Genomic DNA, 57,671 nt, shown 5'->3' on the forward strand with positions numbered 1-57,671 from the left:
CAACTTCAAAACTCACGCTTCGGGTTACCAAAAACCAATGCCCGACGCGAAAGCGCTGGCTTCAACGGCGCTGGTGTGGAGGATTTATCCGACTTGGGTGAGGGTTTTCTGCGAAGAATAAAGCTGGTCGGATAAATCCTCCACACCAACTTGCGACCGGCTCACTCAATCAACAGCCCGGTCAGCGAGGGATTTAGGGGATTGACGAGATCCCTCACTCACGCGTTTTGAAGTTGCCCTTCTATCGCAACCCGACGCGTCAGCGAGGGATTTAGCCGGTTGATGGGATCCCTCGCTCACGCTTCGAGTTACCAAAAAACGACACCCCACGCAAAAACTTTTGCGTTTGCTGACAGATTCGACGGGGCGATTGCGTGTAATCTGCTGGTTTAACTTGCCTTTCAGAAAACGAGTCAAATTTGGCGGTTCCAGAAACAAGACCGAGCATCCTGATTCGGCTTCGCGACCACTCGGATCGTGAAGCCTGGCGACATTTCGAAGAAGTCTATCGCGGCGTCATTCGGAACGTTGCGATTCGGTTCGGAATGCAGGAGGCCGACGCGGCGGACCTGGGCCAGGAAGTTTTGATTCGCGTCAGCAAAGGCATCGGTGGATTTGATCCTGATCTCAATCAAGCCAAATTCCGCACTTGGTTGGGGCAGGTCATCCGCTCGGCAGTTGTCGACCATCATCGGCGCCGACCGCGTGAACAGGGCAGTGGGTTAACGGAAATTCACGACCAACTGGCTCAGTTGGTCGACCCGGCGGATCATTCTTCGTTCGATCAAGCCATTCGTAGCGAATGCCAGAGCGAAGTGTTTCGCTGGGCGGCTCGAAGGATTCGTGGCGAGTTTGCGGAGTCCTCCTGGCTTGCGTTTTGGCGAACTTCTGTGGAGCAGCAACCCGTTGAAACAGTCGCTCGAGAACTCGGTCGAACCACCGGCGCGGTCTACACCAGCCGTTCTCGCATCATGAAACGGTTGCGCGAAGAAGTCTGTCTGTTTGACCAAGATCCGATCGCCGACGACGCGGAAGCGTCAAAGGAGAACAGCGGTGATGACGCCTGATCTACATCCCGACGCGGAGCGTCTGCAGCTGCACCTGCGAGAACAATTGCCAGTCGATCAGGCCGATGCGATCGAGGCTCACCTGGGCGATTGCCAAACGTGCCAAAGCCGGATCGAATCGATGGCTGCCGAGCAGGGCTGGTGGCAAGCACTACCGAGCTGCCTGTCGGATCCTGAAATGGCGTCCAGCAGAACAACCAATCCGGGCCTGTCCACAGCCTCGCCGGATGAGCTTTGGTTTGTCGAAAACCAACAGATCCAAAAAATTCTTGCGCCGACCGATGATCCCAGCAAAATCGGTCGGTTGGGCAGCTATGAAGTGGTGGGAATCGTGGGGGCGGGCGCCACCGCAGTGGTTCTCAAAGCGTTGGATGGAGCGTTGAACCGTTTTGTCGCCATCAAATTATTGCGTCCCACGTTGGCGGCATCCGCGATCGCCCGGCAACGATTCGCGCGGGAAGCCCGTGCGGCGGCTTCGATCGTTCATGAAAATGTTATCGAAATTCACGGTGTCAGCGAAGTCGACGGCCTGCCGTATCTGGTCATGCCATACGTGCGCGGCGAATCACTTTCCAAACGGATCGAACGCTCCTGGCCCCTGTCCACCGAAGCGATGTTGCATATCGCTTGCCAAGTTGCCGACGGCCTGGCAGCAGCCCACGACAAGGGACTGATCCATCGCGATGTCAAACCCAGCAACATTCTGTTGGGTGACGGCGTGGAACGATTGAAACTGACCGACTTTGGACTGGCCCGCGCCGTTGATGATGTCGGCTTGACCCGATCGGGCACGTTGGCTGGAACGCCCGAATACATGTCTCCCGAACAGGCACGCGGCAACTCAATTGATCATCGGACCGACCTGTTCAGCTTGGGAAGCGTGCTGTACGCCATGTGCACGGGACGCCCCCCTTTCTCATCGGACAGTTGCTACGGAGTTCTGCGCCGTATCGTTGAGGAACAGCCGCGGCCGATTCGCGAGTTCAACCCAGAAGTCCCGGATTGGCTATGCCAGTTCATCCAACGATTGATGGAAAAGGACCGAGATCAGCGTCTGGATAGCGCAACCACCGTGGCGACAAAGTCACGGCAATGTCTGAACCATCTGCGTGATCCACATCAAAGCTTGCCGGATGATTTGCGTCCGAGGAAGAATCGATTTCCAAAACCAATGATGATCGGCCTGATCGTTTCAGCGGGGATCAGTCTTCCGATTCTGGCCGCTGCCATGATGTGGACGGTCGATCAAACAGACTCGCCGCCCGTCGCGCCTCGATCCGCTGCCGAAGTGACAACGTCGCTTCGGCCCCCGGAGACTTGGGAGGACGGTGTTGGCGCAATCCTTGATGACGTCGGTCGACAGTTGGCCGAATTCGACGAACTACTTCCACCAACCGATTCAGCTGGAAACAATCAATGAGAAAACTATTTGCGATGCTCGCCATGATCGGCGCGTCAGGATCACTCAACGCATTGGCCGACGAAAACTACACCGAATTTCTGCGTCAGGCTGAAACCATCGCGGAACAATATCGCGATGACTCAGCCGACTCGGAACAGAAAGCCGATCAACAGTCCGAGATCCGGTCACTGGTCACAAAGAGCTTCGACGTCAGGCAAACATCGCAGCGAAAGCAACTGGAACAGATGCGAGAACAGCTTCAAAAGGCTGAAGCGGCGCTCGATGCTCGCCAGACGATCCGTGACCGCATCATTGCGAGAAAAGTCGAGGACTTGCTGTCCGGGCAACCGGCTGATTGGAAAGCCGCGACCGAAAAGAACGAACACGCGTTTGATGTGATCGGCATGGGCGACACCGTTGCGATCTACCTGGAAGGCGTCGTGCCCTACAATCGTCCCAACCAGCCACCGACTCCACCCCAGGTCAACCTGCTGAAATCGGGACGCTTGGTCACGGGCTATCCGTTTGCGGTCGGCTCCGACGGTGCAATCTCGATGCCGCTGATCGACCTGATTGAAATTGCTGGCCTGACGGTACGAGAAGCCGAACGGAAAATTTCCCAAGCGTACATTGAAGCCGACATACTGCGCCCCGAACGGGCGCGTCCCACGCTGACATTGATCCCCAAAGAAGAAGCCAAATTCAGTGCCATCGGTGCGACCGACGTTTCCATCGCGGCGAGAGAGCCTGAGGCTGCGGCGGTCACAATGAATTTGCCCGTGTTTGCGGGTTCAGCAAACGCGGGGTCTTTTGAAGACACCTACGGTCGGCTGAACAAGGCTCGTGAACTGGCCGAGGAGATTCGTTTCAAACAGAAAACCATCGAGGACTACCGGCGACAACTCGAGAAGGGAGTCAGCGAAATTCAGAAGCCCCAATACAATCGGGTCATCCCTGATCTCGAGAAAAAAGTGGCGACAGCGCGATTCCGGTTGGAGCTGGAAAGAGACTACATCGCTGATGTACTCAAGCGATTGGACACCGAGCTCCAGGCGCAGCAGTTGCTCGTCCAGCAGGCCCAGCAGGACTACAATCTAACGGAGGAGCTGTTTCTAACCGGAGCGGTCACTCCCAGCAGTCGCTCCCAATCGCGTTCCAAGTTAGATCAAAAGAAAGCTGAACTGCAGATGGCCGAACAAAAAGCGTCTCAGTTCAAAAAGATCTCCGAGCGATGGAAAACGATCGTCGGCGATTCCCTGGATGCAAACGTGCAATCAAAAGAGCGTGTAGATGAACGGGGCGGCCGGTGAATTGGTGATGAAGGCCAACACCACCAGCAGCAACAACACGACTAGGATCGGCGTCAGCCACCACTTTTTGTTGTAGCGTACGAACCAGATGAATTCTTGCAAAATCCCGGGATCGGTTCCCTCGGCGATCGATTCAAACGACTCCGTCGGGCCATCGACCGAATCGTCGTCTGCGTCGTTAGAAGGTTCGTCGGGCGTCGCCATTGTCAAAAGGTCCGGAAGTAGGAAGTGGGGTCTGAAGGCAGATCGATGGACTGCCAATTCGTCTTCGCATCCTGATCGTTGTGGCGAATCGATTTGCCGGAGAAACGAAACCAAACCGAGATCGGTGTCAGCACAACAAAGTAAACCACTGCCAGGACCAACACCGTGGCGGTCCACCGGATCGGAAAGGTGATCGCTTGAAAAACCGAAATCAAAGTCGGCTGAGAGCCCGGCAGTAAATAATACACCAATGCGACGATGCAAGCGACAATCACCAACCCGCCGGTCAACCACGGCGAACCGACGGCACGCCACATGATCCAGCTGAGCATCAACAAGGCCGTCGCGATGGCAACGCCAAAGTAACGCTGCTGTGAGTCGGTAACTGCGTTCATTGATCTTTTTTCACTAACAAACAATTCTCGATCACCACTGCATCCATTTCGGTGTTCATAAAACACCGGTACGCATCCTGCGGTGAACCGACGATCGGCTCACCACGGACGTTAAAACTGGTGTTGATCAAAACCGGGCACCCGGTTTGGCGGTGAAACTCGGCAAGCAATGCGTGGAATTGGGGGTTCGGTTCTCTGCCAACGGTTTGGACCCGGGCCGAGCCGTCGACGTGCGTGATCGCAGGCAACGAATCACTCTTGGTCTGGCAAACCAACAACATGTACGGGCTGACATGCCCCGCGGACAAATCAAAATAGTCGCTGACATGGTCTGCCAAAACCGCAGGCGCGAACGGCCGAAACGATTCACGAAACTTGATCTTTAAATTCATCGTCGATTGCATGTCGCTACGGCGGGGATCTCCCAAGATGCTTCGATTGCCAAGCGCCCGCGGACCGAATTCAGCACGTCCGGCGAACCTGCCCACGACCTGTCCCTGGGCCAGCAAAGTGGCCGTCCTTCGATCGAGTTCCGCCGGATCCGAAATCAGCTGATAAACCGCATCGTTCCGGTCAAGCACGGCTCGCACTTGTTCGCCAGTGAACTCCGGTCCCAGCAGGCTTCCTTGCTGTGAATCGGTTGCCACCGCATGGCGTGGTTTGTCCAACAATTGGTGCCAGATCAATTGGGCAACCCCCAAGGCTCCGCCGGCATCGCCAGCGGCGGGCTGAATCCAAATGTTCTCAAAAGGCCCTTCACGCAACAGCCGGCCATTGGCGACACAGTTCAGCGCCACGCCACCGGCCAGGCACAGATTGCTGGTTCCGGTTTTTTGGTGCAGGTAGTTCGCCATGCGCATCACAATCTCTTCGGCAACGACTTGAATCGATGCCGCCAGGTCTTGATCGAGTGATTCGATTTCGCTGTCCGACTGGCGTGACCCACGACCAAACAAGCGATGAAACTTGCTGGTCGTCATCCGCAAGGTTTGGCAATACCCAAAGTAGTCAAGGTTCAAACGGAACGATCCGTCGTCGTAAATCGTGACCAATCGATCGCGGATCAAATCCACATACTTGGGTTGGCCATAGGGCGCCAGCCCCATCAACTTGTATTCACCGGAATTGACGCGGAAGCCACAGTAATACGTGAACGCGGAATACAACAAACCCAGGGAATGCGGAAACCGTATTTGTTCACTCAATTTGATGCGTTGGTCTTCACCGAAACCGAGCGTGCTGGTCGACCATTCACCGACACCATCAATCGTCAGGATCGCGGCTTGTTCAAACGGCGAAGCATAAAATGCGCTGGCGGCATGCGACTGGTGGTGATGGCAAAAAACGATGCGACGACGGTATCGCTTGCCGAGACCGCTACGGATTTCACGTCGCAGATGCAACTTCTGTGATAGCCAGTTCGGCATCGCGTTCCAAAACGAACGAAAGCCGCGGGGAGCAAACGACAAATAGGTCTCAAGCAGTCGATCAAACTTGAGCAACGGTTTTTCATAGAAACCGACATAATCTAAATCGCTGGGCGTGATCCCGGCTTTGGCCAAGCAATACTCGACCGCGTGTTTGGGAAAGGATGCGTCGTGTTTTTCGCGTGTGAAGCGTTCCTCCTGCGCCGCGGCGACGATCTGCCCATCGATCAACAACACCGCAGCGGAATCGTGATAGAACGCCGATATCCCCAGAATCGCCGTCATCGATTCATCTCGGTTGCGAAATCAATCAACCGCAGCGGCGGCAATTGGTCGGCAAGTCCCGGCAATGCTGCGTCAACTACCCCACGCTCAGCCAACTCCGTGATCGACAGACCATCCTCGATCGCACAGGACTTCAGTAACACCAATTCGTCGGCGGCAAGCATGATCGCCAACCATCCGGCGATCGCATCGGTTGTCGTCGTCCAATCCTCCGGAAGCGGTGGATCGTCGCCAGATTGATAAAACGAATCAACGGCGACCAGCGTGACACTTGATTGCGACTGGCTGCCGACCACCGCAGAATTGCTGGCCTGGGATTTCAATCGCTGGAACTGTTGGCGGGTACTGCACGTCGACCACTGACTCAACTGGGCCGACGTCCATTCAAACGTGGTCCGCAGCAATCCCACACATTGCCAATGCACCCAGCTTGGATCCGCAGGATGTCTGGCGTCCAATCGGCGAATCGCATCAATCAATTCGCCACCACCAACGATCGCGATGGTTTGGGCAGGCGGCTGTGATTGAAGCCATGATTGCAGTGTCTCGATCAATGATTCTTGCAGCAACAAGCTGCCACCGATTTTTAGAACGCGTCGCATGTGGAATTGAATCAGGAACTGACGATGGGACTGCGTACAGCATAGTCACTTTCATCAGACCACAATTGCGCCACGGCATAGGCCGGACAACAACGTGACAAGGTTGTTCCCAACAGCGTCGGTAGTGAGATGATGGTGGTGTCGGAATCTTGCGCGGGCAACAGGTCATCGGCATGTCCGCTGATCACCACCGTCCCTAGCTGTCCAGTTCCCCGCTGTTCCAACCCGGACATCGCCCCGGCAATCAACTGCTGGGCGCGTCGATGAACCTGCCCAGCCGAATCCACCATGGCCGCCAACGATGCGGTGCGGTGATCGAGTCCGATCATGCGTGCGAGTCGATTGGCAGCATGAAAACGATCGCGTGGTTTCCCATCGGCCGACGCCAAATCGTCCGGGGCTTCGATTTGATACTGCAGCAACAGTCGCACATCATCCATCGTCGCAAACACTTCACGCATCACCGGCACCGAGCGTCCCTCGTACAGCAGGCTGTCGACGATTGAGCACACCGGAGTCCGGCCGCCACCCAAATACACCAGCGACTGTTCGCACAAGCGGTCATAGTCCGTCCGACTGGTGGTCGCGACGCAACCGTCACGCAAAGGGATCAAATCGGTTGTGGTCGAACCAATGTCAACCAACAATCCATCCGCCGCGATCGAACGTGCAACATAGGTTGCCAACGCATGCCAGTTCGACGCGGCGACAACGTCGGTTTGCTGTTTCGCCGCAATCACATCGTGGAACCGGCCATCGACTCCATAGAAAACAGGCGCCGGCAATTCTAGAGCAGCGGTGGCTTGGCTCACCTGGTCGACGATCTGTCGAACCCCCACGGCGCGATCCAGAAAACAATCGGCTAGCTCGCCGGTCATCGTCACTGCGACTCGTTCGGCCGCTGGAAAAGCCGATAACTCGGCAATCAACCGATCGGCCAACTCGTCGGGATGCCTCCAAAGCGGAAACTCGCTCGCGGTAGCATGCCCACTGAGATCAGCCAGCTTTAGATTCGCGCCACCGATATCCATCGCGACGATGGAATTCGCCCCCGCAGTCAACTTCAGGCCACCGCGGGCGAATCAATCGTGACCGTGCCGTCGGGTTTCCAACGAACCGAATCCACCGTGGCTTTGCAACTGACCGGACCGGTTTCCAGATCGAACAGTCGGGCGGCCAGGTTACCGTGAATCATTTCTCGCAGCCCGACATACGAGGTCGTCAGTCGCGGATTGATCTCAATCACATAGTCGTCGCTGGATTGATCCCCCAGGATCAAATCCAAGCCGACAAACCCCCGGGCGGTCGGCGGCATCGCCGCGATGGCACGCGAGGCCAATGCGGTGGCGCGTCGTTGGGAATCGTCGTCCAACGGCCCACAGCCACCGATGTAGCGGCATCCGCTGGGCCGAATTTCTTGTGAAACGGCGGGCAAGAAGGTTTGGTAGGCACCGGAGGAGAGCAACGCGATCGAGACGTTCTTGCCAGACACCCAGGCTTGCAACAACGAGTTGTCACACATCGATTGTCGTGCCTGGTCCAAATCACTAAAGGTCTGAATCGCTTGTGTGCCACAGCCATCGCGTGGTTTGACCACATAGCGACCATGGCCCTGAAGCTGCTCGGACATCCGATCATCTTCGTTGGCCAAATAGGTCGGATGGGCAACACCGGCGGCGTGCAACAGTTGGGCCGTCAACAATTTATCACTGGCAACCCGCAGGAAATCGCCGCTGCAGGCGACCACTTCAATCCCGCTGGATCGCAGCAACGCGACGCCTTTGGCCAACACACCATCACTTTCCGGAGCGATCACAAGCGCAGCATCACAGCCCTTAGCTGCGGCAACCCACTGGGCCCATAGGTGACCGTCGCTATCAAACGAGACCACTTCACTGCGATCGAACTTAATGCCGAAGCGATCTTCGACGATGACCGTGGTTTCGGCAAATTCCGACAGATCTTCGACGAGCGCGCGAAGCATCGATTCGCCTTCTTGTCGCAGCCCAGCAGGAATCTGGTCCGTCGACAATTCAGCGAATCCGCCACCGCAAATGTATTCTCCGACGAAAATCTTCAAGTCACGGTCCTGTTCTTCGAGGCTCGGGCAACGAATTAAAAAATTCCCAGATGATCGCGAGCTTCATCGGTCATTCGGTCCGGCGTCCAGGCCGGTTCCATCACAACCTTGACCTCGCACGATTCCACCTCTTCGACTTCTTCGGCCGCCGCCTTGGTGCCGGCAACCAATTGTGGACCCGCCGGACACATCGGGCTGGTCATCGTCATTTCGATCTGGACGTCGTGACGCCCGTCTTCTTTTTCGTCACCGACCGTGATCAAGTAGATCAAACCCAAGTCGACGATGTTCACGTACAACTCGGGATCGATGACCTGTTTCAGCGATTCACGGATTTTGTCTTCAGCAACAGCCATTTCGTATGCGTGTCCCAGGTTATTCGTATTCGCGAACTTGACGTGCGATCGCGGCCCCGAGAGCCTCGCGAACGCTTTCGATGGTGATTCTGTCAAAGATTTGTTGGAAGAACCCCGTCACAATCATACGGGTTGCTTCCTTGCGAGTAAAACCGCGGCAGCGGGCATAGAAGATTTGTTCCTCGTCAACCTGTGCGGTGGTGCTACCGTGGGTGCAGCGCACGTCGTCGGCTTCGATCTCCAAACCGGGAATCGAGTCGGCGCGGGCGGAATGCGACAGAATCAAGTTGTCGTTTCGTTGATAGCCGTCCGTCTTTTGAGCCTCCGGATCGACTTTGATCATACCACGCCAAACGGTGCGGCTTTGATCCTGCTGGGCAGCCTTGTACAAAAAGTCACTACGGCAACTTTCGGCACGGTGATACTGCTGCGTGTGGTACGCCAGATGCTGGCGGCCTTCGGTGAACATCACGCCGTTGACTTGGCTGTTGGCACCGGCGCCGACCAGGTCGACCGACTGGTTAACCTTTGACAGGTGCGATCCCATCGCCGCCAACGTCCACTGCAACGTGCAATCGCGACCGATGATCGCTTTCTGCTGTGCAAAGTGATAGGCCTTGTGACCGAATTCCTGCAGGTTCACATACCGCAGGTGCGATCCAGCTTTCTGGATCAATTCGATCGAACCCAGATGCAAGCCACCGGCCTTGGGATCGGTGCTGTTGGATTCGTGCAGCACCGTGGCTTCGGCACCGTCTTCCAACACGATCAAGGTGTGTGTGGTGTCCGTCCCGCCATCGGTCAGGATCGATCCGATGTGCAAGGGCCGATCGATGACCACGCCACGGGGAACGTACAGAAACTGGCCGCCGGTCATGAACGCGGCGTGCAGCGCGGCAAACTTGTCGTGGTCCGGATCAAACGCGGTGAACAGGTAGGGGCGCACCAGTTCGGGATGCGACTGTGCGATTTCCGACAGACTGCCGAACACGACGCCCTTGGCCGCCAAATCATCATCCAAACTGGATTGAGTGATACAGCTATCGATCGTCTCGATGCGACCGCCCAGTTTGACGCCGTCGACCAATTGGTGCGGGGCATCCTGGACCGACGGCGTCGGTTCTGCGGTCGGCAAGACCGGCAACCCGTACTTGCCCAATTGGAACATCCGGATGTCGGTGCGGATCCATTCTTCGTGACGGCGCTCGGGCCACTGCATGGCCTGGGCGTGGTCGAACGCTTCGCGGCGCAGCGTCGTTAGCCAATCCGGCTCCGACTGGCTGGCCAACAACGCATCAAACCCGGCCGGGTCCCATGCGAGAGAGGTGGTTTGTGACATGAAAATAAAGTGTTTGAATTTTGATACGTATTGACAGGCGGAACGCCCATCCCATGGATCGATCTGAATCCCCTAGCCGACGCTGCCTTCCATTTGCAATTGGATCAAGCGGTTCATTTCGATCGCGTATTCCATTGGCAATTCTTTGACCAACGGTTCGATGAAACCGTTCACGATCATCGTGCTCGCTTCCTGTTCAGTCAGCCCGCGTGAGAGCAGGTAGAACATTTGCTCTTCGCCGATCCGCGACACACTGGCTTCGTGTCCGATCTGGACGTCTTGTTCCGCGACTTCGATGTACGGGTACGTGTCGCTGCGGCTTTCCGAGTCCAAGATCAAGGCGTCGCAAACGACACTGTTCTTGCTGTGGTGCGCCCCGGGCATGACCGAAACCAAACCGCGGTAACTGCTGCGTCCGCCGTTCTTGCTGATGCTCTTACTGACAATTTGCCCGGTGGTGTGGGGCGCTTCGTGAACCAGTTTGGCACCAGCGTCTTGGTGTTGTCCGGCGCTGGAAAACGCGATCGACAAAATCTCGCCACGGGCACCCGGTTCCATCATGTGAACCGCCGGGTACTTCATCGTCAACTTGCTACCCAAGTTGCCGTCGACCCACTCCATCGTTGCATCACCGTAGGCGTAAGCACGCTTGGTGACCAAGTTGTAGATGTTGTTGGCCCAGTTTTGGATCGTCGTGTATCGGCAACGCGCATTGCGTTTAACGACGACTTCGACCACCGCACTGTGCAAGCTTTCGGTGCTATACATCGGCGCCGTGCAGCCTTCGACGTAATGCACGTTGGCACCTTCGTCGACCAAAATCAACGTCCGTTCGAACTGGCCCATACTTTCCGCGTTGATGCGGAAGTAAGCCTGCAAGGGGAAATCGATCGAGACGCCTTTGGGGATGTAGATGAACGACCCACCGGACCAGACGGCGCTGTTGAGCGCGGCGAACTTGTTATCCTCTGGCGGAATGATTTTGCCAAAGTACTCGCGTAACAGTTCAGGGTGTTCGCGGACGGCCGTGTCGGTGTCGGTAAAGATGACACCTTTTTTAGCCAAATCCTCTTCCAGCGATCCGTAGACGACTTCGCTTTCGAACTGGGCTTTCACGCCGGCCAAGAATTTCTTCTCGGCTTCGGGGATCCCCAATTTGTCAAACGTGTCTTTGATCTCCTGGGGGACATCTTCCCAAGTCCGCCCCTGGCCGCTCGTCGGTTTGAGGTAGTAATAGATGTCCTGGAAATCCAGATCGATCGCACCACCCCAGGTGGGCGTCGGTTTGGATTCGAAAATTTCCAGCGAACGCAGCCGGAACTCGCGCATCCAATCCGGCTCATTCTTGATATCCGAAATCTGGTTCACCGTGTCCCGACTCAAGCCTTTTTCGGCTTTGAAGACACCCGTCGTTTCGGTGCGGAAATTGTACTTGTTGATTTCGCCAAGTTCTGGTTTGGCGGGTGCGTCGGTTGACATATGACGTATCTCCGATGGGGAGGTTTGATGTGATTCGTTGTAGGATTCGCGGCAGCGGGTTACGCCAAAGCTTCTTCCGTTTCTTCGCCCAGCATTTCTTCATTGGCCGCAGCGGCGTCGGGGTACGCTTTGCGAATCCGATCGTAGCCGTGACGATGCAATTCTTCGGCCAATTCCGGTCCACCGGTTTCGACCAATCGGCCGCCCAACATCACGTGCGTGAATTCCGGCGGGTTGTGTTCCAGCAATTTGTCGTGGTGGGTGATGATCAGCAGCCCCATTTTTTGGTGACCGATGTCAGCGATCGACTCGCTGGCCAATCGCACCGCGTCGGCATCCAACCCGGAATCGGTTTCGTCCAGGATCGCGAACTTTGGTTGCAACATCGCCAACTGCAGAATTTCAGCGCGTTTCATTTCGCCACCGGAAAAGCCGTCGTTGACGTAGCGGCGGGCGAACTCGCTGTCCATCCGCAGGTGCTCCATCTTTTCCTTTAGCTCTTTGCGGAACTCACGCATCGGGATCAGTTCCTCGCCTTCTTTGCGATCCGGGCGACGGACGTTGGTGGTCGCGTGACGTAGGAAGTCCGCCATCTTGACACCGGGAATGGCCATCGGGCGCTGGAACGCCATGAAAATTCCCGCTCGCGCCCGCTCGTCGGGCGCCATCGCCAGCACGTCTTCGCCGTCCAGCGTGATCGTGCCTTCGGTGATCTCGTAACCGGGGTGCCCCATGACCGCCAAACCGAGCGTGCTTTTGCCGCTACCGTTGGGGCCCATCAAGGCGTGGGTCTCGCCGTGATTGATCGTCAGGTTGACGCCTCGCAAGATCGGTTTGTCGCCGACGGAAACGTGCAAATTTTCGATTTTCAGAACGTGTGTCATAGCTGATTCAGGAAGTTTGCTTAGCGGAAAATGGGTTCTATGAATTGTTTTGTTGAGGCGTCGGCGAAAACTGGCAGCAGGAATCGCCATCCAATCGACATTGACTCAGGTGGACCGGATTGCCCAGCGCCTCGGACAACACCTGTTCCTCTAGGCGACACATCGAATGGTCGTCCGTATTGTCGGCCAGCGTCGGGTAGGGACAGGCACTGATGTCCAACACCGGCAACTCGCCGGCGGAAATCACGTCGCTGCAGACACGGCGTGCCGACAACAACTGTGACAACACTCGCATCCGTTCTTCCAGCGGCGCCGATCCGTCTAACTGGGCGGCATATTGTCGACCAAGCCGTGTCGCGACGCTGCGAAGCAACTGATCTCGCAGATCCAGATCTTCGATCGCCAACAACTCGTGCCACATCGCCTCGGCCAATTCGGTCGAGTCCGCGCCGTTGATCCGTCGCCCACGATCAGTGATTCGATAACGGTACGTCGGACGACCGCGACCTGAAACCACCTTCTCACGCTCGATCAATCCCCGCTGCAGCAACCGCTCGACCCGCTGGCGGACCGCCGTGGCGGTCACACTGAGTGTCTCGGTCAGTTCGCCCACGCCCACCAATTGACCATCGCGCATCGCCAACAACAGCTCGCGATCGACCGAGCGTACTGGACCGCTATCGGACTGGCTGTGGCCGTTGATGGTGCCGGCTGAATTCGGCTGCATGACATGGCTGGGGTGAAAGTGGACGGTCAATGACTACTGACCACTGTTGCAGCCCAACCTATTTTTGACAACCTGCGCTGTGAAAAATACCCAATGAATCATCCTAGCGTGCCCTTAACGGGGATTTCAGCCCCGTTCCGGGATTCAGGCCAGCCATTAAAAACAGCCTGCCTCGGGCCGCCGGTTGGACAATTGGCCGACAATCCTCGCCCGCTTCTGCCCACAAGCCCCCTCATCATTCGATCGCTCGATTGTTACTATCGAACGTTGCCGACGCGGCATAGAAGCCGTCCCACCGATCCAAAAATCTCTCCCTAGAGCCAGAAACGATGAAAGCTGTCGCGGTTACCCCGGGCACCCCCAATAGCGTTCACTTGACCGATATCCCCGAACCGTCCCTGGATCAAATCCCCCACGGCAAAGGCGTTTTGGTGAAAACACTGAAAGTCGGAGTCGATGCGACCGACCGGGAAATCAACGAAGCGCTCTACGGCAACGCCCCTAAGGGTGACGACTACCTAGTCATTGGCCACGAATCCTTTGGCATCGTCGAAGCCGTCGGCCCGAACGTGCACCGCGTCAAACCGGGCGATTACGTCACCGCCACCGTCCGCCGCCCCGGCGGGTCGATCTACGACATGATCGGCACCAACGACATGACCAGCGAGGAAACCTATTACGAGCGCGGCATCAACCTGCGCCACGGTTTCATGACCGAAAAATTCGTGGATGAAGAGGAATACATCGTCCGCGTCCCCGAGGGTCTGAAGCACCTGCACGTGCTGCAGGAACCGATGAGCTGCGCGGCCAAGGCCGTTCAGCAAGCCTTCGAAGCCCAGCAGCGGATGAAGGTCTGGCGACCGGAACTGGCGTTCGTGCTGGGATCCGGCCAAATCGGGCTGCTGACCACACTGATCCTGAAATTGCGTGGTCTGAAGGTCTACACGCTGGCCCGCGGTGCCGCGCCGAATCTGAAAAGCGAAATCGTCGAAGGCATGGAAGCCAACTACATCAGCACTCGCGAAACCTCGCTGGAACAGCTGGTCGAAACAACCGGCAAACCAGATCTGATCGTCGACGCGACCGGCAGCAGCACGCTGGCGTTCCAAGCCATGCAGCACGTCGGTCACAACGGTGTGGTGGTCTGGACCAGCATCACCGGCGGTGACAAGAACATTGAAATCCCCTCGGATAACGTCAACCTGAACTGGGTATTGGGCAACAAACTGCTGCTCGGCAGCGTCAACGCCAACCGCACCCACTTCGAAAGTGGCATCCGCGACCTGGCCCTGGGCGACATGATGTACCCCGGCGTGCTGGATAAAATTCTGACGCACCCAGTCGACGGCATGGACAACTACCAAGAAATGATGCGCCTGCTGGTCGAAGACAAAGACGCACTCAAAGTCTTCGTCAACATCGCCGAAGCCTGAGCAATTCCAAGATCGAAGGAGCGACGACACTGGCAAAGTGCGACAAGAACCTGCCAGGAACCAATCCGCGCTCATCAGCCGCAGCCGCGCGGTAGCGTCCGGTTCCTGCGGCGATCAAATTTTTGTAGCGAGGAACCGTGAGCTAGCGCTCGGCGGCTGATGGATCAGCGGATGAAACATCCGGGCTAAGCTGTCCCTGGGCTTATTCGATTGGAAAACTGCCTGGAAATGCTGTTGTGAGCTCGCTCGGGCTCTGGTAATCTTCGCGGCTTAGATTTTGTCGGGCAAGTTGCCCGACCCCTGCGCCCCGCGCGTGCGACCATTCGTTGGATCATTCACTCCATCGCGTCGCCGCCGGTCGTCATGACCTTCGATTTCATAGGCATGGCGCTCGCAGTGGATAGCTGCTTCCTTCCTTTAACCCAAGAATCTGTCGCGAGCAAACCGATAGACCGCACCCTTGAGCGGGACGTTTGACGGCAGAACCCTCTTTGCCGCGGATGTCATGTCTGCCTCCTGAATCCCGTGGCCCGATCGCCGGCCCGCTGCATTCGGATCCGCCAGACAATCTGTTGATTCTAAAAACACTCGCCGCCTGATTCCTGAACCGGAAAAATTAATGGTCAACCGCAATCTGATCCGCTCCCTCGAAGACGACGACATGCTCAACGATCTGGCCGTGATGGCGCCAGAGGAGGAGACGGAGGATTGGCTGCTCGATTTCCTGCAACATGCCGAGCAGCAAGACTACAGCCAAGGCCGCATCGTGGATGGCCGAATCGTCGAAATCAACGACGAATGGGCTCTGATCGACGTCGGCTTTAAAAGCGAAGGCACGGTCAATCTGAACGAATGGGGCCCGGAAGAATCCAAGCCCAAAGTCGGCGATGTCGTCCAAGTCCTGATCGAGGAAATGGAAGACAATTATGGTGCCGCCGATGACCCCTATGGAATGATCGCGCTTAGCAAAAGCAAAGCCGAAAAGATCATCGAGTGGGAAAAGATCATCGAAACGATCGGCGAAGGCCAGGTCGTTACCGGTACCGTCATTCGCAAGATCAAAGGCGGTTTGCTGGTCGACATCGGTGTCAACGTGTTCCTGCCGGGCAGCCAAGTCGATATCCGACGCCCCGGCGATATCGGCGATTTCATCGGCCGCGTGATCCAAGCCGAAGTGCTGAAGATCGACGACACCCGCCGCAATATCGTCATCAGCCGTCGCTCGCTGATCGAAAACCAACGCGAAGAAGACCGCGCGTACTTGATGCAGGAATTGGAAGTCGGCCAGATCCGCAAGGGGATCGTCAAAAACATCGCCGACTTCGGTGCCTTCGTCGACCTGGGCGGTATCGACGGTTTGCTGCACATCACCGACATGGCTTGGGAGCGAATTTCGCACCCCACCGAAATGGTTTCGATCGATCAAGAAATCGAAGTCAAAGTGCTGCACATCGACCGCGAAAAACAAAAGATCGCGCTTGGTTTGAAGCAAAAGGATCGCAACCCCTGGGAAAACATCGAAGAGAAGTACCCGGTCGATTCAAACCACGATGGCGAAGTCGTCAACGTGATGAGCTACGGTGCGTTCGTCAAACTGGAACCAGGCATCGAAGGCCTGGTGCACATCAGCGAGATGAGCTGGACCAAACGGGTCAATCACCCCAGCGAATTGGTCAACATCGGCGACAAGATCGAAGTCAAGATCTTGGGTGTCGATCCGGAAGGCCAACAACTGTCGCTGGGTATGAAACAAACCCAAAAGAACCCTTGGGACGACGTTCTGGAACGTTACCCCGAAGGCACCGACGTCACCGGCAAGGTCCGCAACCTGACCAACTACGGTGCGTTCATCGAACTCGAAGAGGGCATCGACGGCCTGCTGCACGTCAGCGACATGTCGTGGACTCGCAAGATCGGTCACCCCAGCGAGTTGCTGGAGAAAGGTCAAGAATTGAATTGCCGCGTGCTGAGCGTCGACGAACAACGTCGCCGCATCGCATTGGGACTGAAACAGCTCGATAACGACCCCTGGGACGGCGACATTCCAGACAAGTACCTGCCCGGCCAACTGGTCAAAGGCAACGTCACCAAGATCACCAACTTCGGTGTCTTCATCGGCCTGGAAGACGGCTTGGAAGGTTTGCTGCACATCAGCGAACTGGCCGAGCACAAAGTCGAGAACCCCGAAGAAGTGGTCAAGGTCGGCGACGAAATCGAAGTCAAAGTGCTTCGTGTCGATACCGACGAACGCAAGATCGGCCTGTCGCTCAAACGAGTCGACTGGGGCGAAGAACAAGAACGTGCCGCAGCGGAAGCCGAAGCGGCCGAAGCCGGTGGCATGCCCGCGACCGACGGCGACCTGAAGGGTGGCCTGGGCAGCGGCGAAGGCCCCTTGTTCCCGACCGGCGGCTGATCCCAGCCCCCAACTTGTGAATCATCTCAAAGCGGAGACCGCCACCAGCGGCCTCCGCTTTTTTCATAGTAGGCCAGGTGCAACCTGGCGTCTCCAACTCCCTCGATGCATCCTGCACCGCCAGGTTTCACCTGGCCTACTGGATGGTCACCGCAGCATAAACAATCCGTCGCGCCACACCCAATGCATGGTCACTAACACCAGCAGATTCCAAATCACAAAGAACGCTTTGGTGAACCAGACCGGATAGCGACGCGGACCGAACATCGCATCCACAGTGAAAAAAGCTGCACCAGCCGACATAAACCAAGCCACCAACGGAGACTGAAAATAGCTCGCCGCGAGGATCACCTCGACCAACATGATCATTACCAACAGCCATTTCGATCGCGTCACGCCCAACATCACCGCCGTCGATCGGCGCCCCGCCGCGGCATCGGCATCCAAGTCCATCAACTGACCAAACAGATGACTCTGCATCGCAAACAAGGCGCTGAACACCATCGCCGGCAGACTCATTTGCGGCACGTCACACAACCAACTGGCCAGCACAAAAATCAATAGGTAACCGACCTGATTCAGCAGATCCAACACCGGTAGAGCTTTGAACCGCAACGTGTTGTAGCTGTAGTTGACCAGCAACACCGCCGCGAACCACAGCAACATTTTGGGCCCCGCGATCCAGACCATGGCGATCACAAACGGGAGCTGGACCGCCGCAATCCAAGCCGGCAACCGCCTGCGAAGCGGCGCGGTCGGCCGGGCACCAAAGATCCAACTGTCTTTTCGCTCGTTGATTTGATCGCTTGCCGCATCGCCCAGATCGTTCCAGCCGTACAGCAACAAACCTAGCGGAAAACAAACGTAAACCGCGCCCAGCCAGAATGCCGGTAACCCGAACACATCGCGAGTGGCAAACGGCAACACATAAAACCATAAATGCGTCGGCCAAAACCCCGGCCGCGCCACCTTGATGATCTCAATCGGCCTTGAAACAACCAACTCCTTCAGTTGTATGACCGTGCCAACATCGTTCTCCACTGACGATCGCCTTCTCTAAACGTTGAACGAGAAACAAGCCGCACGGCGAATCGCCAAAGCAAACCTCCAACCAGGTTATACCAGCACGCTAGCCCGGCGACTGACGCCGCCGGCAGTACGTGTGCCGCCCGCTGGGCTTAAGAACGCGCCACCGCAAAATGCCAAACTGCCAGCGCCCCCCCGTTCAAAACCAAATGTTGCGGGCACACTGGAAGCTTCGTCTTGATGCACTCGTCGCGGGCCGCGACGACAGATTACGGAGTTGTTGTTGCCGGTCTGCAAGCAGCGCGGACGATTATCTGCCACCAGCGAAAGCCTTCCTGCCAGGACGACCGCACTTTCATCACCGGCATCACGCGTGCGATTGAGTCCCCACAACTGGCAACCCGACACGTCAGTTTTGAAGTTGCGTTTTTACGGTAACCCGACGCGTCAGCGAGCGATTTGGCGGGTGATCAAACAAAACTTGGGGACATCAACAGGCTCGCGAGCGGGCCGCCATCTTTGCGAAACCATCCTGAGCGACCTAGCGGCGGATCAGGACGATTTTCTCTGACGGCGTTGTTTAGGCTGCGGTGATCATCCAGTAGGCCAGGTGAAACCTGGCGGAGCAGGATGCATCGAGGGGGGGACGAAGAAGCGCCAGGTTGCACCTGGCCTACTGGGGAAATTGACAGTGATCCCTCCCGCCGACGCGGCCTTCTGCAGAGTGATGGGGAATATTGATGAGTCACCGGCATAGATTTTGCTCCAGTTTGAACCACTTCCAATACTGCGACCAGATTTCCTCCATCCCGACGGGACTTGCCATGTCGACCACTCAATCCACGACGTCTTCCAATGGAGAGTTCACTTCGTGGCGGGGATTCGAGATGAGCGACCTGCCGGAAATGCCGTCTTGGATTGAACCGCTCGGCCGCGCCGGATACATCGCGAAAGGCCTGGTGTACTTCATCATCGGTCTGCTTGCTTTCAAACTAGCGATCGGAGCCGGCGGGCAAATCTCCGGCTCGCGAGAAGCCATCGAAGAAATCGGACAACAACCCTTCGGGCGGATTCTGTTGGGATTGTTGGCGATCGGTTTGGTGGGATACACCGCTTGGCGATGGGTCCAAGCGGTCAAAGACACCGAGGGAAACGGCGACGACGCCAAAGGAATTCTGAAACGGGTGGGATATGCGATCAGCGGGCTCGGCTATCTGGCACTCGGTTGGTTTGCCGCCTCTCAATCGCTGGGATTCGGAACCAGCGGAGGATCTTCCGGCGGCTCAACCGGCTCGCTGCTCGATTCCAGTTGGGGTCGCGTTGTCTTGGGAATCGCCGGTGCCATCACGATCGGAGTGGGTTGCTACTTCGTCTACAAGGCGTACAAGGCAAAATTTATGGGACAGTACAACCTCGCGAAAATGAGTACGACGATGCGATCGGTAGCGCTGCACGCCGGCCGCATGGGACTGAGCACTCGTGGAATTGCGTTCGCGATTATCGGTGGCTTCATCTTGATGTCGGCGGTCCGTGGCACGGCCGACGGCGAGATCGCCGGCATGAGCGATGCGTTGGCGGCGATCGCCTCGCAATCTTACGGAAAATTCTTACTCGGCACGGCAGGGTTTGGACTGATGTGTTACGCCGTTCACTCGTTCCTGTTGGGCTGGTTCCGTCACTTCAACATCAGCCGATGAAGCACAGCCCGCATGGGGCTCAAAAATCGAGGCAACCGTTTCTTCCTGATCGATCGCATTAGACTATCCTGGGCAGCACACCACGCCGTTCGCCGTCCCAGGACAGATCATGAGAGAACCACGCGCCAGCCTCATTCTCAGCTTGATGTGCGTGCTGGCAAGCAGCTTTGCTACCGCTCAGGACGCCGCTGACACACGTCCCACCGTGGGACTGGCCGAGCGGCCCGACCAGACGTTCTTGCTACAAAACGCTCGCGTTGTCACTCGGCCGGGCGAAATCTTGGAATCCGCATCGGTCCTGATCCAGGCGACTTCAATCACCAAGGTCGGCGCCGATCTAGAACCACCGGTCGGGGCAAAGCTGATCGACCTAAGCGGCAAAACGATCTATGCCGGACTGATCGACGCCTTTGCTGAAATCGATGTCCCTGATCCGCCCAGTGGCGTTGCCGACCATTGGAACGGAAACGTGGTGCCGCGACGTGCAGCGGCTTCGTCGATCAAGTCGCTCGATGACCTGGCAAAGTTGCGGTCGCAAGGATTTACGATGCGCTTGCTGGCGCCCCAAGGTGCCATCGTCAAAGGCAGCAGTTGCCTAGTGATGCTCAGCGGCAACAACAGCGTCTCGCTGGTGAAAGACAACATCGCCCAGCATCTGCAACTGACAGTGCCCCGCAGTGGACGACGTCACGACTATCCGAATTCCCCGATGGGCGCTGTCGCCCTGGTCCGGCAAACACTCGCCGACGCACTGTGGTACGAAACCGCCTGGAAAACCTATGCGGCCCGCCCAGAGATCGAGCGTCCGATTCGCAACGACGACCTGGCACGCTTGGCAACCGATCTGACAACGGGGCGGTTCGTGATCGACGCACCCAACGAACGAATGGCAGTGCGAGCCGAGTCGGTCGCGCGTGAATTCTCACTGGACTTCGCGATCCGAGGGTCTGGTCGTGAATACCGAGACCTAACAGCGATCGCCAACACCGGTCGCATGCTGTTGATTCCCGTCGATTTTCCGTCGGCTCCCGCGGTAGCCTCGGAAGCCGCCGCGGCCGACGTTCCACTGCGAGACCTGATGCACTGGCATTTTGCACCAGAGAACCCAGCCCGCCTGGAATCGGCCGGCGCACGATTCTGCATCACAGCGGACGGATTGGATGATCCGACACAATTCCTGAAACAGATGCGAAAGGCGGTCTCACGCGGCCTGTCCGAGGACGCTGCGCTGGCCGCGGTGACGACCACGCCGGCCGATTGGCTGGGCGTGGAAGATGTGGCCGGTCGTGTTCGCCCCGGGGCACTGGCAAATTTGGTCATCACCGATGGACCTCTGTTTGACGAAAAAACCAAAGTCTTAGAAACCTGGGTCGCCGGGAAACGATTCGAAATCGAGCCGCCTACCAGCTCGCAAACCGAATCTTTGGCTGGAAACTGGCAGACCGAAATCTCAACCGACCAGGGCCTGATTCCGCTGCATCTGGCCTTGAGCGTTAAGAAATCCAAGTGGACCGGCAAGCTTTCATCGGCGCCCAAAGACGCGCAAGACAACTCCGAACAACCATCCGATGAGGACTCCTCGAAACAGCAACCCAAAACCACACCGCTCAAGGATCTTGCCAGAGCGTCTGACCGCTTAACCGCCTGGACCGATCTAAGCACCCTGGACGAGCGTCTGCCGACTGGGGCCTCGCGAATCACGATGATCACGTTGGCCACCGCCGCCGACAGTTCGCCGACCATCTTCTCCACACTGACCAAGGCGGATGGTTCGACGATCCAGTTGCAGTGGCAACGCAGCAAAGAAGATCCAGTGGAACCCGATGCAGCGGTAGACGCTGACACACAGGAAACAACCAAGGCTGACACGCAGGCCGATTCAACGCAAAGCGGTCCGGCGGAAATTCAAATCAACTCTCCACTCGGCGGGTTCGGAACGGTCCAGCCCGTCACAGCACCACCCGCGGTCCTGTTCCGCGGCGCAACCGTTTGGACCTGTGGTCCGTCCGGCGTCATCAAGGACACCGACATCTTGGTCGTCGACGGAAAAATCAAATCGGTGCAAGCGGCGATCGACGCTCCAGCCAACTGCACCATCGTTGACGCCTCCGGCAAACACATCAGCCCTGGATTGATTGATTGCCATTCCCACATGGCGACTGATGGCGGCGTGAACGAATCCGGACAGGCGGTCACCGCCGAAGTGCGAATCGGTGACTTCATCGACCCCAGTGACATCAACATCTATCGCCAGCTCGCCGGTGGCCTGACCTGTGCCAACATCTTGCATGGATCGGCAAACCCGATCGGTGGCCAAAACCAAGTGATCAAGCTGCGGTGGGGTGACGCAATGGATGCGATGAAGTTGGATGCCGCACCCTCAGGCATCAAGTTTGCGCTCGGCGAAAACGTCAAGCGCAGCAACCACCGGACTCGATCCGATCGCTATCCGTCCAGCCGAATGGGTGTACAGGAATTGTTTCGCGATCGCTTCTTGGCCGCACAGGCCTATCACCAGCAACGGTCGCGTTGGTTGTCCGGTCAGCGCCGTGGACTGCCGCCTCGCCGCGATTTAGAACTCGAAGCGATCGCAGAGATCTTGAACGGCCAGCGCTGGATTCATTGTCACAGCTACCGCCAAGACGAAATTGTTGCATTGCTTGATGTGCTGGACGAATTTGAGATCACCATCGGAACATTACAGCACATTCTAGAAGGCTACAAAGTGGCCGATCGAATGCTGGCTCACGGAGCCATGGCGTCCTCGTTCTCGGATTGGTGGGCTTACAAGTTTGAGGTCTATGATGCGATCCCGCACAACGGCGCGATCATGCATGATGTCGGCATTGTGGTGTCATTCAATAGTGACGACGCCGAACTGGCCAGACACCTGAACACCGAAGCCGCCAAGGCGACGAAGTACGGTGGAGTCGCCGCCGAAGAAGCGTTGAAGTTTGTGACCTTGAACCCGGCCAAACAATTGCGGATCGATGATCGCGTCGGTTCGATCGAGCCTGGAAAGGATGCGGACCTGGTGTTGTGGAACGGGCCGCCACTGTCAACCCTGTCGCGTTGCCAGCAGACCTGGGTCGATGGACGACTGTTGTTTTCGATCGAACGTGACCAGGAACTGCGTGAACGCGACCAGCGTTGGCGAGCGATCCTGGTGCAAAAAATCCTGGATGACCCAGCGGCCAAAGACGGCAGACAGAATGACGATAGCAATGCCGAAGAAGACCGTTGGCTGCGGTACGACGAATTTTGTCATCAGCACGAACATAGCGATGATGAACACGGCGATGAACATGCAGCGGAACACCAGCACGAGCACGCGGAGAACAACCGATGAGTCCTGCAAACATTTGGCGACAATGTGGCCTTGCAGTCGCGATCTGTCTGTCGGGATCGACCAACGCGCCGGCCCATGACCAGATCCCCGGGGCCCCGCAAACGCGACCCATCGCCATCGTCGGCGGCACCATCCACCGGGTTGATGCAGCGCCCATCAATCAGGGTGCTGTGTTGTTCACTGACGGTGTCATCCAAGCCTGTGGTAAGAACCTGACCTTGCCGGAAAACTGTGTCACCATCGACGCGACCGGCAAACACGTCTACCCGGGACTAATCGAATCGATCTCCAGTATCGGACTGGTCGAGGTCAACAGTGTTCGCGGCTCGGTGGATACCCATGAGATCGGTGATGAAAATGGAAACCTGCAGCCCTGGGTCGCGGTGAACCCGGACAGTGAACTGATCCCCGTTGCCCGCGCCGGCGGTGTCTTGCTGGCTGCGATTGCGCCCGATGGCGGCAAGATTCGTGGACAGACCTCCGTCATCCAACTGGATGGCTGGACGGCAGATGACATGTTGCTCACCGGCACTGCTGGAATCATGGTTTCCTGGCGATCATACGATTCCCGTGAGGGCGACGACCAGAAACGTGCCACCGAGCGAGATCGAAAACTGAGCGAATTGGCCGACCGCCTGGACCAAGCCAAACGCTACGCTGCCACGCGCACCTCCACCTCTGCCGACGATCAGACCGACTTGCGACTCGCCGCCTTGGTACCCGTCGTAGCGGGGCAGATGCCGCTGATCGTGCAAGCCGATCGACGACGTGAAATCGAATCCGCGGTCGCCTTCGCCGCCTCCCGCGGAATCCGCATCGTTATTTACGGAGGCTACGACGCGCCGCAGTGCGCCGAGATGCTAAAAAAATACGACGTCCCGGTGATCGTTCATTCCACCTACCGACTGCCACTGCGCCGCGACGATCCCTACGACCATCCCTACACTTTGCCGGCTCGGTTACACGCCGCCGGCATTGCGTTCGCAATCGGCGGTCCCGGATCGGGGTCTCCCGCCGGCCCTTCCCAAGCAAGAAATCTGCCGTACCACGCCGCTGTCGCGGCCGCCCATGGATTGTCACGCGAACAAGCCATCCGATCCATCACGCTTTCGCCCGCCGAGATCCTGGGCGTCGATGACCGCGTCGGCTCGATCACCGTTGGCAAAGACGCCACGTTGATCGTCGTCGATGGAGATGTCCTGCTAACGGAATCCAACGTGACAGCCGCGTACATTGGCGGCCGTGAAGTGGATTTGGGAAATCGTCACCAAACGCTCGCTGAGAAATACAAGTTGAAGTACAAACGACAACAGCAGGCTGGCAAGACAAACCCATAACCTCGCTAGCCCCTTCACGGATCCGATTGAATCGCCCAGATACACCAGCCTTCGACAGGAACCGCGGCTTGCACCCGAATCGCAAGGGTCTGTATTTGATGCAACCGCAGACCGGCCAATTCAAGCTGATCCATCACGTACTGTTTGCCATGGGAAAAGCGTCCCGTTAACCCCATCGCATAGGTCTCGCTCTGTCCGGCTTCCAAGCTAAACAACACGCTGCCCCCAGGCCGCAGTGCAACGACCATTGCCGCAAACACTTGCTGCAACTCACCAAAGTAAATCAACGTGTCGGCCGCCTGAATCAGATCATATTCTGCCGGGTGCCCCAACATGAACTCCGTCAACTCGGCGACAGACAGTTCGTCATACAGATTTCGCTGTTGGGCTTTGTCGATCATTTTTTCCGACAGATCCACACCGACCAGTCGGCTTGCCCGTGGACGCAAGTAGGGCGCACACAGCCCCGTGCCACATCCGGCATCCAACACCGTCGCATTCTCGAGTGTGTGTTGCCCCAGCATCCGATCCAAGTGTTCGGGGACACAATAGCTGAGCTTTCCCAGACTCTCCTCAAACGACTCGGCATACTCGTCAAACACCTTGCGGATGTATCCGTCTGACGCGCGGCCAGACGCAGCCTGCAATGCCTGAATCAAATGTGTCGGAACAGGATTTTCGGGATCGCACTTCCGCCAATTCTGCAGCGTCTCGCATAACTCGTCCTGACGTCCCTGTTCTCTCAGAACTGCCACCAGCTCTCGATGGCTATCCGGATCATTCGGATCGATTCCAGTTGCTTGGCGAAGTGCCTCTCTGGCGTCGTCCAACCGCCCCGCTGCACGATAGGCTTTGCCGAGTGATTGGTACATCGCCGCACACCGATCACTTGCCAGCGCCGCCTCCAACACTTCGATCGCTTGTCCGAATCGCTGCTGATGCATCAATGTGTTGGCCAGATTATTCGTCGCCAGCGACACATTTTTGCTACAACGCACCGAATGCCGATAGGCCGCTATGGCGTCGTCGTCCTGGCCGAGACTCGACAGAATATTTCCCAAATCATTCCAGGCATCCCCGTTGTCGGGATCCAAACGCACGGCCAGCCGCAGCATCTCGATCGCCTCGTCCGCTCGTTCCAATTCAAACAAAACGCGGCCGGCTAATTGGGCCGCCGTCGTGCAGGGTCGAACTTCCAATTCATCCCGATAGGCTTGCAGAGCCTGTGGCAGACGTCCGGCCTGATGATGTTTCAAACCACGTTCAAGATTGCCAACGCGTCTACCAGGCCTGCGCTTTCGGGGACGAACCATCTTTCACCTTATGATTCTCGCGTGGGTTTCATCAACCGATCTGCGCCCAACCCGGGCGGATAAATCCTCCACACCAGCGGGATCGTTGCCAATTCGCAACTGAATGCACGATTGTACGCGATGGTGCCGGCACTGGTTGGGACCAAGATGTGTCGCCTTTCGCTCCGAGAGCGTAAACTATCTTCCACAGCAATCGTCACATTGTCTCGCGTGGGCGGTTCGGGCGGGTTTGCAAACACCTCTCACGACCAGTCTTTCCAGAAATTTCAATGACCACCATGATCAAGCAGCTCACACTCCCACTTCAATACCTAGCGCTCTTGGCATCACTGTTCATCAGTGAACGAATCTTTGCAGAAACGCCCAACGTGATCGTCGTGATGGCGGATGATCTCGGCTACGGCGATCTTTCCTGTTACGGTGCAACGTCGCTCTCGACGCCAAACATTGACCGGCTTGCCGAACAGGGAATTCGATTCACCAGTGGTTACTGCTCGGCTTCCACCTGTACCCCGACACGTTATTCCATGCTGACGGGAACCTACGCGTTTCGCGGAGAACGCACAGGCATTGCACCGCCCAATGCACCAGCCATCATCAAGCCCGGCACCGAAACCATCGCATCACTTCTGCAGCGTGCGGGCTACGCCACCGCTGTCATCGGTAAATGGCACCTCGGACTCGGCGGGGAAGATGGGCCTGATTGGAATGGCGACCTAAAACCCGGACCGCTCGAAATTGGTTTCGACACCTGTTTTCTGTTGCCGACCACCAATGACCGTGTGCCCCAGGTCTATGTGGAAAATCACCGCGTCCCAAATCTGGACCCTGCGGATCCGTTGTGGGTAGGCACAAAAAAACCGAGTCGCGACCATCCGACTGGAATCACCGATCGCGACTCGCTGAAAATGGATTGGTCCCACGGCCACAACTCGACGATCCATAACGGCATCAGCCGCATCGGCTTCTACACGGGCGGTCATTCCGCGCGGTTCCGCGACGAAGACCTTGCCGACAAGTGGGTGGAAAAATCTGTCGAATTCATCGAACAGCACCAGAGCGAACCGTTCTTTCTGTTCTTCGCATCACACGACATTCACGTTCCCCGAATGCCCCACGAACGGTTTCAGGGAAAGACGTCACTCGGCTTTCGCGGCGACGCGATCATTGAACTCGACTGGTGCGTCGGCGAATTGATGAAGACTCTCGATCGGCTGAAGCTGGCGGAAAACACACTGGTGGTCTTTTGCAGTGACAACGGCCCCGTTCTGGACGACGGCTACAAAGACGGAGCGATCGAAAAAATCGGCAACCATCGCGCCGCCGGTCCATATTCGGGCGGGAAATACAGCGTCTACGAAGGCGGAACGCGAACGCCATTGATCACCCGTTGGACAGGCCGCATCAAACCGGGCGTCAGCGACGAACTTGTTTGCACGATCGATCTCGCAGCAAGCATCTCTGCACTTGCCGAGCAACCACTTCCCGAGGACGCCTGCCTGGACAGTTTCAATGTCCTGGGGGCTCTGTTGGGCGAAGACAATGCCAGTGGCCGCGACCACTTGGTGCAGCAAGATAACGGCAGCAGCGGAACGTTTGGCCTGCGTGCCGGGCAGTGGAAGCTACAGCGATACGGTAAAAAGTCGGCTCGAAATGTGGTCGTTGAAACGGAGCTCGCCAACACCCCGGTCCCACCGTTCCAATTGTTCAACCTAGACGATGACCCCGCCGAAAAGACGAACGTCATCGACGAGAACCCCGAAGTCGCCGCGCGGCTCAAAAAGCAACTGCAACAGCTGATCGATCAAGGGCGCAGCCGCCCCTAATCAGAATCCACGGACAGAACCCACCACGGACAGGGGACAGAGCCCATCAGGCAGGCGAGAGACGTTCCCACCCCGCGGGAATTGTCGCAAATGATTAATGCGGTGCCGCACTCTTTCCTCGACGGGCCGCCGGCGTGAACGAAAATTGAGATCATAATGACGAATCGATGCCCCGGTCCGTCATCTGTCGCAGTTTATTCAGCCGTAATCGTGATGACTAAAATTTGTTTCTTTCTGTTTTTCGCGCTGCTATACACCGGGCTGTGTGTCACAAGTGCTGTGATTCAAGCCGGAGAGCAAACGCCGTCAGCAGATCAGCTTGATTTTTTTGAGCGTGAAGTTCGACCGCTGTTGGCGAAGCAATGCTACCAGTGTCACAGCGCCCAAGCCAAGCGTGTCGAAGGGAATCTGTTGCTCGATAGTCGCGAGGCACACCTGCGCGGAGGCGATTCCGGTACGGCTGTTGTTCCAGGTGATGTCGACGGCAGCCTGCTGATCGAAGCCGTGCGATACGAATCGTATGAAATGCCCCCCAAAGGCAAGCTGGGCGATCACGAGATCGCGGTCCTTGAACGCTGGATTGCAATGGGAGCACCGTGGCCCGAGGAAGCACCGCCGACTGCGGATAACGATCAACACCAGTTTGATCTTGAAACGCGAAAGTCCGAATTCTGGGCGTGGCAGCCAATTGCCGATACCGAAACGCCTGTCGTAAAAGATCGCACTTGGCCCCACAACGAGCTGGATCACTACACCCTTGCTCGCCTGGAAGCAGCTGGACTGAAACCTTCCCGTGACGCTGATCGGACGGCTATTCTCCGCCGACTTTCCTTTGACCTGATCGGATTGCCGCCGACACCCGACGAGGTTGAAGCGTTTGTGAGTGACCCTGATTCGCTAGCTGTCGAGCACGTGGTCGACCGACTGCTTGACTCGCCGCATTTCGGAGAACATTGGGGGCGTCACTGGCTGGACCTCACACGTTATGCCGAGTCGCGTGGGCACGAATTCGACAACGACACTCCAAACGCGTTTCAATATCGCGACTATGTGATTCGCGCGCTCAACGCCGATGTGCCATACGACCAGTTCGTCCGCGAGCACATTGCAGGTGACTTGCTGCCCCAGCCGCGATTGCATCCAACGAACAAGTTCAATGAATCGATTCTTGGTACCGGATTCTGGTATCTGGGCGAATGGGTGCATTCGCCGGTTGATATTCGAAAAGACGAAGCGGATCGTTTCGACAATATGCTCGATGTGATGTCGAAGACCTTTCTGGGCGTAACCGTCGCGTGTGCTCGCTGTCACGATCACAAGTTCGATGCCATTTCGACAGCCGATTACTACTCACTGTCTGGTTTTCTGCAAAGCAGCGACTACCGACAGGTTCGCTTTGAGTCGATGGAACAAAATCGGCGTGTTGCTCGGCGGCTTGCACGCGTTGATGAAAAGTATCAGCGACGGATCCAAGATTTGCTGAACAGCCATGGTGTCCGACTGCCCTCGCAAACGAGCTCTCTGAATGACAAAGCCATCGTTGTTAACTACGCGAACCTTGCGCAGCGCCAGTTTCTGCAGGATGGCTATCTCTTTGGGCAGTCGCCCAGACGCCAGGGACTGGCCTATCTGTCACCGGAATCGGGTTCGGTGAAGATTGCCACGTTTGGTGCTGCCGTCAGCGATCCGATCTGGTCCGGACTGGAATCGATTACCGAAGGAGCCATCCAGAATCGAAGCACCATTGCAAAACTTCCCAAAAGCGGACGCACGCTGAGATCGCCAACCTTCGAACTGACTGACGGCAGGGTGCAGTGTCTTGTCAGCGGAGTCGGCACCATTGTTGCCTGTGTCGATTCACATCGACTTGTCGCTGGCCCGCTTCACAAAGAAACCATTGTTCCGGTCAAAGCCGGACAGCGATGGGTCAAACTGGATTTGCACCGCTACGTCGGTCATCGGCTACATCTTGAGTTCATACCCGCGGTCAACGAACAACTGTCCGTTCGGCTTGTGACGCAAGGACTTGACCCCGAAGGTCTCGCGGATCTCGACCGGCGTCTGGCTGTGTCGGACAAACAGTACGAAGACTACGCCAATGCCGCCGAAGCGGTTTTGAAAGGTGGTGAGGGTGTTCAGGCGAACGAACCTGTATCGGCTGACAGCAAACTACAAAGGCATCCCAGCTGGACGCTCACCGGCAACGCCAGCAAAATTCGGCCATCTCCAGGGAAAGGGGTGCCGTTTCAAATCGTTGACAATCAGACGGCGGATCGATCAGTCGGTCCCTCCTTAACGCCTCGTGTTGCCAACAGTGCGGCTCAGCACATCATTCGAGCATGGCAGCAAGAACGAAAACAGCTTGCGTCGCAGATCGTTCGCCGCTCGCGAGTCGCTCCGGCGATGATGGATGGCACAGGCGAGGACGATCACATTCTGATTCGCGGCAATTCGTCAAAACCCGGCGAGACGGAACCGCGACACTTCCTGACGGCGATCTCCGGTGACTCGCCGATGTCCATTGGCAAAGGCAGCGGGCGACTGGAACTTGCCGCCCACATCAATGATCCGGCCAATCCGCTGACCTCGCGTGTCATCGTCAATCGAATTTGGCATCATCTGATGGGCCGCGGGATTGTCCCCACGGTCGATGATCTGGGGTTTTTGGGCCAGCGACCGACGCATCCGGAACTGCTCGACCATTTGGCCACTCGCTTTCTTGCGGAAGGGCGCAGCATCAAACAGATGATCCGGCACATCGTCCTGTCGCGGACTTATCAGCTGTCGAGCCATCCGGATCCCGATGCAATCCAAGCGGATCCGAAGAATTTGCTATGGCATCACCAACCACCGCGGCGTTTACAGGGTGAAGCGATTCGCGATTCATTGTTGGCATTGTCAGGACGGCTCGATCGAACGGCCTTTGGACCACCGGTACCCATTCACCTGACGTCGTTCATGGATGGTCGAGGCCGGCCGAGCAACAGTGGACCGCTCGATGGCAATGGCCGGCGTTCCATTTACATCGCAGTGCGTCGCAACTTTCTTTCACCGTTCATGCTGACATTCGACACCCCTGTGCCGTTCAGCTCGATGGGGCGGCGCAATGTTTCCAACGTTCCTGCGCAGGCCCTGACTCTTTTAAACGATCCACTCGTGGTCGAACTGTCACGCCAGTGGGGCGAGCGAGCTTTGCAAAGTGTTGCCGACAGCGACGACAAAGCGATGACGACGCGAATCGAGTGGATGTACCGCTGCGGATTTGGACGATCACCTACAAAGCAGGAAAGCGAGACCGCGGCTGCCTACCTGAGAACCCAAGCTTCAAAGCGAAAGATCACGGCGAATGCTCCTGAACTTTGGGCAAGTTTCGCCCACGCTTTAGTGAATACCAAGGAGTTCATTTTTCTACGATGAACGAACATTACATTTATCCCTGCCAGCGCCATCAACCACGGCCTACATCGCGACGCGAGATGCTCTCGAAATGTGCTGCCGGCTTTGGTGCAATCGCATTGGCCGGTCTGCAATCGGATCCCGCGTTTGCTCGCAACGAGAGTTTGCAATCGGGTCCTGGGCAAGCTGGCCATGGGCCACATCACAAAGTTCGTGCAAAGAACGTCATCTTCCTCTATATGGATGGAGGACCGTCACAGGTAGACACGTTCGATCCAAAGCCGATGTTGGATAAACACAACGGCAAGGATCCCGGTCAACTCTTCAACGTCGAACCGACTCAGTTCAATAACAACGGCACCGTTCTGGCCAGTCCGTGGAAGTTCAAACCGTATGGCGAGTCCGGCATCCCGGTTAGCGACCTGTTTCCGCATGTGGCGGAATGTGTTGACGAATTGGCGGTTGTTCGTTCGATGACATCCGGCTTTCCCGAACACACCTTTGCCAACTACTTCCTGCATACCGGCAGCGGGTTACAGGGACGCCCCAGCATGGGTGCCTGGGTGAATTATGGCCTTGGCAGTGAATGCCAAAACCTGCCGGGTTTCGTTGTGCTTAACGGTGGATTGGTTCCGCCCGGCGGACTCGATTGTTTCGGCAGCGGATTTCTGCCCGCCACTTACCAGGGTTCTGTTTTCAAACCGTCTGGCTCTGGCGTGGCAAATATCACACCGGCCGAAGCGACTGCACAGGAGCAACGTGACAAACTTGATTTGATCGGCCAACTTGACGGCCTCGCCGCCACGCAATTCGGAAAGCACGACAGTCTGGAATCCGCGATCCAGAACTACGAGCTTGCTTACGCGATGCAGATGGCCGTTCCCGAAGTCATGTCACTGACCGCGGAACCGGCACATGTCCAGAAGATGTACGGCATGGAATCCAAGTACCAGCCGACGCGCATCTACGCCGCCCAGTGCCTGATCGCACGCCGCATGGTGGAGCAGGGAGTCCGATTTATTGAACTGACCTGTCCGAAAATTGGCGGTGACCGCTGGGACCAGCATTCCAACTTGAAAAAGGGACACGAGAACAACGCCCGCGCCGTTGATCAACCCATTGCGGCCTTGTTAAAGGATCTGAAGCAGCGGGGGATGCTCGATGAAACGCTTGTCGTCTGGGCGGGCGAATTCGGCCGCACTCCGTTCGCTCAAGGTAAGAATGGACGCGACCACAATCAGTTTGGATTCACCGTTTGGCTGGCCGGCGGCGGTGTGAAACCCGCCATGATCTACGGCGCCACCGACGAGTGGGGATACAAGGCGGTTGAAAACCGAGTGGAGATACACGACCTGCATGCCACCATGCTGCATCTGATGGGCGTCGATCACACGCGTTCGACATTCCGTTTCAGTGGACGTGACATGCGATTGACTGACGTTCACGGCCACGTCATCCATGACATTATGATGTAGCCAAACTCGCCAGCCCTCCACATCCTCCCTTATGCTTCTGACGCCCCGCCCATGAATCGTCACTTCTGCTATTTCCTGTCCCTTGTCAGCATCAGCTTTTACTTAGCTGGAGACACTAGCGATGCCTGTGCGGACGATCGACCGAACATCATTCTGCTGCTCGCAGACGATCTCGGCTACGGCGACCTCTCCTGCTTTGGAAGCCCCGCAGTCAAGACACCGCATCTTGATCGCCTTGCCAATGAGGGGATGAAATGGACTCGGTTCTACGCTGGTTCGGCTGTCTGCTCCCCGACGCGAGCTTCCGTGCTGACCGGTCGGTATCCCCTGCGATTCGGTATCACGAAACATTTCAATGATCGAAATCAATGGCTGCCGGAGTCGGCGACAACCGTTGCCGAACTGTTGAGGGACGCGGGATACAACACAGCGCATGTGGGTAAATGGCATCTGGGCGGATTGCATGTCGACGACAAAGGAACGCGGCTGACGAATCAGCCCGGCCCCGGCCAACACGGATTCCATTTTTATCAAACGCAGATCGAGCAACAGCCACTTCGCGGCCGGATGGGCAAAGAGCGAACGCTCTTCCGGCAGGGCGGAACGGTCCTCCTTCGAAACGACCAACGGGTCGGCGACGATGACCCGTACTATCCCAAGCACTTCACGGATGCAAATGGTGACTTTGCAGTCGAGATGATCGAAACCTTTTCAGCCCAAGAACAACCTTTCTTTCTCAATCTGTGGTGGCTCGTTCCTCACAAGCCTTATGAGCCTGCTCCAGAGCCGCATTGGTCCGACACCGCCGCAGTCGATCTCAGCGACGATCAGCATCGCTTCCGGTCGATGGTGCAGCACATGGATGGCAAAGTCGGAGCGATCCTCAAGAAGCTCGACGAACTGAAGATCGCAGACAACACACTCGTCCTTTTTACAAGTGACAATGGTGCGGCCTATGAAGGATTCATCCACGATTTAAAAGGTGGCAAGACCGATCTGCACGATGGTGGAATTCGTGTACCGATGGTCGTGCGTTGGCCCGCTGCAATTCCGGCTGGTCAAACATCCGAGGCATTTGGACACTCAAACGATCTACTGCCTACCTTCTGCGAGGCGGCGGAAGTCGAATTGCCCAGCGACTTGCCGCTCGATGGACTGAGCCTGTTGCCGCATTTGAAAGGTGATGCTCCGCCGAGTGCCCAGGCGCGGGGAACGGTGTTTTGGCAGCTCGACCTGTACAAGAATCTGCAACGCCACTCTCCAAAACCCAAACCGTACGCGACCGAAGTCGCCATGCGAGGAAAGTGGAAACTGCTCGCTCTCAACGGAACGCCCGTGGAACTATTTGACATACACGCTGATCCGAACGAGACACAAAATGTGATGGCCGATCACCCAGATTTGGTCGCCTCGCTTACAGCGGAACTGGCCAAATGGCTGGGAGCGCCACGGGAAACAAAGTGAATCGACCGGAACAACCGTCTTGGACTTCACCCGAATCCGCGAACCTACAACGACCAAAATCGGCAGGACGACTGGGGAAGTCCACTCGCACAAACGTTGAACCTAAAATGACGCAAAAACTGATCATCGCCGCCCTCTTCGTCTTTCTGCCAACGTGCTCAGTAACGGCTCAGGAAGCGCGCAACGAAACCAAGAGAACGCGCCGACCTGAACCAGCCAAATACCTGGAAACCGGCGGCGAACGGAAACTTGACGTCGTTTACAAATCTGTGGACGGGCGAGATCTAAAGCTGGATTTGTATTATCCAACCGGAAACCGTTTCGGTCCGTGCCCAGTCATTGTCTTCACACACGGTGGGGGCTGGGCCGCAGGCAACCGTTACAAAGCGGCAAGTGGATCCTTTGCGGAAGTGTTCCAGCGGTTAATCAAAGAAGGTTTCGCGGTCGCACCCGTATCGTACCGTTTGGCCAAAAAAGACAGCCAGGTTGCAATGCGAGACTGCGTCATCGATTGCAAGGATGCGATCCGCTATCTCGCCAAAAACAGTGAAGCGTTGGGGATTGACCCGATGCGGATTTTTGTGATGGGAGATTCAGCAGGCGGTCACATTGCCCAGATGCTGCTGCTTGCATCGCCCGAACAATTGCCGGGAGATCCAGCCCTCGCCAACGTTTCTTACCACATGATTGCTGGCGTTTCCTGGTACGGACCGTGTGACTTTGAAAAGATGGCGTTATTCAACCACGATGACAGCGCCGATTTCCGAGACCGCTTTGAGCCTCGGATCATGGGATCAGAATCGGGGCCGAAAGAGAAGTTGGCCCGATATCGCGAAGTGAGCCCGATCAACTACCTGAAACCAACGAGTGCACCGTTGTTGATGATCCAGGGCGACAAGGACACGACCATCCCGGTGAAGCACGCGTATTACATGAAACAGAAAGCCGACGCGATGAAGGCGCCGGTGGAGATCACGATCGTCAAGAATGCCGGCCACAACTGGCGACGAGTCGATGCCGACATCGAACCATCGCGGGACCAGATTATCGAACGTACGGTGCAGTTCTTTGTGAACCATCGCTGACCGTGATCGGAAGAGGGTCGCGAATTTCGCCACCATTCCGATCTGACAGAGTAAGACTCCCAAAAGGCCTTTCCCCACCGCCTACCTTTGAAACCGCGTTTAGAAAAACATGAAACCAACCTCACTGATTCCATTCCTTGGCTTCGTCCTACTGACAACTTGTACCTCTTTGGCGCGCGAACAGACCGATGAAGTGGCTCAGCCGAACATTCTGTTTATTTTCACAGACGACTGGGGCTGGGGCGACCTTGGTTGTCATGGGCATCCGTACCTGAAGACACCAAATATCGACCGACTTGCAAAAGAAGGCACCGACTTCCATCGCTTCACCGTCGCCAGCGGAGTCTGTTCCCCAAGCCGTACGGCGGTGATGACCGGTCACTTTCCAGTACGCTACCGAATCGACGGCCATTTTGCCTGGGTGCAAAGCAACGCCAAACGCAACATGCCGGACTGGCTTGACCCAACAACACCAACGCTTCCAAAGATGTTGCAATCGGCGGGCTACGCGACGGCACACTTCGGAAAATGGCATCTTGCGAACAACATGATTCCTGATTCGCCGCTGCCAAGTGACTATGGATACGATGAATACGGCGCCTTCAATTGTGCCGGCATTCAAATGCCAGTGCACGCGGATGCCGACCGAGCGATTGCATTCATCGAAAAGAACGCCGCTGCAAACAAACCGTTCTTCATCAATCTTTGGATGCACGAACCGCACACCCCGTTTCACACTCTGCCGGAGTATCGTCGGCGATTTCCAGAGTTGGACGACACCGACAATGTCTATGCGTCTGTGCTTTCTCACGCCGACGATCGGATCGGTGAGTTGCTTGCCGCGCTGGACCGATTGAAACTGGCCGACAACACGCTGGTGGTTTTTAGTTCTGACAATGGTCCCGCCGGTAGTGGACGAGGCGGCAAGTTAACGACCATGTACGATTCAGCGACTGGCGAGGGGTTCGGAATTGGTTGCAGCGTCGGGACAACCGGTGGTCGCAATGGCCGCAAGGCGTCAATCCTGCAGGGCGGGATTGGTGTGCCGTTTATCGCCCGCTGGCCGGGAAAAATCAAAGCCGGTGCTATCGATGACGTTTCCTGGATTTCTGCCGTCGACCTGCTGCCAACGTTCTGTGAGATCGCCGGTGCAAGCCTGCCTGCAGGGTACCAGCCCGACGGCAAGAGCCAACTGGCGACGTTGCAGGGGGCAAAAGCACCGGTGCGTGAGAAACCGTTGTTTTGGAAAGGGATTTCAAGCCGCAAGGGGGCCGTGTACTCGGTCCTAGACGGGCAGTGGCGGCTATTGACCAGCGCGACTTTCGACGCGTTGGAGCTTTACGATGTCAATCAAGATCCTTTGGAAAAGAACAATCGGTTGTCATCACATCCGGAGATCGCCGAAACGCTGTTGGCAAAGCTTCACGCCTGGACTGCGACGCTTCCGGCGGAACCCGATCCCGATTGTTTCTCGAAGTACCGCGACAAGGACGCGGGCCCGTTGCCTCCAGAGGTCAAGCCGGTCTTTCAGTTTGACCCGTCTCGATAACATCCGTTTTCTTGAAAAACTCAACTCGCGTTCGAAGCACTCACATGCGACCGTCTACAGTCATTCACGTTCTGGGCCTGGTCTTCCTGTCGACGATTGCAACGTTTGCCGCCGAGCAACCGCCTAATGTCGTTTTGATTTTTGCCGACGACCTCGGCTACGGCGACCTTGGGTGCTACGGGGCCACCAAAGTGCAGACACCGAACATTGACAGGCTTGCCGCCGACGGACGTCGATTTACGGATGCCCATTCAGTGTCGGCCGTTTGTACGCCGTCACGTTATGCATTGCTGACCGGACAATATCCGCTGCGAGCCAATGGCGGACGAGGCGTTTGGGGACCGGCTCCGATCACCTCTCCGCTGATTGTCGACACGGAGAAAACCACGATTGCCGATGTTTTTAAAAGTAGCGGCTACGACACGGCTGTCATTGGAAAATGGCACCTGGGATTCGGCACGGGAACAAACAAGTGGCAGGAACCGCTACGTCCCGGACCGCAGGATCTCGGTTTCGACTACTACTTTGGGATGCCGGTTGTCAACAGCGCGCCGCCTTATGTGTATGTAGAAAACGATCGTGTTGTCGGCAGCGATCCTAACGATCCGCTGGTTTATCTTGGCCGGAACGCGAAAAATGCCACGCCGATCACGCCCATTCCGCCCGAGGCTGCCAACCGCAGTGCCAATGCGTTCGGTGGCGCAGCGAAGGCTCATGAACTGTTCAACGACTACCAAGTCGGAACCACGATGGCGAAGAAGTCTGTCCAGTGGATACAGCAGCGCAAGGACAAACCCTTCTTTCTGTATCTTGCGACAACCAATATCCATCACCCGTTTACTCCAGCCAAACGTTTCCAGGGGACCAGCCAATGCGGACTCTACGGCGACTTTATCCATGAACTCGATTGGATCGTCGGCGAGGTTCTTTCCTGCCTGGAGGTCAACGGTTTAACGGATAACACGCTGGTGATTTTCACCAGCGATAACGGTGGGATGTTCAACGACGGCGGCCAAGCCGCATTCAAGGCCGGCCATCGACAGAACGGTGATCTTCTGGGGTTCAAGTTTGGCGTCTGGGAAGGTGGCCATCGCGTGCCGTTGATCGTCCGCTGGCCGGGCAAGGTGAAGGCCGGAACGACGTCGAACCAGTTGATTGGCAATGTCGATATGCTAGCGACGTTTGCGGCGTTGACCGGACAGAAACTGGACAAGACTCAGCAGACAGACAGCGTCAACGTGCTTCCTGCCTTTGTCGGCCAGCCGGACGCCCCCTTGCGCGATCACTTAATCCTTGCTCCACACAAGGGCACGCATCTGTCGGTCCGCCAAGGAAACTGGATCTATATCCCGGGCCGGGGAAGCGGCGGGTTTGGGGGCCGAAAACCGGGCGATCACACATTCGCCGGACCGGCAGCGGCCAGTTTTGTGGGATCCGTTAACAGCGACATTAAAAACGGTAAAATCAAAGCCGATGCACCGCGCGCGCAGCTCTACAACTTGAAAGCCGATGTGAACCAGACTCAAAATGTCTTTGACGAATACACCGAAGTTGTCAAAGAGCTGAGTGAGTTGCTGGCGGGTTACAGCCCCAAACCTAGCCCTACTAAAGGGCAACCCAACACTCGCCCCGGTAGCAACCGTCCGGGTTCGTCGAGCAATCCTGCGCAGAAAACGACGGCAACCCCTAGTGACCGCAGCGCTTCGTTCGACTTTGAATCCGGCGAGCTGGAACCCTGGAAAGTCGTCGCAGGTGAGTTTCAACATCCCATCGGAAGTCGGTCCGAGTTTTTTAGGAATGGGCGAGAGTACAACAAACAAGGAACCTATTACCTGACCACCCTCGAATCGTCAGCGGACGCAGAGAAGGGGATGGACGGCCAGACCGGTGTGATCGTGTCACCATTGTTTGTTCCAACCGGCGGAACCATGTCGTTCCGGATCGGTGGTGGACGTGGAAATTCCACCTACGTCGCGCTGTGCACGGCCGATGGCAATGAGGTTCAGTTCGCTCGCGGCATCAACGACCAAGTCATGCAAAAAGCGGAGTGGGATCTCACTCCCTATGTTGGCCAAAAAATGTTTCTCAAAGTCGTCGATCAATCGACAGGCGGCTGGGGGCATATCACCGTCGATGACTTTCAGTTCGATGCAGAAGTCCTAACATCCCCGGCCAGGGGACAGAGCCCATGAACGGGCCTGTCTCCGATGGAAGCTTCCTCACGTACAGTGCGTAGACAGTGCGGAGTTTTATTGACAGAAAAATTGCGAAGTCTGTCTTCCCAGCACTGAAATTTTTCTGTCGGCTATTTTTCTGTCACTCCTCCCGCTAGTCCTGCCGCTCTGTCGAATCCGGTCGGTGTCTCCAGCCAGACCATCTCGGGCGAAATCAGGTGAAAACGTCGCGGGAATCAAGTCTGCCGGACCATCATTCTCCGAGTGGGGAACGACAACTGCTCGCCAATGAGCTCTGTCCCCGGTCATCGTCCTGACGGACCTAGTTCGCGGCGAATGTTTGCAAACCCGTTGTGGAAAGATTGCGATCGACTCTGTCGAAACTTTCGCGTACCGCGGAAGTGTCTACAATCTGGAAGTTCACACCGAGCACGTCTACGAAATAGGCGAGCTTGGTGTGCTGGTGCACAACGGGACCGAAAGTTGCGCGTTGGGCAAGGCGCTGGCAAATGGAGACCTTGCAAAAAAATCAAGGATTACCAAGCAAGGATATCAGGCCGCGCATATTGTCTCGAATCCTGGATGGGGAAGTCGAAAGCCGCAGAAAGCCATTGATGCGATTGGCAGGGCCCATAAAACATTAGATAAAGCTGGCATTGACTAAAATGGTAAGACAAACGGTTTTTGGGCAAAGGTTGGGCACCTTGGTACTCACCCTGATAAAGCTCCTTTAGAGATCGCCAAGCGGATAAACGATGCGGGTGCGAAAGGACCAGATGCAGTCGCCGCCGCTTTGAAGGGACGAAAGAAAACATTCCTGCACCCATCATACCTAAAATAGATGATTTATAAGCTTTTTAAAATTATGGAAATCACGGAATACGAAGGCTTCGTGTTCCGTGACAAAGAGATCCAAGACCGGTTCGCCCCCCAGGAAGTTCCAAGACTAAAGCGTGATTGGATAGTACCAAAGCTAGGCGATACATGGGACTGTCCAGAGGTGATAGGAAGCGTCAGTTCACTAAATGATTTCCCCTGCGTTGCTTGCATGGTACCTGCCTTCAGCAGTCGAGCGACCGATGTACTTCACGGAATGCTACAAGCCAGCGGCGAGATACTCCCATTATCCGGCGATGGAAAAGGTTTCTTTGCATTCAACGTATTGACTAAAGCGGATGTATTGAACCGAGGTCGTTCAGTTCTGCAGTGGCTAGGCAAATCGGAGCAGCCCATGGACTGCGGCATACCTGCAACGATTGAGAAGTATGAGTTCAACGATATTGACTATAGTGGATATTCGTTTTTCCGTATCCCGGATGACTTAAGTAGCATCTATGTGACACAACAAGTTTTCGAGACTATCTCGAACAATAACCTGAAAGGCTTTCACTGCGTCAAGGTATGGCCGAATAATGACGGTAAATCCTGGCGAGAACGCGACTTCGAACTGGACAGAGCTGAAAAGAAGACGCGTTCGATTTGAGAACGTGTATTAAAAAGCCGTTTTCTTGCGTGCGAGGCGGCGAGTCAATCATAGCGATGTAAATTGCCGTTTCGGACGTTTCTGCCAGACGCTCGTAGTCTTTTGAAAGTCTCCGATGGCGGTTCATCCACGCAAACGTTCGTTCGGCGATCCAGCGTTTTGGCAACACGACAAAGCCTTTTACATTCACGGGACGCAACACAGTTTGAAGCAGTACGCGACACGTCGATTGAACCCAATCCGGTAAACCGCACTTGCCATACGCGCTGTCGGCGAAGACCACCTTCAACCGTCGGAATCTGTCCTTGATTCGGTGAAGCACGAAGTGTGCTCCTTCGTAGTCTTGCAGATCAGCTGCGTGCACCACGACGACCAGCAACAGACCCAAGGTATCGACAGCTGTCATCTTGCGCCCAAACAGTACCAGTGATTTGCGCCCCATCCGGTACCAGTTGATCTGTAGCCGTACACCAGAACCACTTAGCGACCGCTGGTTGACTTGCTCAGCAGGCGGCGGCGGGCTCGGCGAGTGCGTTTGCGGTCGGCTGCCTGTGCGAAAAAAACGTGACGAGGAAGCTGGCTGGGGACAGAGCCCAGGGGCGAGGATGAGACGCTCCCCTCGCAACGCACGTCACCCGCCACTTGTTCGAGGCCTGTCCCCGGTCATTCTATCGACGACATCCTGACGATGCTTGGTCCATCAAGTTGAGCTCGGGACCAGGGTCCTTCCCTGGTAACGGATCGAAAACGACGAAGCGAACTCGCCGACCGGATGAGCGATGATGCGAACAGCGATCTCTCGCACACGCTGGTCCGAAAATGCTCGGTGATGCCGAAACTCGATCACTCTAGGTTTGATCATCGCCGCCAGTGCGTTACCAGCCGAATCGTCTTCGTAATTCAGTCCTGAAATTCGGATGTCGCGATGCTCCGTCGTGTACGGAAAGAAATGGGCCGCCGTTTCGTTGGCGATCAATTTCATCAGGTAGCCTTCCTGATCAATTGACGCTTCGACGCATTCCAACCCTGTGACATTCATTTGATGCGATCATTCTGAAATGGGCGGTTGACCACTGTCGCTGACGGCCATTATACGATGACCTTCCAACCACGTCGGCGGTTCCACCTTCGCAGCCAGTTTGTGAACTACGCTTTCGGGGACGGATTTGGCCCGGTCGCGGTTCTGTTCCAGCAGCACTCGCATAGGCGGTTCGACGTAGATCAGTTCGGTTTGTGCTTTGTAGTCGGCGAACAATCCCGTCCAACGTGATCGGGTTTGACGCAGGATGTTCGTGGCGTTAAATGCAAACGACGTTCCCGCACGAAGGTGTTGCCGGCATCGCTCGGTGGCGGTTTGGATCACTCGGCCCTGGTCGTCATTCGGATCGACTTTCATTTCCGTTCGGATGTCGTCGAGCGAAACGACGGGCAGGTCCGGTCGATGCATGGCCAGCCACGTGTCTTTGCCGCTTCCAGGTAGACCGCACATCATCGTGACTGTGCAAGAAAACTCCTCGTGCGGGACGTAGTGCAGGTTGGGTTCGGCTTGACGGAAGTATTCGAGTCGGGCGTGGTCGGTCGCGAAGGGATAGCGAGCGTCGAAGCAACTATTCTCCTCGGCAATCAGCTTGTAGTAATGCAAATTGTCTTCGGGACGGCTCATCGAATCGGTATCCCGACCGCGAGTGTCAGCCATCGCGAACAAATACAGCAATCGGTTCTCACTCAACCAAGACAAACGAACCACTTCCCGGGACGTATCCTCTCGTTCGACCACAAACGCCGGCCGACCATGGTAGCGAACTAGCGAACAAACCCGTTCACGTTCGCCGAGCGGGCATTCCAATTCGCGCAGCACTCCGCGAACCAAATGCTCACCCTTCACAGCGTGATTGGGCGAACGCACGTGACCGGTCTCTGGATCCAAGACCGTTGTATGTGGCTTGGCCGCATCGTGAAACAACGCGGTCAGCAATAACGCACGCCGGTCACCATCGTCAAGCGAATCCCAATCTTCAAGCTGCGTCAGCTGATCGCAAACCATTTTGGTATGAGTCCAAACATCGCCCTCGGCGTGCCACTGCGAGTCCTGTTCGCAAGCCGCCATCGCTCGCGCCCAAGGCTCCGCTTCCGCCCACGCGAAGATCGCGTCATGGCTCGCTCGTGATAATTCGCACCAATTCATTTCCAAAAATCCACCCCGTCGACCAACTCATTCGGCACCATCACTTTCTGTTGCCAGTGCGTGCTTTGCTTGATCTTCTCAACAAACTCCGGCCGTACAAACTTGGCCCGCCCAGTCACATGCGTCCCGTTCTCGGTGCGTAGATACAGGCCCTCTGCCAAATCATCTTGCCGTCCGGTCAGCGGATTGTCGAACTCGGCACCGAACGCAGACGCCTGAATTAACTCCTCCAAATCGGACCGCTTCATCGCCCCGCGATGCACGATCGGAACCGTTTCGATCTCGGTCCCACCGAGCAACTCGATCCGCCGCTCCAGCGTCAGAAACGACTCGGCATCCTTGTCATAAATATCGAACTCGAAGAAGTAATGCGGCAGCTCGCGGTAGTGGATCGAATGCTTCGCGTACATCCACTCGCCGTATAGGATGAACCGCTCACCGAGCCGTTCCTCCAACACGTTCCGCTTTACCCTCGTCCACTGCTTGAACAGATCGTACTGCGAATGCATGCCTTCGCTAATCAGATGCCCTCGACATTGCAGCATCAACTCACCGCCGGCAAAGTGAATCCCGACGTTCGTCCCGTCAATTTTCTCCTCGACAATCAACGAGTCATCCGCCAGAAACGAGACTGATGCACGTTCCCCAAGATGCTTGTCATCGCTCGTCCCGCGAGAGCCAAACAAATGTGGCGTCCGCGGATATTTCACAAAGTCGCCTCGCGAAACGCCCATCAAAATTCTCCAAAAAAACATATTCTAGTGGGCACGAGACACACATGTTCGGCTAGAGGTTCGCTTCGTTCAGCTCGAATAGGTGCGATGCAGTTCAAGTTTTCAGTGCACGTTCATGATCGTTCTGTAACTTCCTGAACTTCGCATCTAAAACTGTTCTAAAAAACGCTGCCGCCTGCCCAGCTCGTTTGAATGATCGAATTTGTGTTCGCCAGCGCCGAGTGGAAACAGGCTGGGGACAGAGCCTAGAGGCGAGCGAGAGGCATTCCCATCTGAGGAGTTTGCCGGCGAACAAGAAACGGTGGCGGACGGTGCGATTGGTGACATAAACGATCGGAACTTCACCAGGATCGATCACTTCGCCGTGACAGAGCCTGCCATGCTGTCACCGTTCTAACAAAATCCTGCTCTCAACTTATCGCTGCTAGCCATTCATCCATCAATTCTTCGAGGGAATTATATTCATCAGAACGTTCACCACTATCCACATCACATTCGTAGATTACCCCTGTTTGAACATCAACGGCACCATAGCCAATGCCAGCTTGGTACATAAAAGGAATTGAAGCACTTGGAAAGTCGCAGCCAAGCTGAGAAACCTCTTGCTTTAATAGTGCCAATGAAAAAGTCATGTCCACACCGTTCTTAGATTTTGCCATCTCGGCGGAGGCAAATTTAAACGTACTTGAAAAAACATCTAGCCCATCAAAGTCTGTATAAATCGTGCCTAGTACTTGCAAGCTGTCAAAACCACTGTTTCCCGTTCTCTTCCACAGCGTTGATTGCTCTCCGCTTTCGTGCGTAATTTCCAATCGATCTTCGAGTTCCTCAATAACGCCAGGCAGTTTCTGCCGGATCCACCTCAAAATGTCCATCTATCATCCTCCGCCATTTAAGTGCTGTTGACTGAGTCCTTCTCGATCGAGCATCTGCCCAGATGAACCACCCTGGGTACCGCCATTTTGATGAAAATTATTAACATGCCCCGCAGCCCCACCGCGAGATGGTACCACGTTGTTTGGAACGTCAGCAAGCGTTGGATTTCGTTTGACATCGTTGATGTGATGCCAGCGAACATCGCTGGGATATTGGCCAGTCTCAGCGATTTGTTTTCGTTCCGGCCAGGTAAAACCGCCTTGATTGGCAGTACCCGGGTGTCCATCTTGAATTAGTTTGCGTTCTGCAGCCTTCGCGGCATACACCCCCCGTTGCCGAGCATTCTTGACTTCCTTGGCCGTTAACTTCTTCGGTACACCACACTGCGGGGTTTTGGCTCGTCTTCCGAGGGTTCTTTTTAATCCGGAGCTGATTCGTTGCTTGAGGCGGCCGACTCTGCGGGGGCGTTTGCTGGTGTTGTGGACGAGGACGGCGTCGGCTTGGCTGCTGGCGGCGGCGAAGTAGGTGTGGCTGCCTTCGACTTCGAAATTGTAGGTCGCAATTCCGTCTTCGGAAAACTCGGTTTCATGACCGCTGACTTGACTGACACGGCCGCCAGGTTCTTGCAGTTGATCCCCTACCTGCAGCGTGCTGGCATCGGTCCAGCCGCTACCAATCACCCAGAACGGGTGCGTGCAGGTCGTGCCGATCGTTTGCCGCCTTCCATCACTGCTGGTGATGGTGATTCGATGAATGTGATCGGCGGAATTGCGGAACACTCGCAGGACGGTGCGCGGCATCTCCCGCTGGAATGCTTCGTCCCATGCCAGCACCGTGTCGCCCGGAACGATCGATTCAATCGGCTTGGACGCCACCGAGGTTTCGAACGTCATGTCGGCGATCGAATCAGGCCCGAGCCGAATCGACGGTTGCACACTCAGCAACGGCAGCGTGCAAGCGATCATCAAGATCACCGCGAGTCCCCATCGAGCGAGCTGGCCAAACGTCGTGGTGTTGCGACGAAGATCTGCGTCTGAATCCAATGTGACTGCCGGGGAGTGAACCGATGACCGAAGTCGTTGGACATCGTTGATTTCAGCAGCCAGCTGAACCGTTTGTATCGGTCGCCTGCGCAACGTGTCTTCGATCAGTTCATCGTCCAGAGGCTCCGCCATCTCAGGTGACTCCGGCTCGAACTGACTCCAAAATTCATCCGTCGCCGTTTGAGCCGCGGTCAAGCTGCGAAGCTTCTGACTCGATTTTGCAATGCCGAGTGTGGTGGCCAATCCGACCAGCCCGACGATCAACGGCGTCCAATCCGAGACAGCGAGATGGCTGTCTGACAAATCGTTGGAAAACAGTTTGCTGGAAGACAGATTGTCATCGACAACCAACACATGCGTCCCGGCGATGAAGCAGTTGGAATGGGGAGAACCGCCGAATCCGGTGTTGATCTGGAATCGATTGTCGTTGTTGACGACATAATAGGGAGGGCCATCACCGCCGCACGATGCACGGACGGTGACGGAGTAATCCGTGATGAAGTTCAACGACTGGACGTCGTGGTAGTTCGTACAGCCGCGTGGTGGATCCGATTGCGATTGGCTGAGTAGCGAGAGGACGGTTGAAAACTCGGCGAAGACTCCGTTGGACCAAGCGGCGACTCCCAACAGAGCGCAGCTCATGATCTGAACGTCCACGGCAGCGGGCGTGGGAATGCCACCGCCCTCGATTCCGCGACTGTAAAACTCTTGGTAGATATCAGTGAAGGGCACTCCGGCGCCGACGCTGAAGACCGTCGTCGACTCGGTGAAGCAGCTGAAATCAACGTCAATGATGCTGAAGATGACGCTGCTGACGACCGATGCGTACGTCGATGCCGCGATGTGTCCACTGGGGTCGATGAAGTCGGTGGGGCTGTTACCAACGTAGCGATAAAAGTTTGTGTCGCCGGCTGAAATTCCCCAACTGTCTTCGCTGGAGAACCGCCCGGTCGTCGGATCGTAGTGACGGGCGCGATAGTCATAGAGACCGATCGACGCTTCCCACTCGCGTCCGGTGAATTTGAATCGGTCACCTGCAGCCGGATCAGATTCCGAACTGATATTCCCAAAACTGTCGTAGTCGATCGAATCGAGCACGTTGCCCGCCGAATCCACCACATCACGAACGGAAAAGAGCCGGTCTTGCAAATACCACGCCGTGCCTTCGCCGGGTCTGTCTCTGGCGATCAGATGATCAATGGCTTCGGTGCCGTACAGATACTTTGCAATCACGGTGCCGTCGGCTTGATGGTCCGCCCAGACTCGGGAACCATCGTAGACGGTCGTTTGGACGACGCCGTCGACTTCGCGGATGATCTTGCGATCGAAGACGTCGTAAACGAAATGGGTTTGCGTTTCAACGACGCCGTCGTCGGCCGTCACCACCACCGAAGTCAAACGGTTTCGATAATCGTAGGTGTACTCGGTCACTTGACCGTCAGTGATTCGGGTCTTGCCGATCAGATTGCCCACTGCATCGTATTGGTAGTCATAATCCCCGTCTGATTCGAGGCGATTTCCCGTTGAAACCTGGTCATCGTCGGAGGTGCGATTGCCGGCTCCATCGAAGACATATTCTTCCAGGATGCCGCTTGCATCAGCGACCGCAGTGACTTGGCCACGGCCATCGCGATCGTATTGGCGAAAGACACCTCGGTCGGTCGTCGAGATCAATTCGCTGGCCAAGTTGTAGCCGTAGTCGACGGCGCTGATTTCATCGCCGGACGCCCAAAGGTGTTCGACGCGCGTCATGCGTCCGCTGGTGTCGAAGGTGTAGTTCGAAAGCCCTACCAGGATTGGTGTACCGGCATTGGTGTACCGTCGAATCTGCGATAGCCCGTCGCGAACGTTGTAGTCCATCTCGACCAACACGGGCGAAACGCCTCCGCCGTCCCAGCTGATTTCGACTGGTCGATTGATCGAGTCAAACACCAACTGAACTTGGGTGCCTGACTGATCGCGGATCGTTTCCAGGTTGCCGCGTGAATCAAAACCATACGTCAAGTGATTCCGAGGCACGTTTGGTGTACCGAGATTGTCATCCGAAATGACTCGGTTGAGCGCATCATATTGATACTGGTAGTGGCTATTGACATCACCAGCGGTCAACAGATTCCCGGTCGCATCGTAGCTGAATCCAATCGAGCGATTGTCAGGACTTCCGACCCAGCGTTCCTCGGTCATCCGGTCCAAACTATCGTAGCTGTATTCAATCCGTCGGCCAAGGCGATCGAGCACCGCAGTCAGATTGTCGACAGCGTCGTATTGGTAGATCGTCGACGCGTCTAAGGCATCGGTATCGCGGACCAGTCGACCGATTTTGTCGTAGTCGTACCGGCGAACGTTGCCGGCGCCATCGGTGAACGAGGTCAGCAGATGGCGGTCGTCATAGGTGTAGAGAATCTCGAATCCGTCTGGGTCGATTTCTTTTGTCAAACGCGATGCCGCGTCGTATTCGTACTGACGGATTCGTCCAAGCGGATCAGCCTCTTCGGTCCGCAGGCCCACCTCGTCATAGGTGTAACGATAGGTGCCCCCGTCGGGCATCTCGGCCTGTGTCATCAGCCGATCGAGATCATAGGCGAATTTCCATTGATTGCCCTGCTGATCGGTGTAGCGGAGCAAGTTCGAGTCGGCGTCGTACTCGTACAGGATCGAATGACCGAGCGCATTTTCAACCTGGGTCAACCGATCGAGATTGTCGTAGGTGTAGGTGGTTGCGCTGCCGGCTTGATCGACCAACGCGGTCAAATTGCCGTTGCCGTCAAAGGAATAGGACGAGACTTGACCGAGAGCGTCCGTGACCTGACTTAAGTTGCCCGTCGGGTCATAGGCATATTCCGTTGCATTTCCATGTTTGTCGGTGAATCGAATTTGGTTGCCGACGGCGTCATAGTCGAAGGAAGTAAAATGGTCGGTCGGATCGATGACCTTTGTCAGCTGGTTGCGCGTGTCATATTCAAACCGGTACACTCGCCCCAGGGCATCGACTTCGCTGATTAGATTACCGGCCGCGTCGTAGTCAAATGTCGTTGTATTGCCAAGCGGATCGGTCACATCGACCAGTTGATCATTTCGTCCACCGGAGAATTGAACCATGGGAACAAGACTGGATGTCGGAACGGCGCTGCGTTTGGCAGGATTGATTCCGAACGCCCATGTGTTGTCTTGCCCGTCGGTAAAGCTAGTCACGTTACCGACTTGGTCATAAGTCCAGCGTTGGGAAATACCGAGCGGGTCAACGATTTCCGTCACCTGATCGAAGAAGTCGTATTCGAAGGTTGTTGTTCCCAATCCGTCAATCAACTCGACCACGTTTCCGACGGCATCGTAGACATAGGTCTGCGCTCGACCTTCGGGTGACGTGACAGTTTCGACACGTCCCAGCGCGTCGTAGGTGTATTGCGTCACGGCTCCGGTCGCACTGATTTCTTGAACGACCTGACCGCGAGGGTTGTACTTGTAATTGTACGTCGGGTTGATCGTCTGCTCGGTGACGTTGCCGATGGCATCGTAGGTCGTAAAGACTCGGCGGCCCTCTGGATCGAGCGTTTCCACGACGCGCCCTTCAGCATCACGGATGTACTGCATCGTGTTGCCGCTGGCATCGATGTGCGCGATGACTTGACCGTTAGCATCGTAACGATAGCCCGTTACGAAATCGGCTTGATTGGTCATGCTGGTCAATAAACCGTCGGTGTATCCGATGCGAATCGAACCACCCTCGGCATCGATCATCTCGGTCCGTCGCCCCGCCTCGTCAGACACAAACCGATTGACATTGCCCCGCTCGTCGGTCGTCTGTGTGATCATTCCCATCGCGTTAACGTCATACTGCCGCGACGTGCCGTCCGGCCAGATCACACGGTTGGCGACAAGTGTCGCGGTGTCGTATTCAAATTGAGTGACCAACCCGAATTGGTCGGTAAAGCTGAGTTGTCGCCCCAGCGTATCACGGGTGACCGACGTGACGTCGCCGCCCGCATTGATCGTGGACGCCAGGTTTCCATTGGCGTCAAATGTAAACTGCGTGACCCGACCGAGCGGATCGGTGACCTGTGTGATCCCGTTTCGATCGTCGTACTGAATTGTCTTGACGCCACCCATTGCGTCAGTGACCGACAAAACGTTTCCGCGATCGTCATAGGTAACCGTTGTTTCATATCCTTCGCGATCGGTGTACGAAATCAAATTGTCGTGGGCGTCGTACTCCATCAAAGTGCGGTTGCCGAGCGGGTCGGTCATCTGCAATGTGTTTCCGCGGTCGTCGAAAATCAACACCGTCTCATTTCCGAGGCGATCACCCAGGATTTCGAGATTCCCAGCGACATCGTATTGTCGTGGCGCTGTGTTTCCTCGCCCATCAGTCTCACCCGTCAGCCTGCCCTCTTCATCGAACTGGTTCGTGGCAACCGTGATGCCTCGCGGGTCGGTTATCGTCTCGAGGTAATGGGCAGGGTCACTCAGGTAAGTCATCGACAGGGTGTCCCCGACCTGATTGGTGACGCCGACTAATTCGCCGGAGGGCGAATAGGTGTAGGTCAGCGGGTTTCCTGCGGTGTCGATGATCTGGGTGATACGGCCGAACTCATTTCGATCCCAGGTGATTCCGGGACCGGCCGAGGAGTGGATCCCGGACTGGTCGAAAGTCAACACAACGTTGTTTCGGTCTTCGATCGACTGCAGTTCGATCTCAGCAAACTGGTTGTAGGTGTATCGCAGTTGGTCGTTGGTGACCAACGTGTAGGTGTCTGGGTTGTAAGGGAATCCGAGCAAATACAGCCCGAATGTTCCGTCCGCATTTTGTTGGAGAGAAACCTTGTCCACTTCCAACCGGTGAAAGACACCTGGATCCGGCACAAACCGTGGTCGCCAAAGTGTTTCCAACAATTGCGGTTCGGGGATCGGGTCGAACGTGAATCCGACTCGTCGTCCATCCGGCAAATTCATGTAGACGCGCGTGCCGATCTTGAACGGATTGGCGCCAAAGATTCCTGCGCCCGCCGCTTCCGATTCACTGACGGGAACCGATTCCCGGATTCGTGGACTAGCGACGTCAAGTCGCCATCCGTAACCAAAGTCACCGTCGTAGGGCGCATCGAGTGTGTCATAGATGCGATTGATTTGAATTGGAATCCCCGCGACAGGAATCGTGGCATCGGTCAGCTCGATTCTAAAATTGCCGAGTTTGGCGGCGCCTTCGACGGATAGAGACGTGGTTCGTTTTGAAATGTTGCCGTTGGTGTCTTGAGCAACGATTCGGATGTCATAGAAGTCGTTTGCCAGCAGGGTTGGATCAAAGACACCCAGTACGTCACTAACGACGCCAATGCCACCCGGATCGGGCCGGAACGTGTTGCGCGAAACGGGTCTGTATTCGTTAGTGCCCGAAAGCGCCACCTGGACTTCGTAGTATTCCAGGTTGTCGTCGGTCACCGTGCCGACGATGTCAGTCAGATAGGTCACCACATCGCCCGGCAGTGGACTAGTGATTTCGATGATCGGCGCGGTGGTGTCGCTGGGATCGATCACACGCAGGAACGGGTCCAACTCGATCGTGGCAACGTTTCCGGCCGCATCGATGGCCGTGAACACAACCTCTTTAATCCCGGGATTCTCGGCGACATAGTCGAAGCCCGATTCGGAATCGATCGGCACGTCGATGCCATCGATCGAAAGGCTGACGCCGGCCAGTTCAACGTTGTCCCGAGCGAAAACAGTGATCCGCGCGGTTTCGCCCAGATTCAGCAGATTGGTTGTGGAAGCGATGTCCACCAGCGGTGGTTGATTGTCGCTGGACACCGTCAATGTGTAGTCTTGCTCGGACGCCAGACCTCGCTCGTCAGTTGCCGTTAGGGTGATCGGATAGCTACCTGACACCACGAACGCTCTTGGCCAATCGACTCGCCCAGTCCGTGCATCGACCGTGATGCCCGTCGGCCCATCGACCGAATACGCCACTTGGTCGTCGGAGTCCACTGCAACCGCCGGATAAAAATACGGTTCACCGGCCAACACTTCCGTCACGGGAGTGGTGGTGAATGTCGGAGCCGAGTTCACCGCCCGCACTTCAAGATCAAATGATTGCCGCGCGATCAAACCGTCCGTATCAGTGGCCAGGATCGTGATCGAGTGCTGACCGATCTGGCTTGATTCTGGCGTCCAAGTCAACCGTGTTCCCGAAACGCTGGCGCCCGCCGGAGATGGCGACTCAATCGACAGCGTGACCGAGGACCGTTCGGGATCGACCGCCAGAATGTCGTAGACAAACGGCTGGTTGATCGTCGCGACGCGCTGTGGCGTACTCAGGATCAGCGGTGGATGGTTTGGCAGACCCGATGGTACGAGCAATGTGAATTCCTGAGTCGCGTTTCCGCCGCGACTGTCGCTGATTTCGACGACAACACGATGATGTCCCACATCGACCGCGGCCGGCATCCAAGTCAACTGGTTTTCGGAAAGCGACATTTCCGGTGGGCCTTCAATCAACCGCGTCGTGATCACATCCGCTTCGTGATCAAAGTGTCCGACGTTGTAGGAATACAGCTGCCCAACTTCAGCGGCCAACACGGGAACACCGGTGAAAACGGGTGCGGAATTGCCCGTGGTCTCGAACTGTACCTGCATGGAGAACCGCGAACGGTTCGGGTTGGAAAACGTCAATGCCGTCGCGCCACCAACCGCTCCCGCCAGGAGTAACGGATCCATTTCACTATCGAGGACAACGTACGGCGCACCGGCAGTGGTATCGCCATCGGCGTCCAGAACCTTGATTGACGCGGGGTCTAGATCGGTGAATGTCGCAACCAATGGCGCCGACACCGACTCCATCGATTGATTGTCAACCGCCAATGTCGTGTGCAGCTGGTTGGACGTGCGATTGAACGTGGTGCCACTGTAACGGGCTTGCAGTCCAGGTACCGCCGGTTCCAGTGAATCAAGCTCCAGCACCGGTGCGGCATCTTCACCAAACAGCGTGAGGTTCGTTTCGCTGGAAGTGCCGACCGTCGTTGTTGCCACAACGGTGAACGGATTGGCGCCCGCGGCCAGTGAAACCGGCGTGAAAAAATTCCCGGCCGGATCGATCGCTGTGACAGGAATCCCGTTGACCGTGACCGACTGAACATCGATGGTAGAAAGCAAATGGTTGCTCAGTTGATCGATGCTGCTGACCGCAATCGCTCGTCCGGACGACGACGGATCGGCATCAATCGAATTTGCCAAGTCGTCCAACTCTGCGGTCACCGATTCACCACCCAACTGAAACGCATAGAACTCGATGCCTTGATCGGCGACTCCAGCGAGCGGGATCGGATCCGGGTCAAACGCCTGCCCGTCGGTCAGGAAATAAACGAGTGTTCGGTCGGCTGGCTGAGCCGCGGCGAGTAGTTCGTTGACGTTTAAAATCGGAGGCGTGAACGAAGTCCCGTTTGTCACAGTATCGGGGCGGAAGACACGTGTTTCGTCGTCGGTCAAATTCCGCAGTGCGGTCTGAAAGTTCGCTAATTCGCCAAAGTAGGTTGTGTCGGCTGCGGGGTCGGCGAAAAACTGGTTGAATCGTTCTGGACCGGCGTCCATGATCGTACTTGAACCGGCGAACAACACTGTTGAGACTCGGATATCGTCCGATCGCAATTGCAGGTGTTCGGTCAACCGGATGGCGGCACCGATTTCTGCATCCAAGATGTCACCGATGCTACTGTCGCCATTCAAATCGTCCCCCGCATCGCCGACCCCGTCTCCGTTGACATCCAATCCCGTGACATCACGTGTGCTTCGCGAAACATCGACGACAAAGACAGCGTTGATCGACTGATTGCTACGACCAGCCTTGCCGCTGAGCGTGAGTTCCGTGCCGGTCGGATAGACGCTGCCGTCTGGCGGGGAAACTTCGATAGCTGGCCCAGCTGAATCAACTCGCTGAGCCGGAAAAATCGCGGTCAACGAATCGGCGCGCCGGGTGTTGTTGTTGGAGTTCTGGCCTTCGTAGACTCGATTGGTTGCATTGGTTTCGACAAACGCCCAAAAGGCGCCTTCGATGTCCGGCGGCAATGCAATGGTCGCCGTTGCGGTGTAGGACTCGCCCGCCGCCAACGGAGCGCTGTGCGGCACCTCGGCAAACACTCGCTGGCGAACATCAGGCGAATCATTGTCGTTGGAAACGATGACGCGATCGAACCATGGATTCGCATTCCAGCTTTGTGCAGTGGCTGTACCAATATTAGTCACCGTCCAGTTCACCTGGACTGCTGCTGGATTTCCCACCGAGATCGGATCGACCGTCACGGCACTGACGATCAGGTCGGCTGGCGATGGGATGGCGGTCGCCGGATCAGAAAGCAGGCGAAAACTAAAGTCGCCGTTGAGATCCGAGGGAGATGTTTCACGATTGTCGACACGGATTTGATATTGCCCTGTCTCCATGACTGTAAACGTGGTGTGCTCCTCAACCCGTTCCACTTCCACGTTGCCAGACGGGCCGATAATCGAAAACTCAAATGAGGGAACGGCGAGGTAGATTTCATTCAGCAAAACATCCAACGTCAGCTCTGCGCCGACGACTGCGGGAAACAAGTAAGATAGCGTTTCGCCAGCGACATCAATCGAATCACTGACCAGCTGTCCTAGTTCGATCGCGACAGCTGGCGCCGGAGTCACATCGTTGAGTTGAAACTCGTATTGCAGCAGGTCATCACCACTGCCTGCGATGACTAATCGATACAGTCCGGACTCGGTCAGGTTGGTAGCAACCCCAGTCGGTCGAACCTCCGCCCTGAAGTCAGTCTCCTGAACCACCTCGCCGCTGGGGCCAATGAGAGTCGCTTGCAGATCGTTGAAATCCTCTCGAATCCCGACTTGGTCCGAGAGCGAAACAAGATCCAGATACAGCGAGTCGCCTGATTCAGCCGTAAAGTCATAGGTATTGATGGAACCAGGGGAAATGATTTCGCCAAAATACAACGCGCCGAGTTCAATCGATTGCTTGGTTTCCGGAGCAACATCAAGACGGAACTGGTAACTGGCCAAATCCTCGTCAACGGCGCCAACTCGAATCGTATAGGTCCCGTCTTTCGGCGCGAGGATGCGTCCCGAGTCGTGGGAATCAGTCGTGCTGGAAACTCGAGAGAAGAGTTCTTGCCCATCTGGATCAAGCACGCGGGTTGCGATCGTGCCGCCGGTCAAATCGTTGTAGTTGACGAAAAACGCATCGCCAGAATTCGCTTCGAAGGTGTACTGATTCACCGAGCGATGAACATCAAACGTTTCCTCGATCGATTGCCCCAATTCAATCGTGACAGGTGGTTGCAGAGCGGCACGGGTGTACTGGAAACTGTAAGACGGAGTCTGGCCGCCGCCAGCGGAGATCTGGAACGTATAGGTCCCCGACTGGGTCGTCTCCAAATCAAAAACCCGATGTTCAAACGGCCGATCACTCGTTTCCCGACGAATCACCGAACCATCCGGTGCGACCAATTCGCTTGTCAGTTCGGCAGAGACAGATGAGAAATCGACGTTGATTCGATCGCCCACTCCGGCAACGAACGAATAAACATCCAACTCCGCCGCACTCGCAATTTCGCCGGCGACCGTGTCCCCATCAACCAACTGCGTTGTTGTATAGATCGCCTCTAGCAGGGTGAAATCGTACGCCGTGCTTGATCCCGAACCGCTCAATTGCAACGTGTACGTCCCGGGCACCGTGATCTGCGGTCCGAAATCGTGATCGTCGGCGAGAGCGGAAACGGCATGGTTGACGATCACCCCCGATGTGTCGGTAATCATTGTCTCCAGTGGACCTCCCGTGATTTCGGTGAAGTCCAATTCGATCGCTTGATCGGGCGCGATGGTAAACACGTACCGATCTATTTCATTTTCAGAGGCTAGGTCCGACCTCACACGATCACCCAGGTTGATCGTGGTTGACGCGATGAGTTGATCGGTGACGATGAATTCGTAGGGGCCGGTTGAAAAACCCTCTCCGTCGTCGCTGTCGACCGTCACCGTGTAGTCGCCGGTCGTGGGCAATGTGACTTCGTTCTGGTCGATGGGGACACCCGAATAATCGGCCATCAGATCCGAAAAGATCGTTTGACCCGATGGACCGAACAGGCTGAACGTGAACGGGCCGGCGGTGACGACATCAAAGTTCAGTGATTGCCCGGCGATACCCGAAAGCGTGTAGGCGTCGACCGCGCCACTGGCTTGGATTTGTCCGGTGACCGCCGTACCGAGCGTGATCGACGGCAGCGGCGCGGCGTTGACAGTGAACTCGTAGGCACCCGTCCAGGCGGTGGGAGAAAAGATCGAGACCTCGTAGCCGCCAGTGGATGGCAGGGCGATCGAACCGGTGTCGGAGAACGGTCCGGAGAAGAGCGGCGAATGGTTCAAACCGCCGCTGGCACTGGTGTCAACGATTTCCAGAACAAGACCGGGAATGTCCACCGCCACATCGATCGAAATGGCTTGCCCTGCGGCGCCGATAAAGCTCCAAAGATCCGTTGCGTATGCAGCATCAATGGAATCGGTGACGGTGTCTCCTTGGTTGATCGAAGCGAACGACGGCGGTGGAGGTTCAAGCAGCGAGACGTCGTAGGTGGGCGTGCCACTGCCGACGGACACCGAGAAGCTGAATGTTCCCGGTCCAAAGTAAGTGAGCTCTGTGACCTGACCTGGGCCAAATAGCGCGGTGGCCGGATCACCCGAGCTTGAGTCATAGTTCAAGCGAATTTGACCGCCGCTGACATCGTCGACTTGCAAGAACACCGGCCTGAAGCTCTTGGTGAATTCATACTCATCAACTTGACCTGCTTCAGTGAGTGTCCCCGAGACAGCGTCACCGACATGGATGATCGTCGCGGGGTCCGCAATCCCGGTCGGTGAAGTGTTTCCAGCGGCCAGCGGAAACAGGCCGCTGGCCCGTTGATCGCCTTGGTAGGGTAACGTTGCGTTGGCATAGTGGTACACGCTGTCTGACGCGTCGTCGACAATCCAAACACCATCGCCCCCAGCGGGATTAATGGTGATCCCTGTCGGCGACGTGTTGTCCGGATCGATGTTCCACCAATTGAGAAAAGCACCATCCATTTCGTAGGCAAATACTTTGTGGCTGACGCCATCCACCACCCATAACGTCTGACCATCAGTGGTGATGCCGCGAGGATGTCGGTTGCCATACGCCAACCGGAACCCCGATTTCGCCGACTGCGCCCCCGATAGACGACCGGCGGCACCGGCGTATCGTTTGACGGTGTTGGTCCCGTCGTCAACGATCCAAATGTCTGTACCATCGGTTGCGATGCCCTCCGGTGCACTCAGCCCGCGGGCGGTCCAATCACCCAACAACGTTTCGCCATCACTGTCGTACACATAGACGCGCTCACGCGAGCCTTCTTCACTGATCACCCAGATCGGATTGCCATCTTGATTGGTGGTGACGCCACGCGCATTGATCGATCGCGTAACATCAAATCCAGAAAGCGAACTCCCAACGGTGTCGTAACGTTCCACTCGATCGGAAGCATCGGTCACGAAAAAACGCGTCGACACCGGTGCGATGAAGCCTGCATCGCGACAAAATTCGATGTCCGTGATCGCACCGCTGCCGGCTAGATGAACCTCCATGCGTGAAACCCCGACCGCATCGAGGACGACTCGGGAGTATCCGTTGTTGCCGGAGTTGGCGATGGAGGTGGAAGCGATCAACGTTCCGGAGTGATCGAACAGATCAACGTGATTGTCGCCCGATTGCACGTCCAACATCCCCAGTTCGTCGATCATGACCGGCTGTTCAAAATCAAACACCAACGTTCCACCGCGGGCGTTGTCATCCGGATCCGATGTATCCCCGTCTTCGCTAATGATCAATACGTTTTCGTGACTGACGGAATTACTTGCCCCACCGCTGCCAACGCCCGGTCCGCCGTATCGTCTGGCGGGTGATCCCAGATCGGAATCGCCACCGGTGGGTGCGGACGAATCGAAAATCATCGCGGGCCGGGACGCATCGGCGCTGGAGACGGTGAAACCGATCGAGGCGAATTGGTCGGAAAGGATTGTTCCGGCGGGCATCGGAATCCCGAATCCGTCGACATTGAAGTCCACATTGGGCAGCCAGGCGCTGCTGCTTTGGGTCACACTCACATCCAGCAGGTTCGACAGATAGCCCGCCGAGTTGTCTTCGTCAAAGGCCGTCGCCTGGATCGTGTGTTGACCGATAGCGGAATAACGATGAGTGGCGTGATCCGAATCACCGGAG

General features: G+C 56.3%; 36 protein-coding genes (1 of these 36 running past the window's edge). 17 read left to right on the top strand and 19 right to left on the bottom strand.

Annotated elements, in window-relative coordinates; translation table 11 throughout:
• The first annotated feature begins 419 nt into the window (after nt 1–419).
• The 3 genes from NHH03_RS25870 to NHH03_RS25880 are packed head-to-tail and all read left to right on the top strand — an operon-like array spanning nt 420 to nt 3,779.
• Entirely contained in the window at nt 420–1,067 is a 648-nt protein-coding gene (locus tag NHH03_RS25870; RefSeq protein WP_253161245.1) for an RNA polymerase sigma factor, read from the top strand.
• Entirely contained in the window at nt 1,057–2,487 is a 1,431-nt protein-coding gene (locus NHH03_RS25875; protein WP_253161246.1) for a serine/threonine-protein kinase, read from the top strand. Before NHH03_RS25870 ends, NHH03_RS25875 begins: the two co-directional genes overlap by 11 nt.
• A complete protein-coding gene (locus NHH03_RS25880; RefSeq protein ID WP_253161248.1) occupies nt 2,484–3,779 on the top strand; it encodes a polysaccharide biosynthesis/export family protein in 1,296 nt (431 codons plus the stop codon). The genes NHH03_RS25875 and NHH03_RS25880 overlap by 4 nt, the downstream gene beginning before the upstream one ends.
• On the opposite strand, the gene NHH03_RS25885 is transcribed toward NHH03_RS25880, so the two are convergent.
• The 11 genes from NHH03_RS25885 to NHH03_RS25935 all read right to left on the bottom strand — a co-directional run bounded on the left by NHH03_RS25885 (nt 3,744) and on the right by NHH03_RS25935 (nt 13,557).
• Entirely contained in the window at nt 3,744–3,983 is a 240-nt protein-coding gene (locus tag NHH03_RS25885) for a DUF5989 family protein (RefSeq protein ID WP_253161249.1), read from the bottom strand. The two genes, NHH03_RS25880 and NHH03_RS25885, sit on opposite strands and share 36 nt — an antisense overlap.
• Before the next feature lie 2 nt (nt 3,984–3,985).
• Nucleotides 3,986–4,378 (bottom strand): hypothetical protein, encoded by a 393-nt coding sequence (locus NHH03_RS25890; RefSeq protein ID WP_253161250.1) that lies wholly within the window; start codon nt 4,376–4,378, stop codon nt 3,986–3,988.
• Nucleotides 4,375–6,090 (bottom strand): carbamoyltransferase family protein, encoded by a 1,716-nt coding sequence (locus NHH03_RS25895; protein WP_253161251.1) that lies wholly within the window; start codon nt 6,088–6,090, stop codon nt 4,375–4,377. Before NHH03_RS25895 ends, NHH03_RS25890 begins: the two co-directional genes overlap by 4 nt.
• Entirely contained in the window at nt 6,087–6,692 is a 606-nt protein-coding gene (locus tag NHH03_RS25900) for a protein kinase (RefSeq protein ID WP_253161252.1), read from the bottom strand. The genes NHH03_RS25895 and NHH03_RS25900 overlap by 4 nt, the downstream gene beginning before the upstream one ends.
• An 11-nt stretch (nt 6,693–6,703) precedes the next feature.
• Nucleotides 6,704–7,723: a hydantoinase/oxoprolinase family protein gene (locus NHH03_RS25905; protein WP_253161253.1), complete on the bottom strand. Its 1,020-nt coding sequence runs from the start codon at nt 7,721–7,723 to the stop codon at nt 6,704–6,706.
• A 32-nt stretch (nt 7,724–7,755) separates the two neighbouring features.
• Entirely contained in the window at nt 7,756–8,772 is a 1,017-nt protein-coding gene (locus tag NHH03_RS25910; RefSeq protein ID WP_253161254.1) for an ATP-grasp domain-containing protein, read from the bottom strand.
• A 35-nt stretch (nt 8,773–8,807) separates the two neighbouring features.
• Nucleotides 8,808–9,128, bottom strand: a complete 321-nt coding sequence (locus tag NHH03_RS25915; protein WP_253161255.1) for a metal-sulfur cluster assembly factor — start codon at nt 9,126–9,128, stop codon at nt 8,808–8,810.
• A gap of 19 nt (nt 9,129–9,147) precedes the next feature.
• Nucleotides 9,148–10,467 (bottom strand): Fe-S cluster assembly protein SufD, encoded by a 1,320-nt coding sequence (gene sufD, locus NHH03_RS25920; RefSeq protein ID WP_253161256.1) that lies wholly within the window; start codon nt 10,465–10,467, stop codon nt 9,148–9,150.
• Nucleotides 10,468–10,539: 72 nt separating this feature from the next.
• Nucleotides 10,540–11,946 carry a Fe-S cluster assembly protein SufB gene (gene sufB, locus NHH03_RS25925; protein WP_253161257.1) on the bottom strand — a complete coding sequence of 469 codons (1,407 nt, stop codon included), beginning with the start codon at nt 11,944–11,946 and terminating at the stop codon, nt 10,540–10,542.
• Between the two features lie 59 nt (nt 11,947–12,005).
• Complete coding sequence (gene sufC, locus NHH03_RS25930; protein ID WP_253161258.1) at nt 12,006–12,830, bottom strand: Fe-S cluster assembly ATPase SufC; 825 nt, start codon at nt 12,828–12,830, stop codon at nt 12,006–12,008.
• A 37-nt stretch (nt 12,831–12,867) separates the two neighbouring features.
• Nucleotides 12,868–13,557, bottom strand: a complete 690-nt coding sequence (locus tag NHH03_RS25935) for a helix-turn-helix transcriptional regulator (RefSeq protein ID WP_253161259.1) — start codon at nt 13,555–13,557, stop codon at nt 12,868–12,870.
• A gap of 329 nt (nt 13,558–13,886) precedes the next feature.
• On the opposite strand from NHH03_RS25935, the gene NHH03_RS25940 reads away from it, so the two are divergent.
• Nucleotides 13,887–14,990, top strand: coding sequence for a glucose 1-dehydrogenase (locus tag NHH03_RS25940; RefSeq protein WP_253161260.1), 1,104 nt, complete (start codon nt 13,887–13,889; stop codon nt 14,988–14,990).
• A 619-nt stretch (nt 14,991–15,609) separates the two neighbouring features.
• Entirely contained in the window at nt 15,610–17,403 is a 1,794-nt protein-coding gene (locus NHH03_RS25945; RefSeq protein WP_253161261.1) for a 30S ribosomal protein S1, read from the top strand.
• A 147-nt stretch (nt 17,404–17,550) separates the two neighbouring features.
• Here NHH03_RS25945 and NHH03_RS25950 read toward each other — a convergent pair whose 3' ends face one another.
• On the bottom strand, nt 17,551–18,444 hold the full coding sequence (locus NHH03_RS25950) for a UbiA family prenyltransferase (RefSeq protein ID WP_253161262.1): 894 nt from the start codon (nt 18,442–18,444) through the stop codon (nt 17,551–17,553).
• An 809-nt stretch (nt 18,445–19,253) separates the two neighbouring features.
• Here NHH03_RS25950 and NHH03_RS25955 point away from each other — a divergent pair.
• From NHH03_RS25955 to NHH03_RS25965, 3 genes are all read left to right on the top strand, one after another.
• Complete coding sequence (locus NHH03_RS25955; RefSeq protein ID WP_253161263.1) at nt 19,254–20,126, top strand: DUF1206 domain-containing protein; 873 nt, start codon at nt 19,254–19,256, stop codon at nt 20,124–20,126.
• Nucleotides 20,127–20,235: 109 nt separating this feature from the next.
• Nucleotides 20,236–23,475 (top strand): amidohydrolase family protein, encoded by a 3,240-nt coding sequence (locus NHH03_RS25960; RefSeq protein ID WP_253161264.1) that lies wholly within the window; start codon nt 20,236–20,238, stop codon nt 23,473–23,475.
• Nucleotides 23,472–24,812 carry an amidohydrolase family protein gene (locus NHH03_RS25965; RefSeq protein WP_253161265.1) on the top strand — a complete coding sequence of 447 codons (1,341 nt, stop codon included), beginning with the start codon at nt 23,472–23,474 and terminating at the stop codon, nt 24,810–24,812. Before NHH03_RS25960 ends, NHH03_RS25965 begins: the two co-directional genes overlap by 4 nt.
• A gap of 14 nt (nt 24,813–24,826) precedes the next feature.
• Here NHH03_RS25965 and NHH03_RS25970 read toward each other — a convergent pair whose 3' ends face one another.
• Nucleotides 24,827–26,068 (bottom strand): tetratricopeptide repeat protein, encoded by a 1,242-nt coding sequence (locus NHH03_RS25970; protein WP_253161266.1) that lies wholly within the window; start codon nt 26,066–26,068, stop codon nt 24,827–24,829.
• Nucleotides 26,069–26,403: 335 nt separating this feature from the next.
• Here NHH03_RS25970 and NHH03_RS25975 point away from each other — a divergent pair, with 335 nt between their 5' ends.
• The 9 genes from NHH03_RS25975 to NHH03_RS26015 all read left to right on the top strand — a co-directional run bounded on the left by NHH03_RS25975 (nt 26,404) and on the right by NHH03_RS26015 (nt 40,577).
• On the top strand, nt 26,404–27,951 hold the full coding sequence (locus NHH03_RS25975; protein WP_261364467.1) for a sulfatase family protein: 1,548 nt from the start codon (nt 26,404–26,406) through the stop codon (nt 27,949–27,951).
• Nucleotides 27,952–28,164: 213 nt separating this feature from the next.
• Nucleotides 28,165–31,368: a PSD1 and planctomycete cytochrome C domain-containing protein gene (locus NHH03_RS25980; protein ID WP_253161267.1), complete on the top strand. Its 3,204-nt coding sequence runs from the start codon at nt 28,165–28,167 to the stop codon at nt 31,366–31,368.
• Nucleotides 31,369–31,427: 59 nt separating this feature from the next.
• Nucleotides 31,428–32,822: a DUF1501 domain-containing protein gene (locus NHH03_RS25985; RefSeq protein WP_253161268.1), complete on the top strand. Its 1,395-nt coding sequence runs from the start codon at nt 31,428–31,430 to the stop codon at nt 32,820–32,822.
• 51 nt (nt 32,823–32,873) lie between these two features.
• Nucleotides 32,874–34,286: a sulfatase family protein gene (locus NHH03_RS25990; RefSeq protein WP_253161269.1), complete on the top strand. Its 1,413-nt coding sequence runs from the start codon at nt 32,874–32,876 to the stop codon at nt 34,284–34,286.
• A gap of 107 nt (nt 34,287–34,393) precedes the next feature.
• Nucleotides 34,394–35,371, top strand: coding sequence for an alpha/beta hydrolase (locus tag NHH03_RS25995; protein ID WP_253161270.1), 978 nt, complete (start codon nt 34,394–34,396; stop codon nt 35,369–35,371).
• A gap of 109 nt (nt 35,372–35,480) precedes the next feature.
• Nucleotides 35,481–36,920 (top strand): sulfatase family protein, encoded by a 1,440-nt coding sequence (locus NHH03_RS26000; RefSeq protein WP_253161271.1) that lies wholly within the window; start codon nt 35,481–35,483, stop codon nt 36,918–36,920.
• A gap of 44 nt (nt 36,921–36,964) precedes the next feature.
• Nucleotides 36,965–39,112 carry a sulfatase family protein gene (locus NHH03_RS26005; RefSeq protein WP_253161272.1) on the top strand — a complete coding sequence of 716 codons (2,148 nt, stop codon included), beginning with the start codon at nt 36,965–36,967 and terminating at the stop codon, nt 39,110–39,112.
• 322 nt (nt 39,113–39,434) lie between these two features.
• Nucleotides 39,435–39,758: a hypothetical protein gene (locus NHH03_RS26010; protein WP_253161273.1), complete on the top strand. Its 324-nt coding sequence runs from the start codon at nt 39,435–39,437 to the stop codon at nt 39,756–39,758.
• 177 nt (nt 39,759–39,935) lie between these two features.
• A complete protein-coding gene (locus NHH03_RS26015) occupies nt 39,936–40,577 on the top strand; it encodes a hypothetical protein (protein WP_253161274.1) in 642 nt (213 codons plus the stop codon).
• On the opposite strand, the gene NHH03_RS28465 is transcribed toward NHH03_RS26015, so the two are convergent.
• The 6 genes from NHH03_RS28465 to NHH03_RS26040 form a co-directional block, all read right to left on the bottom strand.
• Nucleotides 40,489–41,019 (bottom strand): transposase, encoded by a 531-nt coding sequence (locus tag NHH03_RS28465; RefSeq protein WP_390895635.1) that lies wholly within the window; start codon nt 41,017–41,019, stop codon nt 40,489–40,491. The genes NHH03_RS26015 and NHH03_RS28465 overlap by 89 nt on opposite strands.
• 258 nt (nt 41,020–41,277) lie before the next feature.
• Nucleotides 41,278–41,616, bottom strand: a complete 339-nt coding sequence (locus NHH03_RS26020; RefSeq protein ID WP_253161275.1) for a hypothetical protein — start codon at nt 41,614–41,616, stop codon at nt 41,278–41,280.
• Nucleotides 41,617–41,625: 9 nt separating this feature from the next.
• Nucleotides 41,626–42,762 (bottom strand): AAA family ATPase, encoded by a 1,137-nt coding sequence (locus NHH03_RS26025; RefSeq protein WP_253161276.1) that lies wholly within the window; start codon nt 42,760–42,762, stop codon nt 41,626–41,628.
• Nucleotides 42,759–43,496 carry an RNA ligase family protein gene (locus NHH03_RS26030; protein WP_253161277.1) on the bottom strand — a complete coding sequence of 246 codons (738 nt, stop codon included), beginning with the start codon at nt 43,494–43,496 and terminating at the stop codon, nt 42,759–42,761. Before NHH03_RS26030 ends, NHH03_RS26025 begins: the two co-directional genes overlap by 4 nt.
• Before the next feature lie 410 nt (nt 43,497–43,906).
• Nucleotides 43,907–44,371 (bottom strand): hypothetical protein, encoded by a 465-nt coding sequence (locus NHH03_RS26035; RefSeq protein ID WP_253161278.1) that lies wholly within the window; start codon nt 44,369–44,371, stop codon nt 43,907–43,909.
• 3 nt (nt 44,372–44,374) lie between these two features.
• Nucleotides 44,375–57,671 carry the 3' portion of an RHS repeat-associated core domain-containing protein gene (locus NHH03_RS26040; RefSeq protein ID WP_253161279.1) on the bottom strand. It continues 3,362 nt past the right edge of the window, so 13,297 of the gene's 16,659 nt are visible here — the last part of the coding sequence; its start codon lies off the right edge, out of view; it ends in the stop codon at nt 44,375–44,377.

The sequence above is a fragment of the Stieleria tagensis genome (assembly GCF_024129865.1).
In the GTDB taxonomy this organism is placed as follows: domain Bacteria; phylum Planctomycetota; class Planctomycetia; order Pirellulales; family Pirellulaceae; genus Stieleria; species Stieleria tagensis.

Excerpts from the sequence above, each read along its gene's own strand:
- sufC (WP_253161258.1), bottom strand. The coding sequence starts at position 12,830 with ATGACACACGTTCTGAAAATCGAAAATTTGCACGTTTCCGTCGGCGAC.
- NHH03_RS25900 (WP_253161252.1), bottom strand. The coding sequence starts at position 6,692 with ATGCGACGCGTTCTAAAAATCGGTGGCAGCTTGTTGCTGCAAGAATCA.
- NHH03_RS25975 (WP_261364467.1), top strand. The coding sequence starts at position 26,404 with ATGATCAAGCAGCTCACACTCCCACTTCAATACCTAGCGCTCTTGGCA.
- NHH03_RS26005 (WP_253161272.1), top strand. The coding sequence starts at position 36,965 with ATGCGACCGTCTACAGTCATTCACGTTCTGGGCCTGGTCTTCCTGTCG.
- NHH03_RS26020 (WP_253161275.1), bottom strand. The coding sequence starts at position 41,616 with ATGAATGTCACAGGGTTGGAATGCGTCGAAGCGTCAATTGATCAGGAA.
- NHH03_RS25880 (WP_253161248.1), top strand. The coding sequence starts at position 2,484 with ATGAGAAAACTATTTGCGATGCTCGCCATGATCGGCGCGTCAGGATCA.
- NHH03_RS25935 (WP_253161259.1), bottom strand. The coding sequence starts at position 13,557 with ATGCAGCCGAATTCAGCCGGCACCATCAACGGCCACAGCCAGTCCGAT.
- NHH03_RS25965 (WP_253161265.1), top strand. The coding sequence starts at position 23,472 with ATGAGTCCTGCAAACATTTGGCGACAATGTGGCCTTGCAGTCGCGATC.
- NHH03_RS25905 (WP_253161253.1), bottom strand. The coding sequence starts at position 7,723 with ATGGATATCGGTGGCGCGAATCTAAAGCTGGCTGATCTCAGTGGGCAT.
- NHH03_RS25915 (WP_253161255.1), bottom strand. The coding sequence starts at position 9,128 with ATGGCTGTTGCTGAAGACAAAATCCGTGAATCGCTGAAACAGGTCATC.
- NHH03_RS25960 (WP_253161264.1), top strand. The coding sequence starts at position 20,236 with ATGAGAGAACCACGCGCCAGCCTCATTCTCAGCTTGATGTGCGTGCTG.
- NHH03_RS26000 (WP_253161271.1), top strand. The coding sequence starts at position 35,481 with ATGAAACCAACCTCACTGATTCCATTCCTTGGCTTCGTCCTACTGACA.
- NHH03_RS26030 (WP_253161277.1), bottom strand. The coding sequence starts at position 43,496 with ATGGGCGTTTCGCGAGGCGACTTTGTGAAATATCCGCGGACGCCACAT.
- NHH03_RS26015 (WP_253161274.1), top strand. The coding sequence starts at position 39,936 with ATGATTTATAAGCTTTTTAAAATTATGGAAATCACGGAATACGAAGGC.
- NHH03_RS25955 (WP_253161263.1), top strand. The coding sequence starts at position 19,254 with ATGTCGACCACTCAATCCACGACGTCTTCCAATGGAGAGTTCACTTCG.
- sufD (WP_253161256.1), bottom strand. The coding sequence starts at position 10,467 with ATGTCACAAACCACCTCTCTCGCATGGGACCCGGCCGGGTTTGATGCG.
- NHH03_RS25875 (WP_253161246.1), top strand. The coding sequence starts at position 1,057 with ATGACGCCTGATCTACATCCCGACGCGGAGCGTCTGCAGCTGCACCTG.
- NHH03_RS25990 (WP_253161269.1), top strand. The coding sequence starts at position 32,874 with ATGAATCGTCACTTCTGCTATTTCCTGTCCCTTGTCAGCATCAGCTTT.
- NHH03_RS25940 (WP_253161260.1), top strand. The coding sequence starts at position 13,887 with ATGAAAGCTGTCGCGGTTACCCCGGGCACCCCCAATAGCGTTCACTTG.
- NHH03_RS25980 (WP_253161267.1), top strand. The coding sequence starts at position 28,165 with ATGACTAAAATTTGTTTCTTTCTGTTTTTCGCGCTGCTATACACCGGG.
- NHH03_RS25985 (WP_253161268.1), top strand. The coding sequence starts at position 31,428 with ATGCTCTCGAAATGTGCTGCCGGCTTTGGTGCAATCGCATTGGCCGGT.
- NHH03_RS25885 (WP_253161249.1), bottom strand. The coding sequence starts at position 3,983 with ATGGCGACGCCCGACGAACCTTCTAACGACGCAGACGACGATTCGGTC.
- NHH03_RS25945 (WP_253161261.1), top strand. The coding sequence starts at position 15,610 with ATGGTCAACCGCAATCTGATCCGCTCCCTCGAAGACGACGACATGCTC.
- sufB (WP_253161257.1), bottom strand. The coding sequence starts at position 11,946 with ATGTCAACCGACGCACCCGCCAAACCAGAACTTGGCGAAATCAACAAG.
- NHH03_RS25995 (WP_253161270.1), top strand. The coding sequence starts at position 34,394 with ATGACGCAAAAACTGATCATCGCCGCCCTCTTCGTCTTTCTGCCAACG.
- NHH03_RS25895 (WP_253161251.1), bottom strand. The coding sequence starts at position 6,090 with ATGACGGCGATTCTGGGGATATCGGCGTTCTATCACGATTCCGCTGCG.
- NHH03_RS26025 (WP_253161276.1), bottom strand. The coding sequence starts at position 42,762 with ATGAATTGGTGCGAATTATCACGAGCGAGCCATGACGCGATCTTCGCG.
- NHH03_RS26035 (WP_253161278.1), bottom strand. The coding sequence starts at position 44,371 with ATGGACATTTTGAGGTGGATCCGGCAGAAACTGCCTGGCGTTATTGAG.
- NHH03_RS28465 (WP_390895635.1), bottom strand. The coding sequence starts at position 41,019 with ATGGGGCGCAAATCACTGGTACTGTTTGGGCGCAAGATGACAGCTGTC.
- NHH03_RS25890 (WP_253161250.1), bottom strand. The coding sequence starts at position 4,378 with ATGAACGCAGTTACCGACTCACAGCAGCGTTACTTTGGCGTTGCCATC.